This window comes from Argonema antarcticum A004/B2, assembly GCF_023333585.1.
GTDB lineage: Bacteria > Cyanobacteriota > Cyanobacteriia > Cyanobacteriales > Aerosakkonemataceae > Argonema > Argonema antarcticum.
In genome coordinates this window covers 64,625-122,295 of record NZ_JAIQZN010000003.1, presented here as the reverse complement: position 1 = coordinate 122,295, position 57,671 = coordinate 64,625, and the positions used below count along the sequence as shown (strand labels likewise).

Genomic DNA, 57,671 nt, shown 5'->3' with positions numbered 1-57,671 from the left:
CAAAATTGCGAATTCGATGACGAGCTAAACTCCTAGTTGGAGTTTTGTGGAAATTCAAACCAGAGGACATTTTATTGCTCGTTGCTCCCACAGCCTGGTCAATTTGCGCCCAAGTCATGCCACTAGCTTTTTTAGCATTTGCAATTATCTTGATGACTTCTGGAGGGATTGAATGCTTAGACTGATTTGGCAGCTTATCTTTTATAGCTACATAACAAAGTTGTGCTTGCTGCGACTTAGAGCTACTCAGGTAGGGTTGAATCAGCTCGCAGAACTTAAGCATATCTTCCCGTCCTGTGATTTGCGCTCGATAAGAGACGTGAGGATTACCTTGATATTTGATTCTCTTCACATTGAACAGAGCAACAATTCCCAGCCGCAATAGTAGGTGTTGAATTTGGATGATTAAAAGTTCAGAAGTTGAAGTGTAGTCTGTATGTCCGATCGCAGTATCAAAGCTGCCATCTGTTGACCATAAAGTTCCCAAGAAAAGTTGTAATTGGCTCTTGGATAACGAGAAAACCCAACTGGGAATTTCTTTATCCCTGGAATGGGCGCGTTTTATGTGGCTATCTACCCAGCCATTGAAAGCTGAAATAAAACCAATCCGGGCGTAGGTAACAGACTTACGACCGAAATGCAACTGATGATCCACCGGCGCAGGCGAACCAAATAGTTCTTCAGCACAATGATTGAAATCAGCAATCAGTTCGCGATCGCTGTTGCAGAAATAGCTACAAGCCGGACTTTTAGTAGACAGATGTCCATCGCCAATCAGATACGCAGTCAGCTTAATTTGAGCGTCTGAGATTTCACTGGTGTGAGCGATCGGGAGTGTCTTGGCCAAACCGATGCGATCGCTTACTTTGAAATCTTTCAGAGGTTTCCATCCCAAAAGTGTATAAAAAAGATGATCGTCTGTCGCTCTAATTTTACGGTTAGTTTTGGTTATAATCTCCCAGACAGCTTTTACCCCATTATGATGAATTTCAGTAATTGGTTTTTGAGTAATTTTCTGCCTATCCAAATCTAGAGAAAATACTTTTCGTCCTAACCAATACTCAGGTTTTGCAGCAATCTCACTTAAACTAACTAAACGACCTGTAGTCGCATCAACTATCTTTGTCGATCCACTCAAACAACGCCTTAATAGGTCAGCTTGACCCAAAGAATACCCAGCTAAATCTTGAGCAATTTTCATAATTTGCTCTTGATAAACAATGATTCCATAAGTTTCATTGAGAATCGGCTCTAAAGCTTTATCTTCGTATTCGATCGCCTCTCGACCGTGCTTCCGGTCAATAAACTTAGGAATCAGACCCGCATCCAATGGCCCTGGTCGATAGAGCGCTAAAATCGAGGAAATATCTTCTATGCTTGACGGCTTCAGTTTTGCCACCACATCAAGCATTCCAGAAGACTCCAATTGAAAAATACCTTCTAAATCTCCCGATTCTAACTTTTTATATGTATTCTCAACATCTCTTGGTCTTTTGTTTTGTTCGCCTTTCGATAAGATTTTATAACTCTTTCTTTCGTCAGCAGTTACATCGTCTGGATTTATTCTATGACCATGAGTTTGCTTAATCAGATCGATCGTATTTTGGATAATCGTCAAGTTTCTTAACCCCAGAAAATCCATCTTCAACAAACCCAGCGATTCCAAATCTTCCATGAAATACTGAGTAATTACAGAACCGTCGTTATTCTTTTGTAGCGGCACAACTTCATCCAGAGGTTGTGCGGAAATCACTACACCAGCAGCGTGTACGCCAAAAGTTTTGTTAGTTCCTTCAATCCGCATCGCCATATCAACCCAGCGTCGTACTTTATCGTCGTTGTCGTATTTATCTTTAAATTCTGGCGCAGGCGTATCATTAGAAATCATCACCTTTAGTTTAGTCGGCTTCCCTCGCACTACCGGGATTAACTTTGCCATTTCATCGGATTCTTTGTAGGGAATATCCAAGACTCTGGCGACATCTTTCAAAACAGCTTTGGAAGTTAGGCGGTTAAATGTAATAATCTGCGCTACCCTATCTGCGCCGTATTTCTTGGTGACGTATTTAATCACATCATCTCGTCTTTCGATACAGAAATCTGTATCAATATCTGGCATTGATTTACGTTCTGGATTCAAAAAACGCTCAAATAGAAGTCCGTGGTGAACTGGGTCAATATTAGTAATTTTCAGAACATAAGCGACAAGAGAACCGGCGGCAGAACCGCGACCTGGCCCAACGGGAATTTGGTTATCTCTGGCGTATTTGATGTAATCCCAAACCACTAGAAAGTAAGTGGAAAATCCCATCCGCTCGATCATTGTCAGTTCGTATTCTAGCCGTTCTTTGTAAACGGGATTGATGTCGCTGCGGGATTTAGTATTTAATCTTTCTAGGAGTCCTTCCCAGGCTTTTTCCTGGACGTAAGTATCTGGTGTGTGACCAGATGGAACGTCGGGATAGTCTGGAAGTCGAGCTTCACCTAAGATGTTGTATGGTTCTACTTTGTTAGCTACTTCCTGGGTATTGGCGATCGCATTTTGAATTACATCATCTGACAAATGATCCCGGAACAAATGCGCCATTTCTTCAGCGGATTTAAGATACTCAGTCCCGCTATAGCGCATTCGTTTTTCATCACTAATTAACTGTTTAGTGTTAATGCAAAGCAGCGCATCGTGAGCTTCTACATCCGAGCATTCTGTAAAATGAGAATCGTTTGTCGCTACGACTTTTATCTCTAGTTCCTTGCCTATTTTAACTATTTCGACATTAACAATTCTGTCTTCCAGATAACCGTGATCTTGGATTTCTAAATAATAATCTTTGCCAAACAATTCTTTGTACCATTTGGCGCAATCCCGTGCTTCTTTCAGTTTACTTTGGAGAATCAACTGCGGTACTTCCCCGGCTCGACAACCGCTGGTCACAATTAGTCCTTCGCGGTATTGTTCCAGCAATTCCTTGTTAATGCAAGGACGAGAAAATATCCCTTTTCCTTGTACACCTTTGAGATGAGAAATAGTAGTAAGTTTGACTAAATTTTTATATCCTTGTTGATTTTTCGCTAATACGATTTGGTGATATTTTTTTCGACCTCGTTCTTGTTTTTCGATGTCGCCATTTACTACATACATTTCGTTACCAATAATCGGTTTGATGTTTTTGGTGCGACAAACTTTGATCAGTTCGATCGCACCGTACATGACGCCGTGATCTGTGAGTGCGATCGCAGGCATACCTAACTCGACGGCTCGTTCTACCAGATCGGGTAACTGACTGGCTCCATCAAGTAAACTATAATCGCTGTGAGTGTGTAAACCAATAAAAGACATCTGATTTTTAGTTGTTATTTGTTAGTTTTAGGATCTGCCAATTCAACGAAGTTTTGAACAGTTTGGAGATATTTGACCCCGGCGACATCAGCTACATTATTATGGTCTGCCTTGGGAACGAGGAACAATTGTTTGGGTTCGGGAGCCGCAGCAAACAGGATTTGACTCATCCTATATGGTATCACACTGTCGTCCATACCGTGAATGAAAAGGACGGGCGTTTTTAGCGAGCCGACTTTACTAATGGAATCAAACCGCTGGCGAAGAATTAGATTTGTCGGAAATATCCTAAAAGTGGGTCTTTCATTCACCATTTGACTCATTGAGGTAAACGAGCTTTGTACGATTAACGCCGCTGCATCTGGATGTTGGACTGCTAGATCGATCGCGATCGCACCTCCCAGAGAATGACCGTAAATTAAAATATCTTTTGGCGAAATATGCCGTTTTTCTATCAAATAATTCCAAGCAGTTTCCGCATCATGATAAACGCTTTTTTCTGTAGGAAACTTGCCTTCACTACGTCCGTAACCGCGATAATCAATTAACAGTACAGAAACCCCCAGCTTATGCAAACGAATCGCATGAGCGACATTGGCTCCTACATTAATTCCATTACCATGCAGATATAATACTGTCTGTTGTCCTTTTCCTGGAATCCACCAGCCATGAATGAGTTCGACTTTACCCGATCTGTTCGATACTGGCAACCAGACATCCTCAAAACGAGCGAAAGCAGCAGGTGTTATTTCAATTACAGAAGATGGGAAAAAAATGAAGTGATTCTGCCAGAAAAAAAGAAATAGACAGGCGGATGAGTAGGCTAGCGCGATCGGCCCAACCACAACTTTTAGCAACTTTATTAAAAATGCCACTAAAATTTTAGTCATATAGCAACCGATGAAAGTCGGTTAGGAAATTCTCAATTCCACCAAACCCTTAATTCTAAACACTTCTTCCCCTAGTCCCTAGCTATACAACTGACAACTGACAACTGACAACTGACAACTGACCACTGACCACTGACCACTGACCACTGACAACTGACAACTGACCACTGACAACTGACAACTGACAACTGACAACTGACAACTGACAACTGACCACTGACCACTGACCACTGACCACTGACCACTTGCACTAGCTATAAAATCCAGGCATCAGAACGGATTATATTGTAAGAAAAAATACAACCCTTTTTCCTGCAAAGTCCGATCGGTGTCATCAATATGAATCAGCGGGATGCCATAATCTATGCGAGCCCGCAGCTTGTCACCCATTTGCCACTGTAAGCCAAGTCCGACCGCCGCCAGGGTATTGGGGTCTGGATTTAATCTTCCCGAACTGTTCCACCCTTTGCCCACATCAACAAATGGGATGATTTGCAAGACACCTTGCCGATCGCGGAGACGGTAAACTGGAAATCGGACTTCGGCAGAAGCAAAAACGCCGTTATCGGTTAGCAAAGTGTCTTGGCGGTATCCCCGCACGCTTTCATTGCCGCCCACACCAAACTGCTCCAATGGTAACAGGGCGCGATCGCCTAACTGCATATCGGCCCGGAGCAACAGTACAGGAGAACTGGAGGCTTCGCTTCCTGGGGAACCTAGAAGGCGCAACCACTGCGCCTGTCCCCGCCAACCGACAAATCGGCTATCGGGAAAGCGTTCGTTAATCGAGGCATCAAAGGCACCTATTCCGAAATTGAACTGCGACCTAGCAGCAAAGACAGAACGACTGCCTCGCTGCGTCCATTCCTGGAAAAACCTGATCGCTGAGATGCTGGTGCGTCCTTCGTCGTCAGCGCCTGGGGAAAGCTGGAAAGGCTCATTTAAAAGGAAAGTCTTACTTTCGCGCCTAGAAGCGGTCAAACCAAGGGCGAATTCTTGGGTAGGAGTTTGAATAATTGGCTGGCGGTACGTCAGCTCGTAATCGCGGGAAACCGCCTCAATGTCCACTTGGTCGAAGGGTTCCTCGATGATGCTGCTTTTGGTGAAGCCGACGCTGAAACGGACGGTGCCGTTGCGGGCATTTACGGGATAGATGTAGCTGGCGTCTACCTCGTGGCTGCCCAGGGTGTTGGCGTAGGACACGGTTAGGGTATCTCCCTGTCCCAGCAAATTGGCTTCGGTAAAGGCTATGCCCCGGCGGAAAGTGCCCACGCTGGGGGCACGACCGTTATCGAGGGTGATTTGAACATCTTCGGTTCTGGCCGGTCGTACTGTTACCTCCAGCACACTTAATCCAGGACGCGATCCCGCTGATAGTTCTGCGGAGATATTTCTGATTAAGGGGTTGAGTTGCAGCAGTTGCAAGGATTCCAGCAGGCGGCTGACCTTCAGGGGTTTGTCGGTGCCCAAGGCTACGCGCGATCGCACATAGTTGGGATTCAAACGCCCACTACCGTTGACTCTGATTTCTTCTACAGCACCTTCCACCACTTGAATTTTGACTGTGCCACCTGTAAGCGCTTGGGGCGGGATAAAAGCACCAGAAGTGATGTATCCATTGTCAATGTATAGCTTAGTCACCGCCGAACGAGCTTCAAGTAACTGGGCAAAGGAAACTGACCCCACGAAGGGCTTCAGTACTTTGTCAAACTCTTCGCGGCTGAAGACAGTACTACCGACAATCTCGTACCGTTCAACTTTGATGACGTTAGTAAGGTCACTTGGAGCTTGTTCTGGGACTGTGGGAGTCTCTCTGGTAGGCGGTTGCAGAAGTTCTTCTGGCGGCGGCAGTGGGGCAAGATCGGGCAGAGGCTGGGGTGTCGGCAGAATCGGGTTGGGTACTTGGCTTGGAGTCGGGGTAATCGTCTGGGCTTTCAGCGCTTCAGCATAGAAGTTCCCAGTCAGCACTATTAGACTTAGCGCCAGATAGGTCAATCGATTTTGGATTTTGGATTTTGGATTTTGGATTGACCCTCTGACGATCGTTCGATTTGGGATTTTGGATTTTGGATTTTCGATTGACCCTCTGACGAAAAAGAGGGGGCGTGCAATACTGAACAGGTTTTTTTCTTCTTTACAACTTTCAGTCGGGGGCTTGAGACCTTTTAGGTTTTCGGTCAAAAGGGAAAGGGCAAAAGACAAAACTGACATATATTTTTTCCCTCTTTCTTTTACCTTTTTACTTTTCACTTTTGATTTTGTATTAGCGTGTTTAGGGTGCATTGCAATAAGCCGATATTATTCCTGGACTATAGGGTATGACCGTAGGCACCAGAGCCGCCTGGGTAGGGGCGAAGAAAAGAGCGCTGAGATTTTTGGTGATTACCAATAAAATAACTGCGAAAGTGCTTAGTGGGTAGAGGCGTGCTATTTGGGCCCCAGGGGCAAAGGAGAAAAGAAATAAAAATGTTCTTTTATGAACAAAAGCATAACAACTCCGAAAAAGCCGCTCCTACTCAAAATTCAGTAAGGGCTTTCGCATTTGCCCACGAAAGATTTTGGATCTGACCTAGAAATTATCATTCTTTATTTGCGAAAGCCCTGAAAGCCAAGATTCTTTAGAAACCACGCGGCTCGATCGGCACCACTGGCAATCTCGTTGGCCCAAACGGCGGTGCATTCGGGGGCACCAGTATTGGCCTTGAGGGTGATGAAGTCTGCCTTGGTACTACACCAGGGGGATAGAAATCCTGGGGCCGATCGCTCGCATCAATGCAGGTTCCCATCATTTGACCCACAGAAAAATCAACTTCGCGATTCAATCCCACCACGCACTCAGCAAAGCGTACCGGCAAAAGACTGCTGCGGCAGTTATCCAACACATCTGGAGCCAGTGAGTTTTGGGTGCCGTTACTGATGTTCACCACGCAAGTTGCCAAATCGCGGGGACGGCGCACCTTTGTACAAGTGGAAAGGGCATCCCTAGCGGCGATGTTCGTCTGCTGGTAAATCTGAGTAACGCAGATGGTTAAGTCTTTAGGATAGAGCGATGCCGCACAGGCCTCTGCTGCTACCGCAGCAGATATCCCACCACGCAACAACTCCGAGGCGCACAGTTGGAAATTATTGCGTTGAACTGCAAAAGCAGGTTGGCTGGGTATCGCAACCGTCAGCGACAACAGCGTCCACAGCGGCGTGGCCCAAAAGCCAATTAAACGAAACGATTTATTGCTCAAACGCATTCCCATAATGGTTTTACTCTGACAAATTTTTGCCAGTCTAAATTCTATTGACTTTCCCAACTTTAAGATGTTGGGGATTCTTGCTCGATCGAGTAACCTTGCTTAAGTGCTGTTTCCAGATTTAAGTAGCGGGTCATGCGATCGCAGAAATTTTACCGCCTTATTGATATTTTTGGTAAAACTTTGCGATACTAGAAAGTCTGGCTATTATTTGATAAAGATCTAGAGAGGAAGCGAAATGTCGCGATATAGAGGCCCACGCCTCAGAATAGTTCGTCGCCTGGGTGACTTACCCGGCTTAACCCGTAAGTCCGCAAGACGAGCCTACCCCCCAGGTCAGCACGGTCAGAACCGCAAGAAGCGCTCTGAGTATGCCATCCGTTTAGAAGAAAAGCAAAAGCTTCGCTTTAACTATGGTTTAACAGAAAGACAGCTTCTGCGCTACGTGCGTAGAGCCCGTCGCGTTACCGGCTCAACCGGACAAGTGCTGCTGCAATTGCTGGAAATGCGCCTGGATAACACGATCTTCCGTATGGGTATGGCTCCTACTATACCAGCAGCCCGTCAGCTGGTAAATCACGGTCACATCACCATTAACGGTCGTGTGGTGGACATTCCCAGCTACAGTTGCAGACCCGGAGAAGTTATTGCCGTTAGAGACAAGGAACACTCCCGCAAGCTGGTAGAAGCTAACCTGCAATACCCCGGTTTGGCAAATCTACCCAGTCATCTTGAGTTTGATAAGAACAAGCTCGTTGGCAAGGTGAATGGTGTGATTGAGCGCGAATGGGTGGCGCTACAAGTTAACGAATTGCTGATTGTTGAGTACTACTCACGGCAAGCCTAACGATTTTAGATTTTGGATTTTAGATTTTGGATTGAATCTAAAATCTAAAATCTGAAATTGTCTCAGCCACCGATTTGCGACATGGTGCGGGTGTAAGTACCGGCGCTGCCTGAATAGCGTTGCTTAAAGTTAATCTCTGGTTTAATTGCCAGTAAGTCACGCACGCTAGAGCATAACTCGGTTGTGCTAATTCCGGCTCTAAGTGAGCTTTTTAGGTCAATTTGTCCGGTTTCGTTCAAAAGACAGGGACGCAACCAGCCATCCGCCGAAAGGCGCATCCGATTACAGCGATCGCAAAAACACTCCGACATCTGACTGATAAATCCCAGCGTTCCCTTGGCTCCCGGTATCTTAAATACATCTGCGGGGCCATTACCACGAACTTGCGCTTCTGTCAAGCCCCAACGTTCGCGAATTTGTTGCCTCAACTCTTCGGAAGGCACCCAACCGCTAGAACCAAACATCTCAGCATTGCCGATCGGCATAAATTCAATAAACCGGACGTGCCATTCTCTGTCCAGGGTAAGAGCGGCTAAATCGAGAATTTCGCGATCGTTCACTCCTGGAATTAGCACTACATTGAGCTTGAGGGGGTCAAATCCGACCCGATGAGCAGCTTGTATGCCATTCCAAACCTGCTGCCAGCGCGATCGACTGCGATTGCCAATAATTTTATCAAAAGTTTCGGGATCGAGGGAATCGAGACTGATATTAATTCGCCGCAAACCAGCATCGTACAAATCTTGCGCCATCCCAGCGAGTAAAAACCCGTTTGTAGTCATCGAGAGGTCTTGGGTTTGGGGAAGAGATGCGATCGCCCTTACCAACTCTACAACACGCGGACGCAGCAACGGCTCACCCCCAGTCAGGCGAAATCGGGTAAACCCCACAGGGATAAAAACTTCCTTCAGCAGTGTCAGCAGTTCCCCATCGGTCAACAGCTGTTGCTGCAAGATATAATCTAGCTCCGCTCCTTCCGGCATACAGTACTGACACCGGAAATTGCAGCGATCGATTAAGCTGATACGGAGGTAATCTACTTGGTTCATCTGTTGATTCTGCTCAGTTTGCTGTAGGGTAAACCGATCCGGTTTTATATGTGTAGCTGCAAAAGGTTTGGCCGGGGTACACTGACTATGGTAGAACTGTTCTTTGAAAATAGGGGCGTTGATTGCGATTACGTTTTCTTTTCCCGATCGAAATTATGCAAAACTCGATCTAAGTAGGTGGGCATAATTAAACGTAAAACTTCAAGCCCAAAGAAACCCGGTTTCTCCAAGAAACCGGGTTTCTGGGAGTTGAGTTTATTTACGCCCACCTACTTAGTTTCTATTGTCACTTGCCAAGTTTCTAGCGTAGTCCCCACCGTTCGATCGAGGCGAGTTAAGGCATTGAGATAATCTATTATAGCATTCAATTCTGTATTTCTTGCCGCTACTAAATCATCCTGAAAACTCAAAATTTGGAAAATTGCCGACCTACCTAACCTCAGCTTTTCTTTTTCTATATTTAGTTTTTTTTCTGCTAACTCTCTAGCTTGTTGAGCAAGCTTAACCTGCTCAAAACTTAAATTCACATTTTTAACTTCATCTATTAATTCTAAGTTTAAAGTTTCGCGCAACTCCCGCAAATTATTTTCGGCTTGTTGGAGGTTTACTCGGCTTCGCACCACAGCTTGTTCCAAACTGCGATCGCCAAAAGTACGAGTGAAAGCTAGTCCCGCACTAACTTGGTTTGTACTGTCTATTTCATTACCGTAACTTGCCACAAAATCTAAGTTCCAGCGTTTATTATTTTCTGCTATCAACTGATCAAATTTAGTTCGGTCTAGCGTCAATTGTGCTTGTAAATAATCTGCCCTATTTTGTAAAGCTATTTTCCTGAGCTTATCTAAATCTAAATTTAGAGGTTTTGCAGCTAAATTTTCTACAGCCACAATATCCATCTTCGGGTCTATATCTAAGATTTTCAGCAAATTAAGCTTGAAAGTTTCCAGATTATTTCTAGCAGATAATAAATTTACTTGCTGATTCGCAATCGAAGTTTGATTTTGCACGATATCCACTGGTGCTAGCCTACCAGCCTCAATCAAAACTTGGTTAATTTCCAAGAATTCTTTAGCACTTTGAAGAGATAGCTCCTCAATTTTTAGTTTTTCTTGAGCCTGAAGTAACTGCCGATAAACCAAAATAGAAGAAGTAACTGTATCGATTAAAGTTGTTCTCAAAGCTAAGATATTTCCTTTCTCAGCCAATCGAGCAATTTCAACCGAAGCTCGATTAAAATTTAGTCCCGCACCTCTCAATAAAGGTTGATTAAACCTTAGCTGTAAATTTTGGCCAACCGAATTTACCCCACTAACATTTAAAAGATTGCTGCTAGAGTTTGGCGCGGAAGCTTGCCATCCAAAACTGATATCTCCGCCAGAAGGAAGCCTTAATCCAACGCTTGCCGAAACACGGACATTACCAGTGCTTCTAACGATTCCACCTGACTCTGCGCGATCGACTGACACCACCACACCAGGTATAAAAGTTGGTTTAAATTTACTTTCAGCTACTTCTAGGTCTTGCCGTTGTGCTATTCTTTCTAAATAGGCATTCTTGATCTCTCTGTTATTTTGCAAAGCCAAAACAACAACATCGGCAAGCCTCAATTCTAGCCTTCGTTTAGATGCAGGCGATTCTTGTCGATTCTGCTTTGTATTTGTGGGAAGTAACTGAGCCGCTTGTTTACTTACTTCAGATTCAGTTTGAGGATTTGAGCCAACTGGTAAGTGATGATAAAGTTTCTGTTCTGGAATTAGATTTGTTTGGATATTTGACGATGGCAACTTACCCTGAAGATTGATTTGCGCTGGTTCTTTTTCCTGTTCGGAAACTTCTTTTGATATAGTAATATTTGGTTCTTGTTGTGAAGCAGTAGCAACAGGTGTCTGTAAAGTAGTTTTAGGTGTAGGAATGGGAGACTCTGATGAAAGATTTTGAGATTGAATAACTGTTTGAGGGGATTGCTTATTTATCGTACTTTGGACAATATTTTCCCTATTGATAACCGCTTGATTTTCCTGTAATTGGATGGGTAAGATAGTAGACTGAATCTTTGGCTGTACGATCGCACTTTGCACCTTAGCGGTGGCTTTAGCTTTCGGCTGTGGTTTAGAAGCAGAACTGAAAGCAACAGCCGTAAAAGTGGCAGTCAAAACGAGTGCAATACCACTCCAAACTGGGACGGGAGAAACAACTTGGTGGCGTTGGATTGAATTTTGAGAATCTGGTTCTGGTAGATTGTTCATGAAACCCGATCGCTAATTTCAAAAACTATAGTTTTTTCGGTTCAAATATGCTGTAGGGTCACGGCATAATTAAAATTTTATTATGACCGAAATATTTACAGCGCCTTTCAGATGAGTGAGGTACATAGAAACCCGGTTTCGCAGAAGTTACCGGGTTTCTGGCTTGTACTTCATCTGACTGCAAGCCGCTGTAATTCCACAATACCCAAAATTATTTAGTGCCTCTAGCAAAAAATAATCCATCAGTTTTCTTTTCTCTTGTTTCTTTTGACTTTTGAATGAGTGACTTTTGACTTTTCTACCCTCCTCGCAATGCTTTGACAGGATCGAGATTACTAGCTTGCAAAGCTGGAATAAAACTAGCTCCCACCCCCACCAGCAGCGCCGATCCTAACGACAAAACTGCTGTTTCCCGGTCAAATTTATAGGGTAACTTAAAAGTATCGCTAACCGCCAGTGTCAATCCATGTACCGTAACAATAGCGACAATTCCTCCGAACAAGCTCAAAAAGGCTGCTTCCAGGATAAACTGCAATAAAATATCCCACTTTGTGGCTCCAATTGCCAGCCTCAGTCCTATTTCTGGCGTGCGTTCCATTACAGCAGCAATGGAAATATTAGCAATACCGACACCGCCAATCAACAGCGAAATTGCTCCCACTGCTGTCAGTCCCCGCGAAGCCATTTCCAAAGTTTGCTTTTGCTCCAGAATCTGCTTTACATTGTTGTAAGAATAGAAATCTTTGTCTGGGTAGCGCTGCTTCAACAATTTCACGGCTTTATCTTCTAGATTGTTGATATCTTCGAGATTGCGAGGACGTATTTGGAAGGAGCCAAGATCGCGACTGCCCGTTATAGCATTATAAATCGACATTGGCACTGTCATCTCACCTTTTGGTTCCTTAGCACCTGCTTCGATCGGCACTACTCCCACAACGATGTAGGGTCTGCCTTCTGCATAAATGCGCTGACCGATCGCATCTTCGCCTTGGAAAAGTTTTTCGGCCAGAAATAGATCGATTACTACTACAGGTCGATAGTTATCAAAATCGGCTGGAGTAAAAAAACGCCCTGCGATCTTTTGCTTACCAGATGTGAGAAAATGGTCTAACGTAACAGCATATATAAAAGGCTCAGCCTGCCGATCGCGAAACACTGTTTGAGAAGGGCCTAGCCACTGAGTCGCACTAATTGCTTTTAAACCCGTCAGCCGCTGCCGCAAGAATTCTAGGTCGTCTAACTTCAGTTCGTCCGCATATATGTTAACTTGAGGAGCTTCCCGTTCTGCTAGTTGCTTTTCTATCACGGCGCGACTGATGTTGCCAACTTGAAGCGTTGCACTCACCGCTGCTACACCCATAAACACTCCCAAGGTGGTTAAACCAGAACGTAAAGGGTTGCCAAGCAGAGATTTGCAGGTTAGCAGGATCAGGTCGAAAGCGGAAAGGCTCATGGGATTGAGGATTGGGGAATTTTAGATTTTAGATTTTAGATCATGTCCTTAGACAGATATGGATCTGGATTTATTGTGAGGTATGCGCGTAGAATCGGATTTGGCGAATGGCTTCTCAATATCATTTTTTAAGTTCATCGGAGTTGGTTTGGGGGATCGTTGGCGTTCCTTCTTCTAAAGACTCCTCAGCAGAAGGCAATAAAATCTGTTCCCCAGCTTGCAAGCCAGAGGATACCTCGACAGTTGTTAACCCCTCTAAACCCAAATTAACGCTGCGTTTGTGAGCCTTACCTTGTGAGTCTCGCACCCATACAAACGGCTTAGCGCGATCGCGTTGAATTGCTTCTGTATTCAAAACAACTACATTCTGTCGCTGCTGCAAAATAATCTCTACATTGACTTTGCTGCCAGGAATGAGCGTGCTTGTAGGCTGATCTAATTTTACCGTTGCAGGCACCGTCGCTTGATTCGATCGGCCCGATGAACTGTTTTCTCCCTCCTTTTCCCCCGTCGTTGCTTGGGGATACAAACTTTGTACCCTGCCGGTGTAAATCTGCGGAGTCGGGCCAATTACGCTGATGCGAGTCAATTGACCCAACTTTATTTGAGCGGCATTGAGAGTAGACAACTGGAGTTTTACCAGTTCTTGTGCGGGATCGCCTAAAGTAAGCAGGTTATTCTTGCGATCGACTCCATCACCATCTTTGACCATAATATTGAGAACTTTACCGCTAATTGGCGCAATCACGCTCGATTCCTGGAGTTGCTGCTGACTTTTTTGCAAGTCCAGTTGCAGGCGCTGGAGTTCCCGAATGTCAGTGCTGACAGCTAACTGAGCCTCCCGCAAGTCGTTTTGAGCTGCGATCGCTTTTTCTGGCAGTTGCGGTGCAATAAGTTCGGTTTTAATCTCAAGGCGTTGAAGTTTGAGAGTATCGGTGCTGACGGCTAACTGAGCGTCCCGCCGCCCAGATTCAGCGCCGCGAACCGCTTCTTGCTGAGTTTGTAGTTCATTTCTGGGAATAAAACCTCTGCGGTCTAAATCTTCCAGATCCTTAAGTTTTCGTTGTTCAGATGTCACCTTTTCTTCAGCTTCTTTAAGTTTTTGGCGGCTGCGTGCTAGGGTGAATTCCTGTTCGCGAATCTCTAATTGTTTGGTGGCAATGTCATTTTTTTGTTTAATATCTCGCTGTTTAATAATTTCTTGAAATTCTTCTCGATAAGCTTTTAGTTTAGCGGCAGCTTCAGCAACTTTTTGGCGATTGCTTGCGAGAGTAAGTTCTTGTTTTTGAATTGCTAATTGTTGGGTACTGAGGATAGTTTGTCTATCGGGGTTGCGTAGGACGATTAGCTGTTGACCGGAGCGAACGCGATCGCCCAATGTCACCAACACCCGCTCCACTGCTCCTTCTGTTGGGGATGTGAGGGTTTGTTGACCGCCCAGTTCAACCGTACCGCTTTCATTAATTGTAGTTTCAATAGTGCCAAGTTCTACGGTTACTGAACGTACTGCCACAGGTTCGGGCGGTCGATTCAGTCTTTGGACGTAAACTAGCCAACCTCCGGCGCTAACAACAGCTAATATTCCCGACCAAACTAACAGTCTAACTCCGTTTTTGAATCTTTTTTTACCTACTTCACCTAATATCATTTTAGATTTTAGATTTTGGATAGCGACAGCAGCAGCGATGGGCCAAAGACCGACAGGTCGTACTTGAAGCGGCTGGTGGTTTTGCCTGCCAGATAAGCTCCCACAGGCTGGAGCAAATTCACCAACATGGGAACCGAGGACAGGACGCCAATTTCCACAGGGTGGCACCCAGTTGCAGTAAAAAATTACTCAGCAAGACGCCGCCGGTAATATTGCCAAAGATGGCAGCAAAGACGCCATCCCAAGTAGACGCCCTCAAACTCGATCGAATGGCTCCTTTGGAAAATTTGAGAGGATAGTTGGGAGGCTGTACGGCCTCTGCTACCTTAACGATCTCTATAATTTCATTAGTCGGAGGAGATATTTCAGAACCAGATTCGACTACGTAACTCGATTGGTTGGAATAGGCAACCACTTAATTCCTCACTAAATAAAGATAACCTACGAAGTTTTGCCTAGAAGGTGGGGGATGAGACAACAATAGATTGGGAGTTCTATGGCGGGCAGCTTGCTGGGGAAAGATATACTTCTCCATCTACCGATCCAAAAATCAAACTTTGATGTCTGCCGCTAGATGAATGACATCATCGCGCGATCGACAGGGGTGCATCCCAAGACGGCCACAGACGAGAGTGCGTAGCACTATAACTCTTTGGCTCCAAACACCGATACGACATGGACAAGCACTGGTTGGATACCTGGGGTGTTGCCCTTTTTATAGGTTTCCCAATAAAGCTCGTTTAATCTCTAGAGCAGCAGAAGGGAAGCGTAACTTACAGATACGAACCGCAAATACGCAAACAAAAACAGGGGTTGAGTGGCATGGCAAACGAGCAACAGTTGGCTTTGCTCAAGAAAGGGGTAAATGTCTGGAATGAATGGAGGGAAAAGAATCCTGAAACGCGACCAGACCTGCGTGAGGCAGAACTCCAAAAGGAAGATCTCGGTGGAGTTAACTTAATGGAGGCCGATTTGCGCTCTTGCGACCTCAGCGGAGCTAATTTGATGGGGGCAACTCTGCGCTTTTGCGACCTTCGTGGAGCTAATCTAAGTCAGGCATACCTAAGCAATGCAGATTTCTCTGAGGCTAATCTTTGCGAAGCAAACCTGAGCGAAGCTTACCTATTTGAGGCGAATTTGAGCCGGGTGAACCTGAATGGGGCGGATCTGCAATGGGCATATCTGGGTCAGGCAGACTTATCTGGAACATACGCAATTGAGGCAAACCTGAGCGAGGCAGATTTGCGGGGGGCGTACTTGCTGGGGACAAACCTCAGCGATGCGAATCTGCGGGGCGCAAATTTGAGCGGAGCCGATCTACAAGCGGCGGATCTGCGGCGAGCAAATCTGGATAAGGTAAACTTGATGGGGGCAAGGTTGCTGAAGACGAATTTTGAGGATGCTAACCTGACTGGTTGTTCAATTTACGGGATTTCCTGCTGGGAGTTAAATCTGCAAGGTGCCAAGCAGTCCAATTTGGAAATCGCGCCTCCTGGCGAACCTGGGATCGCAGTAGATAATCTGGAGGTAGCCCAGTTTATTTATCTGCTACTCAACCACAAAAAAATCCGCCAGATCCTCAATACCGTTCCCTCGGAAATAGTACTGGTATTGGGTAATTTCACATCGGCGGAACGCAAAGATATTCTGAATGTCATTCGGGATCGACTTCGCCTTCGCTCTTATTTGCCAGTGGTATTCGATCTGGACAAACCTGCCGATCGCGATTTTACCGAGACTATTTCCTGTTTGGCTAATATGGCTCGCTTCATCATTGTTGACCTTACCGATGCCAGCGGCATTTCGCAGCAATTGCAGCACCTTGCTTTCCAACAGAAGCGTGTACCCGTGCAGCCATTAGTGCAAGCAACATCTGGTGAATGTGACTTATTTGAGGATGGACAGCCATACCCTTGGTTACTCCAGACCTATCGGTATCGGGACTTGGAGGAACTCACGGTTTCCCTTGAAGAGAAGGCTCTAGCGATCGTTGAGGCTAAGGCAAGGGAATTGATGAAACGGTAATAGAACTAAAGCCAACTGGCACAATTTGTAGGGTGCGTCAGAAGCACAAACCCTTATTCTATTCATGTATAACTTCGTCTGACGCACCCTACAAGTTGATTTATAGCAACCGATGAGTCGGTTACTCCCTTCCCGCCAAAAGATTATGTAGGGGCGAACGCGCAAAGCGTGCCGTAGGCATTAGCATTGCGGAATTAACGTTTCGGCTCTTACGTATTTACTATGCTATTTGAGTAGAGGAGCAGAGAAGCAGAGGGGCAGAGGCATAAAAATGTGATTTTTTGAACAAAAGCATCACAACTCCCAAAGAGCCAACTTCCCCATCTCTAAAGCCAGGGTATGAGATCTCGTTTTTCAGTAAGTAGCAAAGCAGTAGTAGCTCGCCTTAGCAGCAGTGTATCGCTAGGCATACTGGTGAGTACGCGCTGCTTCAACTGCGGCTTGAGTTCCGACATCCATAAATCGCAACGAAAGCGTTTTGCCCAGGGCTGCGGCTCGTTTGAGTCCAGTAATCAGACTCTTGACTCCCTCCGCTTCCACGTTGTCTACCCATAAGAGATCGACAACTACGGTATCGGTTGTTATTTCCAGAGCTTGTTCTAGGGCTTTCGTGAAGGCTGGGCAGCTCATACCATCCAGACAGCCATTGGGTCTGAGGACAACGGTGCGGGGTCGTCCACTTTCTACTGGGTTAAGTAAATGAGGGAAATTAGACATTAAGTCCATGAGGGGTTCCATGGGAAGCTCCAGGACGCGGTGGTCAATAATGCAGGGCTTGTAGCCCAACGATACTCTTATAGAGTGAAACAAATTGGCGCTCGTTGGTTTGCGATCAGTCACTATAAACCTATGATTTAAATCACACAAGTCAAAACTTAAAAGTCAAAAGTCAAAAGTCAAAAGTCAAAAGTCAAAAGCTAAAAGGGACAAGGCGGACTCTTCCTCCCAACCGACTACTTATGCCACACTTGTCCCCAAAATCTAAAATCTAAAATCTAAAATCCAAAATCCAAAATTGCCATGAGACCCCGTTCTGGATATACCTTGCCGGTGTTTGCTTGTGCTGGCGCGATCGCAGCTTTACTATGGCTGAAGCACCGTAAGCCTACCTTATCAGTGTCGGTGGATTTAATTGAACCTGCCCAAACTGTGGATATCCCGATTGAGCAAGTGAGCGGAATCAGAGAGGGCGAGGCTTTGGCAATTACGCGCAGCGATCCCGGCGATAACCTCGATCTCACCCGCAACACGCCAATCTGGTCGCTGGTGGAATTAAGCGAGGGAGCAGGCGAACAGATTATCATTAAAGGCGGTGAAGGGATTGGGCAAATAGTTGACGCTTCAGGAGAAGCGGCTATCTATGCTTATGCCCGACGGCTGTTGCGAGAAAACCTTGAGCGTCTTTTAGAACCAGGTCAGAAAATTGAAGTGACGATCGCTTTACCAGAAGGGCGAACGCTTGGCTTACGCACTTCTAACGCAGCCTTTGGCGTTGTGGATGGACTTTCTCTGCTAGGTACCACAGGCATTTCTCAGCCTTTGAGTGCGGCTGGTCACTTGGACGCTTCCCTTGAGGAATTACGAGCGAAAGTTAGAGAGTTTTCCCAATTTCCAATGCCTAATGCTCAATACCCAACTTTAGTATTCTGTGTGGGAGAAAATGGTTTAGACTTGGCACGACAATTGACGATCGCACCAGAGAGGTTGCTGAAAACTGCCAACTGGCTGGGGCCAATGCTAGTAGAGGCTGGACTACAGGGCGTTAAGGCAATTTTGTTGTTTGGCTATCACGGTAAGCTGATCAAATTGGCTGGCGGCATTTTTCACACTCACCATCACCTTGCTGATGGACGCCTGGAAATTCTTACAGCTCACTGCGCTGGGGTGGGTTTACCGACACCAGTATTGCAGAGGGTTTTGAAGAGCGCAACTGCTGAGGATGCCTTGAAATACTTGCGGGAGTTGGACGCCAAAAGCGGTAGTAATTGGGTGAATTTGGTTTATGGTGCGATCGCTCAAGCTATTGATAAGCGTTCTCAAGGTTATATCCGCACTCACAGCGAACGGGAGGTTTGCGTCGGGTCAGTTTTGTTCGATCGCGATCGTCATATCTTTATCACTAGCCAAATTGGTTCGGCGTTGCTTTCCCAATTGTGTTAATTTTCTAAGTGCTTTCGACCAACTCGTTTCTTGGCTTTGGCTCTATTTTTAGAACCTTTGATAGCATAAGAGCGATTTCGTCAAATTGTCTGTTGTCATCGTTGGTTAAATTTTTACCACAGATGAAGACTGATGAACACAGATGAACACAGATAAGAATAAGAACAGGAATTTTTTAGGTAACCGATGCGTAAGGACATGATGTAAATCACGGAGGGCAAAAAAAACCCTACCTTTGGAGAGTATTCCCCAGAGTCGGCTTGTCCAGATGCTGAGATCTAAAGCGCTATTGGTAGACATCAAGATATAAATAAATATATAATGCGACATTTTTACGCTCTGTTTTTTGGAATTATCAGTGTCACTCCAAACCTCTCAACCGCTCCCTATCGAATCGTTGGCTCAGTTAAATCGCCAGATAATTGTGATTCTGGACTTCGGCTCTCAGTACTCTGAGTTGATTGCTCGCCGGATTCGCGAAACTCAAGTATATTCGGAAGTTCTGTCTTATCGGACTACCGCCGAACAGCTGCTAAAGCTCAATCCCAAGGGAATAATTCTTTCTGGTGGCCCAAGCTCGGTGTACGATCCGGTCGCGCCTCATTGCGATCGCCAAATTTGGGAACTAGGCATTCCTATACTGGGCGTTTGCTATGGGATGCAACTGATGGTACAACAGCAGGGTGGCGAAGTAACGCGGTCTCAGCGGGCTGAGTATGGCAAAGCGTCTCTGTTTATTGACGACCCCACAGATTTGCTGACCAATGTGGAAGATGGTACAACAATGTGGATGAGCCACGGAGATTCTTGTAACGTTCTGCCCACTGGGTTTGAAATCTTAGCTCACACAGATAATACTCCTTCTGCTGCGATCGCTCATCACGAGAAAAAGCTGTACGGCGTCCAGTTTCATCCAGAAGTCGTACATTCGGTTGGCGGACAAGCTTTAATCCGCAACTTTGTTTACCATATCTGCGACTGCGAACCCACTTGGACTACCGCCGCCTTCGTTGAGCAATCAATTCGAGAAATCCAGGCGAAAGTGGGCGATAAGCGGGTATTGCTGGCTCTTTCTGGCGGGGTTGATTCTTCGACTCTGGCATTCTTGCTGCACAAGGCGATCGGCGACCAACTGACTTGTATGTTCATCGACCAAGGCTTCATGCGTAAACATGAGCCAGAGCGGTTGGTGAAGCTGTTTGACGAGCAATTCCATATTGGGGTGGAGTATGTGAATGCTCGCGATCGCTTCTTAAGTTCGATCGCCAATATCACCGATCCTGAAGAAAAACGTCGCCGCATCGGTCACGAATTTATCAGTGTATTTGAAGAGGAATCCAGACGTCTAGGCCCTTTTGATTACCTCGCCCAAGGCACTCTCTACCCGGATGTGATTGAATCAGCTGATACCAACGTTGACCCCAAAACGGGGGAAAGGGTAGCTGTGAAGATTAAAAGCCATCATAACGTTGGCGGTTTGCCCAAAGACCTGCGCTTTAAGCTGGTAGAACCTCTGCGGAAACTCTTCAAGGATGAAGTGCGAAAAGTCGGTCGTTCGATCGGCTTACCAGAGGAAATTGTCAACCGCCATCCTTTCCCAGGTCCTGGACTGGCAATTCGCATCCTGGGCGAAGTGACGGCAGAACGGCTGGAGATTCTCCGAGATGCAGATTTAATTGTCCGCCAGGAAATTAACCGTCAGGGGATGTACAGCCTCTTGTGGCAGGCTTTTGCAGTCTTGCTGCCCATCCGCAGTGTAGGCGTTATGGGCGACCAACGCACTTACGCTTACCCGATCGTTTTGCGTTTTGTTTCCAGCGAAGATGGGATGACGGCTGACTGGGCGCGAGTTCCTTATGAGCTTTTGGAAACTATCTCGACTCGGATCGTTAACGAAGTGTCTGGGGTAAATCGCGTGGTATACGATATCACCTCTAAACCGCCTGGAACTATTGAATGGGAGTAATAAGCTGCTACGCATTTAATTTGTATGTTTAGCGGGAGTGGGAGAGTGGGGGAGTGGGGGAGTGGGAGAGGAATTGAAGGTTTGATTGCCGGATTAGAAATATCCGAATTAGATGCGTGTTAGCTTACCAAAGGCTGTAACTCTGTAGAGACGTTTCATAAAACGTCTCTACAACAAGGTAGGAAAAGGAGGTGAGCAATGCCAACTTTACCAATGGGTTTAATTAATTTGAGATTGCAGATGGGGTTTAACTCTTTCGGCGTAAGTCTCCCGCCATAATCGCTTCGATTCGGCGGCGGGATATAAGCCGGATGGCGACGAATACACCTACTGACCTATATCAGCCGCAGGCTGATGAGGGAGGTGGGTGGATAAGGAGTCATCAATTTCTGGACAAGGCAACCTATCAACCCAATCTTCTATTAGTTGCGTGACTGATTTCTCCTTAGAGGTGGCATATAGTCGAAGCTTATTGTATCTACGTTCAGTCATCCGGATATGCAAATCTTTTGTTTTCATGACATGAACACAATGCGAACATATTCATCCTAGTATATAAGTGGTCGTTGACCCACCCGAATGTGTCGTATACAGACAGGCTAATTCCGAAGTAGCAGTAATATGCTTGCCGCAGATAGATCAGAGATCGGGGAAAGAACACTGCTAGCTGGTCTGCTATTGCAATAAATCCATGCGGTGTTGTCCGAACAAAATTTATAACTGCCCTCTGAAATTGAAAATTTCGATCGCGTTCTTAACTTTTTGTGGAAAAACTGCACAATATCTGTGGAAAAATGGGTTTTGCTGTGGAAAACTACCTCTATTTTGATTAAGACTGATAGGTAATCTGGTCAGATTTGTAGGCAGGCGGTTCAACGTGAATTAAGACCCTTACCGGGCTGAACCGTTCTGCTAGAAGGGCTTCTACTTCCTCGGTAATTCGGTGAGATCCTTCGACATCTTTGGCATCCACAATCAAGTGCATTTCAATAAACACCTGGCGTCCTACGACACCCCTGGAAGCAATGTCGTGGCAATTGATGACGCCAGGAACTTGCATGGCTAAAGTATGAATAGCCTCCGGTGCGATCGCCATTTCATCCACCAACCAGGGCAAATTATCTTTCAAAACTGACCAACCGCTGCGAAACACCAACAAAGCGACTGGGAAAGACAAAACCACATCCAACCACTGTAATATTGGCAGGTTTAAAACTCGCCCTTGCCAAACGCCAATCAACCCCAAAATAACCGTTATCGTCACCCAGACATCGCTCATGGTATGTTGAGCGTCAGCGATCAGAATTGGACTGCCCACCCGCACACCGACACCGCGCTCGTAAAATGTGACGAAAATATTGATTCCCAGAACAATCAGCAGTATCCACAATTCTGATGGTGATATTTTTACTGCTTGCAAACCGTGTTGAAAACCGTCTAAAGCCCTTTCTATTCCACCTTTGAGAATTTCAAAGCAGGCGATTCCCAAAAAGGCTGCTATTCCCAAAGCCCCCAAGGCATCAAATTTCTGGTGTCCGTAAGGGTGGTCGCGGTCTGGTTCGGGAGAAGCCAAGCGCGTCGCAATCAGTCCCAAAATATTGTTGGCACTATCGGTGACACTGTGCAAGGCATCGGCTAGCAAACTTAGGGAACCAGTTGACCATCCTACACCGGCTTTAATCGCCATCACCAGTACATTAAGTACCAAGGTGATGAGCAACACTTTTTTTACTTCAGAGCGGTTATCTAAAACCATGATACGGATTATTAGTTATAAATTTCTTTCGCCTCCAGTGTAGACCGCAAAGCAGGCAGAGGATACCTACAAACCTTACCGAATCTAGATTAGAGTTATCTTTAATATCTATAAATTTTCTGGGTTTGTTGACACAATTTTTAATTAATAACAGCTATCTTGCCTGATTCTCTTGAGAAGGTATTCCATAAAGCGACCAGATCTTTTAGCATTAATACATAAGATGTAAAGATTAATTGCCAATGTCCTCTTCTCAACTCAGATTCAACCTGGGAGAGGGTTCTGTCTCCTTTAGCTTCACGCCGGGTGCGGCACGGGAGTTGCAAGCTGCGATCGCTCAATTGATGGATCGCTTGAAAGCAACCAGCGCTCAAGCCTCTGGCGGTGGTGGCAAAGCCAGTCCCCAGAAACCGATGGAATATCAGTACACAGGTGATGTATTTCTGGAAATGTTCTGCAATCCTAATATCTGGCCCACTCCCTTTGCCGCCAAAGTGTTAATCACACTTCGGGATGACCGGATTCGCGTGACGACTGAAGCAGAACTAACTCGCATTATTGACGACATTAACCTATATCTAGAGCAGGTTGGTTAAGTCTTGGCGGTCAATACTGTACACTTGGTACAACTGCGGCATAAGGCAAAGCAACTTCTCTCGGCTTCGATATCCTTGTGCTGCTGTCTGCGACTGTGTGTTCCTAGCTCAAATTGCCGATGAACGCCGATAACCCGATTCAGTTACTGCAAACAGGTTTTCGCATCTCTCTGGGGGCAACCGCTTCCCTGATTGAAAGCCTGCAAGATTCTCAAAAGCGAGAGGAAATTCTTTCCAAGCTGACAAACTCAGAATTTGCTCAGCTGACTCAGGAGTGGGCTGAAAAAGGTGAAGTAACTGAGCAGGAAGCTCGCAATTTCGTTGATTCCCTCTTGAGTCAACAAAGCAATCAAACGCCTGGAGAGACACCAGGGACGTCAGGTACTACCACCGAAACATCTACCCCGGCTGCTTCTCCAGATGTGCAGCTAGAACTACAGGAACTGACAGCACAAATCGCTGCTATGCGTGCTGAGCTAGAAAGTCTGCGGAATCAAGATTCTCAGTCATCAGGTAGCTAGCTACAGCTAGGGCCAGTTGTGAATAACCCGCCAAGTGCGATCGCACTTGGCGGGTGTGGATGTTTATCTACCCCGCCTTTCATCCCCCGCTATATCTTATTAGCGGGGGATGAAAGGCGGGTCAAAAATGGGGATTCGATCTCCCCATTTTTGACAAATCATGTTATTCTAATTGTAGACTTAACTTTCCCTAAAATGCTAATTTACGAAGCAAAGTTAAAAGGAACAGAAGACCAGTACCGCCTTATTGATGAGATGTTGCGGACGGGGCTTTTTGTTCGTAATAAAGCTTTGCGCTACTGGATAGATAATCCAGGCGTGAATGGCATGGACTTAAATAAGTATTGCAAAGTATTAGCTGATAATCCTGAATTCCCTTGGGTTAAAAAGTTGAACTCAATGGCACGTCAAGCAATGGCGGAACGTGCTTGGTTAGCCATATCCAGATTTTTCAGTAATTGCCAATCTAAGACTTGTATTAAGCGTAGTCGAAATCCATCAGAAAAAAAAGGCTATCCCAGATTTAGAAAGCTACAAAATAGAGCATCTATCGAGTACAAAACTTGTGGTTGGAAACTGTCATCAGATAGAAGATATATTACTTTTACCGATGGATTTAAAGCAGGAACATTCAAACTTTGGGGGACTAGAGACTTACATTTCTATCAAAGTAAGCAAATCAAACGGGTACGGATAGTTAGAAAATCTGATGGCTATTATGCTCAGTTTTGCCTTGATTATGAACGAAAAGAAAAACATAATCCAACCGGCAAAAATCTGGGTATTGATGTTGGGTTAAATCATTTATATACTGATTCTGAAGGCAAGCAAATAGAAAATCCGCGCTTTTTACGAAAAGCTGAGAAATCCCTGAAAAAGGCACAGCGTAAGTTATCGAGAACTAAAAAGTGGTCTAAAAATCGCTCTAAAGCCCGAAATAGATTAGGAAGAAAACACCTAAAAGTAGAAAGGCAACGTAAAGATTTCGTCGTTAAGTTGGCGAGAGCGTTAGTCCAGTCGTCAGACTTGGTAGCCTTTGAGGATTTACAGGTGAGAAACATGGTAAAAAACCATCATCTTGCTAAGTCTATTAATGATGCTTCGTGGTCAATGTTCCGCAGTTGGTTAGAACATTTTGGGAAAGTATTTGATGTGACAGTGATTGCTGTTCCACCTCATTACACATCTCAAAATTGTTCTCAATGCCACCAAATTGTTAAAAAATCATTGAGCGTTAGAACGCATCAATGTCCTCATTGTGGACATATTCAGGATAGAGATTGGAATGCCGCAATTAATATTCTCAACAAGGCGTTGTCAATCTTAAGCAAAATTTCTGAAAATACCGTCGGGCAGACGGGAATTAACGCCTCTGGAGAGATTGGTCAATACTTGGAGAAAGAAATTCCTCCCGGCAAATCAACTCGTAGAAAGAGGAAATCCAAAGAGCAATCTTTGGAATCCCCCGCTATATTCGGTACTCCGAATTAGCGGTGGGAGGATGTCAAGATTTCGATCTTAAGGCTTGGCACTATTTATCAATCTCAGTCATAGTAGGCTTCTAGTCATTCTCCCATTCTTCGCGACCCATTAAATCTGCGATCCGATCTCTGAGTAAATAGTTGCATTTTTCCAACTCGCACTCAACCCAAGCCCATTCACGCGCCGGAATATACTGGCAGAGAGTGTAGATGGGTTGCTGACGGCTGACAACTCCTTTATGTACAAGCCGAGTCGCTTCTTCTTTGATTACATCTAGAGAGTATTGAACGGATTTAGTGGAAACTGTGTTTACGGTCATTTTATTCACTCTTAAACTAATGGGCCAGAATTCGCTGGTTGAAAGGAGATAGTTTGTAGCTCTATATACTAAACTGCTTTCATTTTTACGCTATCTGCTCTGCTGTTATATTAACAAATATTTCAAAAGTCATCAAACCTTGACATTTTTGCCGCATGGATTTACAGTTTTAGGCCACTATTCTTTGTACTAGCAATCTTATGGCAGTTGGTTTAGGAGCCGGTAAGCATTCCGTAATCCCCACGTTAAGCCAGATTAAGGGAGCAATAAGGGGAAAAAAGAGTTTCTTGGCATTACTAAAACAGACTGAGGGATGACAAAACTAAAGATTAAAACTTGTGGAAGAAAATAGCATTATTTACCGAATAATGCTTCTAAGGCGATCGCCTGCGCTGCATAAATCTGTCCGTAGGAATATAGACAAGGTATATCGGAAGGGAGATGATCTAAAAATTGTTTTTTGATATAAGGGCTACCGTAAAGTATTAGGGCTTGAAGTTGACCTGCTCTTAATAGTTTCTTAAACCAATCTTCGGCAACAGATGATATTCCAGCACTGCCTCGGAAAGGATTGCCTCGGATAAAGACTTGCATGAGCGTGGGTTGTAGGTCATCGGAGTTGGAAGCGCTGGGTGTGTGGATATCGCATAACTGAGTAGTGTAGCCTAATTGCGCTGGGATAGCGATCGCAGGTGCTTGGCGATCGATAAACTTACAGTCTAGTAGATTATCTACCACTATTAAGTTACGTAAATTTACCAAATTGGCTACCTGTAAAGGCACAGACCCGAAAACTTCTGTAGTTTCTCGCAGAATGTTGACAGGTGCGGCAAGAGATGCTGGTTGTGCAATTTCCTCCAAAGATTGAAGCATAAAATTACTCCCCCACTCCCCCACTCCCCCACTCCCCGCCTCAAACACCTTGAGTTTAGCTTGCCAAATGCGTTCTACAGAGGCGCGAATTCTAGCGGGTGAGATACGTCCAGATGTTACGGCGTCGCATATCGCTGCGATCGCACCTTCTGGATCTACCGGCATGAGTAAAATATCAGCACCAGCTTCGACTGCCAAAACGGGTGCTTCATTAGCACCATATTGATTTGCGATCGCACCCATCACCAAAGCATCTGTGACAATCAAACCTTCAAAACCCAGGTTTTCGCGTAACTGACCTGTCAAAATGGGATGAGATAGAGTCGCGGGTCGTTCCCGATCCCAATTCGGGATCAGCAGATGAGCCGTCATTACCGTATCTACACCAGCATTTATAGCGGCGGTGAAGGGTGGCAACTCAATTTCTGCCAATCTGGCTGGGGAATGAGGAATTACGGGTAATTCTAAGTGAGAATCTACCGCAGTGTCGCCGTGTCCGGGAAAATGTTTCGCGGTGGTTAAAACGGGATAAGGTTTCGCACCTTCGATAAAAGCAGCAGCGAGTTGACTGACGACGGCGGGAGTTTCGCCAAAGGCGCGGACATTGATAACTGGATTATCGGGATTATTATTAACATCGACGACTGGTGCCAGTACCCAGTTTATGCCTAGAGCAATTGCTTCTTGAGCAATTATCGCTCCCATCTGCTGAGCATATTGTTCGGCGAGGTTAAGATCTCTTTGAGCGATCGCACCAATTGCCATCGGTGGAGGAAACCAGGTAGCACCCGAAAAACGCTGACCGACGCCTTCTTCAATATCGGCGGCGATCAGGAGGGGAATTTTGGCCCAGTTTTGGAGTTGTTGCGATCGCAGCGCCAATTCAGCCGCACTACCCCCAAGTAGAATAACCCCACCCACGCCAAGATTGGCGATTAAATGCTGTAACTTAGCTGCGGGTGGTTCCCATTGGGGATACTTGATTTGGTGATCGAACAAGTAGCCAGAGGCTCGCACTACAACCATCTGGGCTACTTGTTCTGCTAGGGTAAGTTTATCTAAATCTGGCAATTTAGAAGATTTCAATCTTTAGTCCTCTTCTTCCGCCGAGACTGCGTAGTCCTTCTCATTATCCTCCTCGATCGCATTGTCATCACGACGGTCTTGGTTAATTTGGTTCAGGAGGGTGATAATGCGATCGCCTCGTTCCAGGGATTTATCTTCCATAAACACCACCTCTGGCGTCCGGCGCAGACGTACCCGTTGACCGATTTCCCGACGCACATAACCAGTCGCCGCTTTTAACCCCGCCATCGTTTCCGCCTTTGCTTCAGGCGTGCCGTAGATACTGACGAATATCTTGGCGTGCTGAAGGTCGCCAGAAACATTCACATCGGTGACGCTGACCATACCTGAGCCTACCCGGTCATCTTTGATGCCGTTTTGGAGCAATTGGCTGACTTCGCGTTGAATTAGTGCCGCAACGCGAGAGACGCGACGATCTGTAGCCATAATAAACAGCTGCCTTTTGAGGCAGTATGAGCAATGCCTCTAACCATCGTACCTAAACGGGACTCAAGCCCAGCATCGCCTTTAGGGTGAGGGCAACAAAAATTAAGCTGGCGACGAAAAAACCCACCAGTGCGATCGCGGTTACCGGACGCTTGAAAAGCGGTACTAACCACCCAAAAGCAAAGAATAATACCCCCAGCGTGATCGTAATAAAGTAGCTGAAGTAACGCGAAATATTAAGCCAAAATCCTTCAAACATCTGTCTTTAGAGGAGTTAAGAGCGACTGCATCTTAACTCGTAGCATTTGTGGAGTAGTTCGGCAAGTCGATCGACCTTGCCTTTAGGTACGTTGTTGGGCTTTAGCCCCCATAGCGCCCAAGCCTTTAGGTACGTTGTTGGGCTTTAGCCCCAATAGCGCCCAAGCCCAACAACGTACCTCTCTCATCCAGGTACTTAGGCCCAACAACGTACCTTCACCCAAACCAACTGTAGGGGCGTTAGGATTATTAATATGACTTTTAAACAGAGCATAACTGCGATGAAAGGCATCCAATTCGTAGTAGACGATACGGGAGAAAAAACAGCAGTCATCATTGACTTAGCAGAGTGGGGAGAAGTCTGGGAAAGCTTACCGAAGGTACGTTGTTGGGCTTCAGCCCTCTTAAAAGCCCTGAAGTGTCACAACATATACTCTTAAAAGCGCAACATACCTAAATTAAGAGGGCTAAAGCCCAACAACGTACCTAAATAAGAGCGCTAAAGCCCAACAACATACCTCTCCCACCCAACGCCAACCATGAACGAAGAACGCCAAAACGCCTATCATCAGCTAATTGAAGCACTGCTAAATTGTCCTAGCGGCGAAGAAGCAGAAATTTTGCTGGCACACCCAGATTTGCAGGATGCCGGTTTGGTGCAGACAATGTTAGAAGTGGCTGATAATTTGAGAAGGGAAGGGAGTTTAAATAATGTTTAATTGGTTGAGGAATATGGCAGAAAAGCTGCTTGGAGTGTATAGAAAATACTTAGCAGGGATTACCTTAAAAGCAAAAGCAGATAGATTGTTGAATCTTGGAATTGAGCAGTGTAATAAAAGTCTATTTAACGACGCTTTGGAGTCTTTACAACAGGCATTAACTATTTATCGAAAAATTGGAAATCGTCAAGGCGAAGCCTTTTCTCTAGGCGATTTGGGAAATGCCTACTATTCCTTGGGAGAATTCCAAATAGCGATTGATTACCATCAGCAGTGTTTGACAATTGCACGGGAAATTAGAAATCGTCAAGGCGAAGCCTTTTCTCTGGGAAATTTAGGTTCTGCTTACTGTTCCTTGGGGCAATACCAACTAGCAATCAATTACCATCAACAGTTACTCGCAATCGCACGAAAAATCGGAAATCGCCCTGGGGAAGCAATTTCTCTGGGAAATTTGGGAATTGCTTACAATTCCTTGGGGGAATATAAACTAGCGATCAATTACCATCAGCAGTGTTTGACAATTGCACGAGAAATCGGAAATCGCCAATGGGAAGCTGCGTCTTTGGGGAATTTGGGCAATAACTATTTTTTTTTGAGGCAATACCAAAAAGCGATCAAATATAATCAGCAACAACTAACAATTGCAAGGGAGATCGGAGATCGTCAATTGGAAACTAATTCTCTGGGGAATTTGGGAAATACTTATTGTGGCTTGGGGGAATACCAAAGAGGGAGCGAATATTATCATCACCAATTGGCAATTGCACGGGAAACAGGATATCGTCAAGGTCAAGCTAATTCTCTTGGGAATTTGGGAAATGCTTATCATTCTTTGGGGGAATACGAAAAAGGGATCAAATATCATCAGCAGTATCAAGATATTGCAAGGGAAATGAGAGATCGCCAAGGTGAATCCTCATCTTTAAACAATCTAGGACTTGCTTTCCTCAGAACTAACCAAATTGCAAAAGCCGAAGAAACACTTTATGCTGCTATGCAGATTCGGGAAACACTGCGATCTGAATTACCCAATTATGATCATAAAGTTTCTATCTTTGAAATTTATATAAATACCTATCAACTATTGCAAGAAGTCTTAGTCGCCCAAAATAAATTTGATACCGCCTTAGAAATATCCGAAAGGGGACGTACCCGCGCCTTCGTGGAATTATTAACAAAAACCTTATTCACAACAAATGTAGGGGCGGGTTTAGCAGAAGATATTAAGCAAGAACAGATAACTTCCCAACAAAACCCGCCCCTACAAGCTAACGTTAATCTATCCTCTGCCCAAATTCAACAAATTGCCCAATCCCAAAAAGCCACCATCATCGAATATTCGATCCTGATTGAAGACATTTACATTTGGGTAATTCTACCCAACGGAGAAATCGCCTTTCGTCGCGCCAACCTCCAACCCCTCCAGCAACTAAACCAAACCCTCGCCAACTTAGAATCAATCATCCTCAAATCTCGCGTTTCCATTGGCATAGAAGAAAAAGATGCAGAGGAACAGAAAATTAAACTCGAAACCGAATTTAAACGCGACAACCAAGGGCGATATCCCTTATTACAACTCCTCTATGAAATCCTCATTTCCCCCATCGCCGACTTACTACCCAAACACCCCAACGCCAAAGTTATCTTTATCCCCCATTACAACTTATTTCTAGTTCCCTTTCCCGCCCTACAAAACCCCGCAGATGGCAGCTACTTAATTGAAAATCATACCATCCTCACCGCCCCTTCCATCCAAATATTAGACCTCACCCATCAGCACCACCAAAATATTCGCGGATTAAACCAAGCAGCGTTAGTAGTAGGCGACCCACTTATTGCTTCAAAATTCAGCCAAGAACCCTATAATCTCAAACCCATTCCCGCAGCAAAAGAAGCAGCACAAACAATTGCTGCCCTTTTGGAAACGGAAGCAATTACCGGGGAAAAAGCAACAAAAGCGGTAATTATGGATCGCATTTTAGGCGTGCGAATCGCCCATATTTCCGCCCACGGACTCTTAGATGATTTCGGAGATTCCGGCATACCCGGGGCGATAATTTTAGCACCCAATTCGGCTACCGATGATGGTGCAATTAGGGCAATTGATATTCTCGCCTTAAAACTCAATTCCGAAATCGTAGTTTTGAGTGCTTGCAGTACCGGAAAAGGTAAAATAACCGGAGATGGGATCATCGGACTTTCCCGTTGCTTCATCCTCGCAGGCGTTCCCAGCGTCATCGTTTCCCTGTGGAATATGGGCGCACTTTCCGCCAAATTACTGATGACTGAATTCTATCAAAATTTGGAACGCGGCATGGATCGAGCCGCCGCTTTGCGATATGCTATGCTAACTACGAAAGCAGAAGAGGGACTGGATAGTCCCGGAGATTGGGCCGCTTTTACCTTAATTGGTGAAACCGAAAGTTTATCTTTAAACACACAAAAGATTGAGCAACAGGAGTTAACTATGCCATTTTCGCCAGAAAGCACACCGCAAGAAATTATCGACGCCTTTTTCAAATTATTGGAAACATCTAATGTATTTTCCAACTATCTAGAATTTATGGAAGAACTTAAAGCAGAACCTGCGGATAGCGCCCAAGAAATCGCAAAAAGAATAGAAGCGTGGTGCAAAGATAAACTCGGAATTGAAAAGGGTATAAATAACAAACTTTGCCAAATGGGTGCAGGAGGAACGGAGAGTAAACCCGATGAGGAAGTGGCGAGGGAATTTAATGATAGATTGTTGGAAAATAGGACGAGATTAGGTTCGCCTCCGCCTTCTTCTTCATCGGGAACGAAGGATAAGAATTAGGTAATATAGCAAAACCTGCCTGGAAATTTGGTAAATAACCAAGCCCGCCTGCGAATCAATTCGCAGGCTAATAGCGAAAGTCCACTGAAGTGGACTGAAGATAAAGAGTGGGATTAGATTTTTGGTAAAAGACCAATTTTAGGTAATTAAACCACAGATGAACACAGATGAACACAGATGGGATAATTGATTTGGGCGATGTGTCTATTATTTGTTATAAAAATAACCTGTATCCGTTGATTATCTTCGTTGGATATTACCTGAAAATGAATATTATACCGCCATCAAAATTTAAATTTCTTTCAGTCCTCTTGAGAGGACTTTCGCTATTAGCCTGCGAATTGATTCGCAGGCGGGCTTGGTTATTTACCAAATTTCCAGGCGGGCTGGTATTAAATTTTCTTTCAGTCCTCTTGAGAGGACTTTCGCTATTAGCCTGCGAATTGATTCGCAGGCGGGCTTTCGCTATTAGCCAGGGATTTCAATCTCCGGCGGCCTTTATTCACAACTAGGAGATAATATGAACGAAGAAAATAAAATCAGAAATCCTAGCGTTACCCTTTATCCTTTTCATCTGCGCGATGATTTCGATTTAGGTTTTCAATCAACCGCTCAAAATGTGTCCCAATTGTGGGATAATCTAGCCGATAATATCGGAAAACAATTAAAAATTACCGAATTAGAATCAATAAGAAATCATCTGATTTGCTACGAAAATGGCATTTACAAACAAGAAACCGGACAAAGTAATTACCAAGTACTAACGCCAGATAGCAATACCTTGCCATTTCAGGCAATCTCTCTACCCCATAACCTAATTCTTAACGGTTCTATCCTTCCTTTACGCATTCACGATACCTATGCTGCTGACTTAACTCTCTCTTATCAAAACCTGACAGTTACATTAGATAAACTGAAACAATTAAATCCCAATGGTTGCTTGTTACCGAATCAAATCCAAGCATCTCTCGGTCAAACTATCTTGCTTTATGCAGAGCCAGTAGTGTATGATGGTTATCGTAATCTTGCCGATGAGTGTCTGAAAGCTTTTTTGCCAGATAAAATGCCATCTGCACCCAAATTGATCGCGGAAGGAACGCTATTTGGTAGCCCGATTTTTGAATATGATAATCGCAATATAAATCCCGCCCAACGCTGTCACGTTTTAGTATGGTTGAAAAGCCATCCCGATACGTTGAAACTGGCAACAACAAATTTTAACTATTATTTACTCAATCTGCTGTGTTCTCGTGCTAAAATAGTATTTGCTTATCAAAAATCGCGGGAATGGTATCGCGAAGGGCAACGCATCGCCAGCGAAATCGAAACTGAGATTCCGGCATTTGCCCAAATAGAAAAAGAACCAGATCCGGAAAATAGATTAAGGCAATTAAAGGAATTACTAGCCCGAATCAGGACAAAAGTTTTTCAATACACGGGATGTCTGCGAAACTTGCGAGAATATCACAATACTATAGTAAATAATGCGGAAAACTATGGAGAAGCTTTAACGGGAATTCAAAGTTTGAGCTTAGAAGGGGATAACTTAGAATTTTGGCAAAAGTTTCTCGATTTAGCTGAAAATAAATATCAGCAGCAAATAAAAGCAGATTTAGGTTATCTGTTTCCCAGTCAAGAACTATTCCGAGAAATGATATCGACAATTCGAGGAATGGTGCAAATCGAACAGGTGGAAAGTGACAGAAAATGGCAGGATGATGAGAATAGGCGCGATCGCAAATTACAAGATATCATCTTCTTCGTTGGTACTGCTATAGCTGCTGGCGGTATATTTTGTACCAGCTACGCACTTACTACAACTGTTCCGATAAAATGGAAAATCGATCCTTCTCTACCAATTCATCCCTTTGTGTGGTCGATTTTCTGGAGTATTATTTTTGGTTTCGCATTGGGTGCGTTAATATGGGGTATCCTCGTGGTGCTGAGAAAATTATTTAAATAGTAGGGTGCGTTTAATTATATAATTAAACGCACTACGCTTTTTACATATTTTAGATAAATGTCCACTGCTGCAAAAGAAAAAGTTTCTCCCCGACCATTTCTAAAATGGGCTGGTGGTAAGAGTAAGCTGATTCCCCAATATGAGAAGTTTTTTCCCCAGGAATTTAACAACTATTATGAACCATTTTTGGGTGGTGGGTCTGTATTTTTTCATCTTTTGCAAACTCGACCGCCTTTCAAGGCAGTTTTGACCGATATTAATGCAGATTTAATTAATACTTATTGCTGTGTTAGAGATGATGTTGAGGAATTGATTAAGCTTTTGGAAGTTCATCAAGAAAAACATAATCAATATTACTATTATGATCTGCGAAATTGCCACAACTTTAATGGCTTAGAAGCAGCGGCGCGGTTTATTTATCTAAATAGAACTTGTTTTAATGGTCTTTATAGAGTAAATCCCAAAGGTGAATTTAACGTTCCCGTAGGTAAATACAAAAATCCTAAAATTTGTAATGCAGATTTACTTTATTCAGTATCGGAAGCACTGCAATCTATTGAGATTGCAGAAAGAGGTTTTGAAGCAGTTTTAGATTATGTTAAGACTAGCGAATATTTTGTCTACTTCGATCCGCCTTACTATCCTCTAAGTGATACCAGCAACTTTACAGGATACAGTCGTTATTCGTTTAGTAAAGATGATCAAATTAGGTTAAGAGATGTATTTGCCGAACTTGCTAGGCGTGGGGTAAAGGTGATGCTGTCTAATTCTGATTGTAATTTTATTCGAGAATTGTATAATGATTTTGATATTCACAATATATCAGCAGCAAGGGCGATTAACTCGAATAGTAAGAAGCGAGGGAAAATTGCTGAAGTACTGATTAAATATATTGCTTAAGCCTATAGATGATCGCAGCACAAAACGGCGAATATTTACCATCCCCATCGGGTTTTTCATAATCCTCTATTAGCTTTTGTATCTCCTCTTTCGTCAATTCATCAATACCTTCCAATATTTCCTCAATTGCCACTTGCCGCAGATCTATTAATTTATTAATATTAAGTCCAAGTTGAGCAATAGTGGTTGCAGCAGCAGCTTGCTTATTTGGATCATCTGTCGCCTGAATTTTTCCAGACTCAGTATAGCTAAAAAAATCAGCACAGTTCGCCTCTAGCGGCGAAACCATAAGTTGTTCATCGTACCAATCATCTTTCTTATAACCACAATGTTCGGGGGAAGTACGTTTTCTTTGACATGAAACTAATAAATTTGTGTATTCCAACTCTAAATGTGGATAAATGCTACGAGGTTTGAAATGTTCAATATGACTATTTTTTTTACTAATTTCCATTCCACAGTAACAACAAATATAACCTTGTTCGCGCAGTAAAGCATCATTCAGAACTGGTTTTTCTGGTGAACGAAGGGCATCCCAATTGGGTGTCCAATCTTCGTTTTGTAACCTTTTCCATACGGCAAACATTTCTGGTTCTTCACCCTTGTGGATATATTTCACTTATTCAAAATCTCCCTGCGTCGGATGGAGACATCTGCTCTCACTAACTCTGGTTCATCATACCCGATTTCTTCTGCAATTTGATAACGCAATTGCTTGGCACTATCAAGGTCTTTATTGTCAATGAGTCGAAACAATTCTAAAAGGCGATTTTTAATTTCTTGGGGACGCTTTGGCACTTCCATCAAGTCTTCCAGAATGCGATTGCTATCTCTACCATAAGAACTTTCTGGATGTGTGGCGATGATACCTTCAGGTGTAGCTTTCAAAATATAGATTCCTTCTGGTTTAACATGACTAACTACTTGTGGAGAATGAGTAGTAACAATAAATTGGCAATTAGGAAATGTTCTAGTCAAAGCTGGAATAATTTCTCTTTGCCATTTGGGATGAAGATGTAATTCAATTTCGTCAATTAATACAACTCCGCTTCCCTCAAGTGGTTTTTCTAAGCCTGGGTTTGCAATAGCAAGACGCCGCGCCAAATCTCCTACCATTGCGAGTAAACATTTTTCGCCATCTGATAGTTGATTGATAATCAGTTCTTGACCTTGTTTTGTGACAGTCATTCTTAGGGGAGAACGACGAACGCGCAAGGTTGAAAACTCTGGCATTAATGAAGATATTGCGTTTCTAACAGCTTCTAGTTGGTTGTCTAAATAATTAGGATTATCTCTTCGTCCTTCATTTTCTAAATCTTCTAATGATCTAAACCATTGAAAAAAGCTATCGAAGCTGATTTGTACTCCTTCTAGTGCTTGTTCATAGGCGTCTATCTGCTTAAACGAATAATTCTCTGGAATTTCTAGGGAAATATCCATTACTGAACGATTGACTGGGTAGTAAACGGCTAAAGGTATGTTAACTTTAGGATTGGTTTGCAACTGAAGACGTATGTTTTTAGTACTTTCATCTAACTCAGTCAAGTCGTTTTTTGGATCTTTATTATCTTCTTGACGAAGCTTGAATAAAGACCAACTTATTTCCTCTTTTTTGTCAAAATAAATTGTAATTTGGGTGCAACTCTCTTGATATCCATTTTTAATGTCCGCTTCGCTGAAGGAACGCCCCGTAAACTCTTGTTCATCGCTAAACAAACCAGAATACCTGATAGCTTTATAATAAATTGAGTTATCTGATGGAGGCGCAAATTTAATCCTAAATCTAAACCACGACAGCAAAATCGCCGAACAATCAAGAATACTCGATTTTCCAACACCATTATCCCCAATAAATACAATTGGCTGATCTTCTGGAAAGTCCAGCGTCAAATCCCCAATTCCTCGAAACGAGGTCATTTTCAATTGCTTAACTTTCATAATTTCTCCTAAACCGATCGCAAACCAATCACACCCCGATCGAACACCCGACCATCCGTACCAATCCCACTCACCACCATCCTATCCGCATACACATCAAACGCCGCAAAACTCAGCACGCTAGCAGAATGTTCTGTCCATTCCGAACGCCCAACCTGACGAACTCCCGCACCTCCTCCACAAATTAGATAAGTTGTGCCATTAATAGAACGAGTCCGCTCATAATTGTGTTCGTGTCCATTAATATAAAGCTGAACTTTGTACTTTTGAAATAGAGGTGTAAAAATTTTGATAAAATTTTGATTTGTTCCATACAAACCAGAAGAATAAATGGGATAATGACTAAAGACTACTTTCCAAGGAGCATCGCTATCACTTAATTCTTTTTCCAACCAAACAAGTTCCTCTTTCCAATCAGCATTAGGATTAGTATCTAAAGCAAAAAATTGCACAAGGTCGCGGCGAAATGTGTAGTAGCGCCCTTGCATATTAAAATCAGAATAGCGAACTTGTGGATCGCCGTTGTCGGTACGAATGTCGTGGTTTCCCAAACAAGCATGAAATTTAACTCCCCGTTTCAGCAAAGACTGATAAGGTTGCTCAAAAACAGCGCCAATTTTCTCAATTTCACCATTGTTGTAAATGTTGTCCCCTGCTAAAATTACCAAGTCATAGGGGTTTTGGCGGTGATAGCGAGTCATCGCCTCAGCTACGGCATACTGTCCTTGTGCGCCCGTGCCAGTGTCTGCGATCGAAACAAAGCGCAGTAGGGGCTTTTCTGCGGCTACTGTTGGGGTGAGGACTGGGTTGATTTGAGCGCTATAAGCTTCTTGACGCTGAAGAATTTTCCATAAAAAACTTAACCCGAAGGCGCTAAGACTACCGAAAAGGAGAAACTGACGACGTTTGAGGGGCATAAGTAACCTGAAGGAAAATTGAGCGATCGCTTAAAAACAAGATAGCAAAATGGTAGATTAAGGCTTTGGGGTGAGTATCCCGTTAAAATCTATTGCGTTTGAGCCTATATACGCTGCACTTAAGGGGAATTTCGATGTCACAGGAACAGCCAAAGCAGCCAGAACCGCAGAAACAGACACCGATCGCACCAAAACCAACGACACCAAAGTCCGAGTCAGGGTTTCAGAAAGTCGTACAAACCCTTGTGCAAACTTGGAAGCAGCTGGAACCCAATACGAAAATACAGAATATCTGGACGCGCTTGCGTCCGGTTTTGATGAATATTCCCGTTTGGTGGAAAGCTGCCTTAACAAAAATTCGCACCCTATTGCCCCAGTCTCTCAACCAAAAGCTGTCCAACGATACATTGTTAACAGGTGCTCTAGCAGCCCTCTTTATCTTCCTCTTCTGGGTAAGTTCCATCCTTTCACCCGGAAAACCGCCTCAAATCGCCGAAGTTCCGCCCCCAAATGCGATCGTCTCACCGGAATTGACAGCACCACCCGAATTGACAGCCCCTTCATCCCCGGAATCCGTGGCGACTATTGTACCACCCCCTCCAGTTTTAACACCAGAACAGAACCTGATCGCGGCTATTCAAAATCAAGTAGCCCAAATCACCAGCCAATATGCTGATGGGTTTATTCAAGCAATTCAAGCGAACTTTCCGAGCAGTGTTTTAACTGTTAAAGTCAGCGAGGATTGGTACACTTTCGATTCATTGAAACAAGATAACTTAGCTACTGATATGTGGCGTCGGGCTCAAGAACTCGACTTTAGCAAGCTAGAAATTAACGACTCTCAAGGTAGCTTAGTAGCCCGCAGCCCGGTTGTCGGATCGAATATCGTGATCCTCAAAAGAAAGTAAGTAGGGTGTAAATAAAAGGAACAATCAGAAACCCGGTTTCTTGGAGAAACCGGGTTTCCTCAGCACTCAGTACTCAGTACTAAGCACCCAGGTAGGCTGCTAGCGCTTCTGAACCACCAATTAATTTGCCATCAATAAATACTTGGGGAACTGTGATTGCACCTGTGACGGCGCGTAAAGACCGCGTGGTGACATCCTTACCCAAGACAATTTCTTCGTAATCTAAGCCATGATCCTTCAGCATAGCTTTGGCACGGGCGCAGAAGGGACAACCGACTTTGGCAAACAAAGAAACTAATTTTGGCTTAACTGCTTCCGGGTTAATATAGCTAAGCATTGTCTGGGCATCAGACACTTTGAAGGGATCGCCAGGTTCTTCTGGCTCAATAAACATTTTCTCAACCGTGCCGTCTTTGACCAGCATAGAATAGCGCCACGACCGCTTACCAAAGCCCAGGTCTGACTTATCAACTAGCAATCCCATTCCTTCCGTGAATTGACCGTTACCATCGGGAATGAATGTGATATTATCTGCCTTTTGATCTTTTGCCCATTCCTCCATGACAAAGGCATCATTGACGGAAATACAAACAATATCGTCTACGCCATTTTCTTTGAAGACCTTCGCCAATTCGTTGTAGCCGGGGACGTGGGTCGATGAACAGGTTGGCGTAAAAGCACCCGGTAAGGAGAAGACAGCTACTGTCTTACCTGCAAATAGCTCATCTGTAGTCACATCTACCCACTGGCCTTTCTGACGAGTACGGAAGGTGACGTTGGGAACTTTTTGTCCTTCTTTATTGGGCAACATTAATTTGGCTCCTAGAATGAATCTGTTATTAAGCGTACTCATTATGAGTATGCTTTGTCAAGTTATTTTGGATTGGCCCATCTCGAAGTTCAATCGGACAACAATGATAATGATTGGGTGTAACGATCGCAAAATCATCAGTTAAAACCAATTAAAATTTCAGAGGGCATGATGGGAATTACCGAACCTGCGATGTTTAGGAGGGCATAATGCCACATAAGTTTGGAGAAATTGCCTTCACACCTGAAGTGCAAGCGGCGCAGGAAAAACGAGGCTCTCGGCAGACCTACGCGAAATATATCGCTAATGGGCCTGCCAATGATGCTATTACCCCGAAAATTGCACAATTTATTGCAGAAATTGATGGATTTTACCTGGGAACAGTCAGTTCCAATGGCTATCCTTATATTCAGTTTCGGGGCGGACTACCAGGTTTCCTGAAGGTGTTGGATGAAAAGACTTTGGGCTTTAATGACTTTTCCGGGAATTTGCAATACATTACGGTGGGCAACTTGTCCGGGAATGATAAAGCGTTCTTGTTTCTGATGGATTATCGTCACCGCAAACGCATCAAAATTTGGGGACGCGCTGAATATGTTGAAGGCGATACAGCATTGCTTGAAAGGCTACGAGTACCTGACTACCCAGCATCCGTGGAACGGGCAATTCTCTTCCACGTGGAAGCAATCAGCGAGAACTGTCCCCAACATATTCCCATTCGCTACTCTGTTGCCGAAGTTGAAGCAATGATGGCTCCTTTGCAAGCTAGGATTGCAGAGTTGGAACAGCAATTGGGCGAACGTCATAGCCGATCGCAATAATGCCAATAACCCTTTCTAACAGGATAGACTTTACAACACTAATAAAGAAAAACCCAAAATGGAAACTAGACCGCCCCTACCTCCCTTTACCTTGGAAACTGCCAAAGTCAAAGTGCAAGCGGCTGAGGATGCCTGGAATACCCGCGACTCCGAACGAGTGACGTTAGCCTATACAAAAGATTCTGTTTGGCGAAATCGAGCGGAATTTTTCACCGGACGCGAAAAGATTCGAGAATTTCTTACCCGCAAGTGGAATACGGAACTAGATTATCGGTTGAGAAAAGAACTTTGGAGTTTCACCGATAATCGGATCTCCGTCAAATTTGAGTATGAATATCACACCGATTCCGGTCAGTGGTATCGCGCTTATGGTAATGAACAGTGGGAATTTGCATCGAATGGACTGATGCAGAGACGGGAAGCCAGTATCAACGATGTACCGATTCAAGAATCAGAACGCAAGTTTTGCTGGGAACGATAGCCATCAACTACCGATAAATTAGAGGCGCTCGCCCATATTCTGCCCTTTCAACTGTCACATAGAAGCATCTATTATTTTGTGTAATTCCTGTTCATCCTTCAGCCTTTAGTATTGCTTGATAAGCTTGAACTTTGAGATCGATGCCTGTGATATCAGTACCGACGACAACAGCGAATGCGCCCAATTGCAAGGCTTTTTTGGCCATTTGGGGGGAGGCGATTCCGCCTTCGCAAATTATTGGCACGGTCAATTTTTCTACCATTTGGCTCAATAGGTCAAAGCCGGGGGGAGACAGATGTTTGGTTGCATCAGTATAGCCGTATAAAGTAGTACCTACAATATCAGCACCAGCTTTGGTGGCTGCGATCGCAGATTCGATCGTATCCACATCTGCCATTACCAGTTTGCCCAGTTCCTTGTGAATACGATCAATTAATATATCAATTGTTTCATCTCCTGGTCTTGGTCTGAGGGTGGCGTCAATAGCGATGATATCTGCACCGGCAGATGCGATCGCATCTGCGTGTTCAAACTGGGGAGTAATGTATACTTCGTATCCAGGTATTTGCTGTTTCCAAAGCCCAATTATAGGTGCTTTGACTCTCTGCCGCACGGCACTTACATGACTTGGAGTATCAATTCGCACCGCAGATGCCCCGTTCAGTACAGCTGCTTGCGCCATTGCGGCGATCGCTTGCGGGTCGTGCAACGGTGAGTCAGCTGGAGCCTGACAAGAAACAATTAGGCTCTTACGGATCTGTGTTATTTGTTCTTTATTAAAAGTCATTGGTTATTGGTTATATAGCGGTTTTCAGTTGCATGAAGTACAGCCTGGGATAGCGAGATCCCCGACTTCTTCAAGAAGTCGGGGATCTCTGTACCTCACTCACCTGGGTTGCATCGTTAGGATCAGAGTGAAATCGTTAAATTGTCTGTTTTCATCGGTGGTTAAATTTTTACCACAGATGAAGACAGATGAACACAGATGAACACAGATATGAGAACGCGAATTTCCTACTGAGCGATGACGAAGTTAGCAATTTTATGCAATAATTGCTCTGGGCGAAAGGGTTTTGGCAGATAATCATCTGGTTCTGCTGCCAAACCGTACAAATTATTTTCAGGCGTTTCCGTAGCTGCTATAGCGATAATTTTGAGGTTTGGCACTGCTGGGGAATTACGCAGTTCGCGAATGACTTCATAACCATTCATTCCTGATAAATTAATCTCCACGATCGCAACTAAGGGTTGCAAGATCTCAATTTGCATAAGAGCCGTACTGCCTTCAACAATCCACACCATCTGATAACCTGCGGCTGTAAGTATATCGCAGATCAGGGTAGCTGTTTCTTCATCGTTTTCAATCAAAACAATGCGCCCTTCAGGAATATCGCTACTTCCCGGTATTTGCGCGTCGCTGACCACAGGTGCTGACGGCGGTAGAGGCAACCACACGGTAAAAATCGACCCCACATCGACTGTAGATTCGACTTCGATCCTGCCTTGATGCAATTCTACCAGTTGTTTTGTTAAAGCTAAACCCAGCCCAGTTCCTTCATATTGGCGGTGGTAAGAAGTATCCAACTGTTGAAATTTCTGAAAAAGTAGAGGCATCTGAGCTTCGGAAATGCCGATACCAGTGTCTTCTACCTGAAACACAGCCGTGTTGTTTTCTAACCAAACTCGCAGAATAACTCGTCCGCCAGAAGGGGTAAATTTGATGCCATTGCTCAAGAGATTAAAAAGAATCTGCCTAACTCGTTTATCATCAGCCAAAAAGCGATCGCGAACGGGGTTAATTCGTAAATTTATTGCTAGTTCAACCCCGCGTTGTTGGGCTTTTTCTTTCACAATTTGTAAGCTTTGTTGAGCAAGTTGAGACAAGGAAAAGTCACTGAAATTTAAAAGGGTTTTACCCGCTTCCAGCTGAGACAGATCTAGAATATCGTTGATTAACTCTAATAGGTGTTCTCCATTGTCGTGGATGGTTTGCAGGTAATCGCGCTGCTTCTGACTCAGCTGGCCAAATGACCAACGCAACAGAGTAGCAGACAACCCGATGACGCAGGTGAGGGGAGTCCGCAATTCGTGGCTCATGGTGGAGAGAAATTCACCCTTGGCTCGGTTCGCTGATTGTGCTGCTAGCATGGCATCGTGGAGTTCTTGCGTGCGATCGATCACCCGTTGTTCTAGCGTTTGTTTTTGCTGTTGCACTTCGGCGTAAAGTTCGGCTTGGTAAATTGCTAAAGCTAAGTGTTCTGCAATATCCCGCAGAAAGTTTTTTTCATTATCCTGCCATTGGCGCGGCTCGAAGCATTGATGGGCAATCACCAGTCCCCACAACCGATCTTGGATCGCAATTGGCACAACCAACTTCGCTCGAACCTGAGTGCGTCGCATTAAATTCAACAAGCAGGGAGAAAAGACGTAGGCAGTTTCCACATCTTCCACCGCTATGGCTAAGCCTTTGCGATATTTCTCCCGACAGTCGGGTACATACGTGAAGCAGTGCGCCTCCTCAGCCAAATTCAGTACTGAGGGTATGGTATCGTCAGATCTAGCTTCGTAAGTAATACGACCGGAGCATGAGGAGGGATATAGAAAGGCAGAGGGTACAGGAGCGGGAGAGTGGGGGAGTGGGAGAGCCGGGGGTAAAAGGGGGAGAGGAAAATTTGAATCTGCGTTTCCGTTTACTTCATAAGCGTCGAGTTCTTGGACAAAAGGAGGTATTACACAGGCGTTTTGCTCCTTATCTGTCGAATTAAAGTTAAATTGATATATTACTAAGCGATCGGCTTGCAAGAAAGATCTAACCTGCTCAACCGCAGTTTTCAGAATGACGGGTAACTCTAGACTCTGGCGGATTTGGGTTGTCACCCGATTCAGGAGTTGCTCTTGTTCGATTTGTTGGCCTAGTGCCTCATGCACGGGTTGACAGACAGAAACATAAGGGTAGCACGTTTCTGGTGTCTCTTCGGGCGAAAGCATTTCCAGCAAAGAGAGGGTGAATTCACTTTGAAGGGTCGGGTCGTTGGGTTGGAGGATTTCGCTGGCTGTTTGCAGAGTTTTGCAAGCAAAAGGATTGTTTTTGAGTAAATTGCTAAGTTGGGCCAAAAAGGCGGCGATCGCTCCAGGCTCGAAGGTCAACTCCACCTTTAGAGAGTTTTGTGTGAGAAGATCTGACTGCAAGGCTGTCCCCAACAGCAGGGCACTAAACCGCCTCGAAACTAACACCGCGAACCTTTCTGACTGTGTTTTCTGCACAATTTCCACAGAAGACACTACCTCTTCGGTCAAAAATAGGGTAATATCATTTACTTCTCTTCCGACAGTTTGGTCAGAATTGAGGGAGGTATCTTCCCCAACCCTCTCAGCCATCTGTTGCAACAGCTTTCGCAGCCGCTCAAAAGTTGCAAGGGGCAAAGACCGGCCTAAAATTGATTTTTGGTAACTCACCATTTTAGCGGTTTATCTAAAGAAGCTAACTAAAATTTTTGGCAGAGGATCGATTATTTCTGTTGTCTTCTTAATTATCAAACCTAAAGCAAGATCTCAGGCAAGACTTAAATCTTCACTTTTGCTAAAGCTGCGGAAGCTCTGGAAAAGACTTCAACTTATTTTGAGGATAATATCGTGCATCGCTTAGCTGCTACCCCCGGAGGATGGAATTTTCAGGAAGAAGGTGTAATTTTTGTGGAGCAGACACCCGCTCCGATCGTTTTTCTGACTGCTGCCGATACAGACATCCAAACGCTAGGGGCGGCAGTTGGTAAACTACCAGACGGATTCCCGAACATTAGGGTTGTCAATCTCTTGCAATTACAACAACAGCTAAGTATTGATACTTACGCAGAACAGGTGCTGTCTCAGGCGCAGGTAATCATTATACGGTTGCTGGGAGGGCGTTCCTACTGGTCTTATGGGTTGGAAGTGGCGCGGGAGACTGTGCAAAAATCCCAGGGAGCTATGATTGTCATACCAGGAGACTCTAGCCCAGATCCAGATTTAATCAGTCACTCAAATGTTTCGCTGACAGTCGTTAATCAGCTGTGGCGCTACTTCACCGAAGGCGGCGTAGAAAATTTTCTTAACGCCCTCAAATTTGTGGCCGATGTGTGTTTGGGGCAAATTTATAATCCAGCACCGCCACAAGAAGTTCCCCGTGTGGGATTTTATCCCTGGCAAGGCGAGACTAGAAAAGTCAAAAGTCAAAAGAAAATAGGGACTGTGGAAGATTTTTGCCAATTAGATATCCCTAAAGTTGGAATTTTATTTTATCGCGCTCATTACTTGGCTGGAAATACAACTGTAATTGATGCGATTTGTCAAGCTTTAGCCGATCGCAAATTACACCCAGTGCCGATATTTGTCTCTTCTTTGCGAGATCCTGATGTACAAGCAGATCTATTAGAATATTTCCAACCCAAAGATGCAGAACCTGTACAAGTTTTACTCAACACTACCAGCTTTTCAATCGCCAAAACTACTTTTTCCAATGAAACTGACTCCTTACTCAGCACTCAGCACTCAGTACTCAGCACTTTAGATGTGCCTGTATTGCAGGTAATTCTCAGCGGCGGTACTGTCGAAGATTGGGAATCTGGCTTCAAAGGACTTTCGCCGCGAGATATGGCGATGAATGTGGCATTACCGGAGGTTGATGGGCGAATTATTAGTAGGGCAGTTTCTTTTAAAGCGGTGCAATCTCGACATTCTGAACTACAAACAGATGTGGTGGGATACGAACCTAAATTAGACCGGATTGCTTTTGTTGCCGATTTAGCTTTAAGCTGGGTGCATCTGCGTCAAACGCCTGTTGCCGATCGTCGAATTGCTCTAATTTTAGCTAATTATCCTAACCGCGATGGGCGTCTTGCTAATGGCGTTGGTTTGGATACTCCAGCTAGTTGTGTGGAAATTCTTAAGGCTTTGCAACAAGCGGGTTATCAGGTTGAAAATATACCTGAAACTGGTGATGAATTGATTGATATTTTAACTGCTGGGGTGACGAACGATCCAGAAGGGCGCGAATTGCGATCGCGCAGGCAGCATCTATCTTTAGAGCAATATAAAGAGTATTTTGCCACTTTGCCATCAGAGGTTCAAAAAGGGATATGCGATCGGTGGGGAACTCTTGTGCAATGGAGAAATGAAGAATCCTTCTCCTCTGACCCTCTGCCCATTTCAGGTATTCAATTGGGTAATATTTTTGTGGGTATTCAGCCGAGTCGTGGTTACGATCTTGACCCGTCTTTAAATTATCATGCTCCTGATTTAGAACCTACTCATGCTTATTTGGCTTTTTATTATTGGGTGCGGCAACATTTTAATACTGATGCGATCGTTCACGTGGGTAAGCACGGTAATTTGGAATGGTTACCTGGTAAAAGTGTGGCGTTATCCAGCAATTGTTATCCAGAAGTTGCATTAGGCGCAATGCCACATTTTTATCCTTTTATTGTTAACGATCCTGGTGAAGGTTCTCAAGCTAAACGTCGCGCTCAAGCAGTTATTATCGATCACCTGACTCCACCGATGACAAGGGCTGAACTTTATGGCCCTTTGCAACAATTGGAGGGTTTAATTGATGAATATTATGATGCTCAAAGTTTAGATCCGTCGCGATTGTCGATGATCGGCGATCGCATCGCTAAATTGATATTGCAAGAAAATCTAAATCAAGATTTAGAAGTAAGTCAAAAATCAAAAATCAAAAGTCAAAATAGAGAATCTTATGTTGGCAATTTGGATTTGTCTGTTTTGAATTCAATTGATGGTTATTTGTGCGAATTGAAAGAAGCTCAAATTCGCGATGGATTGCATATTTTTGGGCAGTGTCCGCAGGGGCGACAATTAAGGGATTTGATTGTCGCTATAGCCCGTCATCCGGGTACGAATCGTCTTGGTTTAACTCGTGCTATTGCTAAAGATTGGGGTTTGGATTTCGATCCTTTAACGGCAGATTTGTCATTAGTTAGTAGGGGCGAAGCATTTGTGTCGAAAAATTTAGATGATCGCTCAAAGATGATCTACACAAATGCTTCACCCGTACATTCTTCGTTTGTCAATGGTAAAGATTGTCGCACGGTTGGTGATGCAGTTGAAGTATTGGAAGAATACGCAGCTGAATTAGTAGAGCAACTGATCGCAAATGTTAACACACAACTGACAACTGACAACGGACAAATGACAAAACTGGAGTTAGATTGGATACGCATTCATTTGTTGCCTGCACTCCAACAAACTCAACAAGAAATTACCCAACTGTTGCGAGGTTTGGATGGTCGCTTTGTACCCAGTGGCCCATCTGGGGCTCCGACGCGGGGACGCCCGGAGGTATTGCCTACAGGCCGCAATTTTTACTCAGTAGATATACGCAATATCCCTACTGAGACTGCCTGGGATGTCGGTCGTAAAGCGGCTGAAACATTGATAGAGCTATATACCCAAGAGAATGGCGAGTATCCAAAAACACTCGGCTTATCGGTATGGGGAACTTCCACAATGCGAACTGGCGGGGATGATTTGGCGCAGGCGTTGGCGTTGCTGGGCGTGCGACCCGTGTGGGATGGCCCTTCGCGACGGGTGGTGGATTTTGAGATTTTACCAGTTTCGGTTTTGGGACGCCCGCGTGTGGATGTGACGCTGCGAATTTCGGGTTTTTTCCGCGATGCTTTTCCTAATTTGATCGATTTATTCGATCGGGCCTCTTCAGCTGTGGCGGCATTAAATGAACCGCCAGAACAAAACCCTTTGGCGGCGCAAGTAAAGCAAGAAACGCAATTTTGGCTTTCAGCCGGGTTGAGTAAGGAACAGGCAGAAGTGCGATCGAGCTACCGCATTTTTGGCTCTAAACCCGGTGCCTACGGTGCTGGTATTCAAGGTGTAATTGAAGCCCAAAACTGGAAGGATGAGCGAGATTTAGCGCGTGCTTATATCAATTGGAGCAGTTACGCTTATAGTGCGAAAAAGGAAGGACAAGCAGCACCCGAAGCATTTGAGCAGCGCTTACAACAGATGCAAATTGTCTTGCACAATCAAGACAACCGCGAACACGATTTGCTGGATTCTGATGATTATTATCAATTTCAAGGGGGTTTGACAGCAGCAGTTCGTGCCTTAACTGGAAAAAATCCCCAAACTTATTTTGGCGATAATTCTATGCCAGAAAATCCGAAAGTGAGACAACTGCGATCGGAAATTGCACGGGTATACCGTTCTCGTGTAGTGAATCCCAAATGGATCGCTGGAGTGATGCGTCACGGTTACAAAGGTGCGTTTGAAATGGCGGCGACGGTGGATTATTTATTTGCTTACGATGCCACGGCTAACTGTGTGGAAGATTTTATGTATCGGGGAGTGGCAGAGGCGTATCTGTTTGAGCCATCCGTGCAGGCATTTATCCAAGAAAAAAATCCTTGGGCCATGCGAGATATGGCGGAAAGGTTGTTAGAAGCGCATCAGCGCGGTTTGTGGCAAGGAGTTGAGCATCCTATGGTGGAGAAATTGCGATCGCTGGTTCACCAAGCCGAAGCTGCGATCGAAACTAAGCCGTTTCTAGAAAGTTGAAGCCAGAATCGCAGGTGCAAATAATTACACCTGTATATGAGTTAAACATTCTGAGACAACCACATTTGCACATCAGTCTAGTGGCATCCTCAGCTGCTAAGGGACGGCTGAACAAATAACCCTGCATTTCTTGACATTGGAGACTTTGGAGGCATTTTTTTTGTGCTTCTGTTTCCACCCCTTCGGCAATCACTTTAATGTTGAGTCCCTTTGCTAAAATCATAATGGCATTTACGATCCCTGCATCCTTAGAGTTAGTATTCAGATCGTTAATGAAAGATTTGTCAATTTTCAGCGTATCTATTGGGAATTTTTTCAGATAACCTAATGAAGAATATCCTGTGCCAAAATCATCTATGGACAGGCGCACTCCCATTTGATGCAATTGGTTCATAATTGAACGAGTATTTTCCGCATTCTGCATGGCAATGCTTTCCGTAATTTCCAATTCCAAACATTGGGGATCTAGCCCTGTCTCTTGCAAAGTATGCGCCACTATTTCCAACAAATTCCGTTGCTGAAACTGTCTCGCCGAAAGGTTAACCGCGACGATTAGTCCTGCTAATCCTGTATTCTGCCAAGCTTTACATTGGGCACAAGCAGTTTTTAGCACCCATTCACCGATAGGTACAATCAGTCCGGTTTCCTCAGCTAACGAAATAAATTTTGCGGGAGAAACTAACCCGAACTGAGGATGCTGCCAACGCACTAAAGCTTCCATCCCAATGATTTCGCCAGTGGTTGTATTCACCTGCGGTTGGTAGTGGACGACAAATTCACCCCGCTTTACGGCATAGTACAGATCGTTTTCCAGTCCCAATAATTCAGAAGCTTGAGAATTGAGAGTAGAATTATAAAACTGATAGTTATTTCGGCCTTGTTCTTTAGCAAGATATAAGGCTCCATCTGCGTTTCTTAAAAGTGTTTCTGCCTGTTTGCCGTCACAGGGAGAGAAGGCAATCCCAATGCTGATGGTGATATGAAGGCGGTGCCCCTCTAGATTAAAAGGCCGCTGAAAGGCATCTAGAATCCTTTGTGCCAGATGAGCGGCATCCTCTGTACAGGAGATGTTGGGCAGTAGTAGGATGAATTCATCGCCTCCCCAACGGGCAACTGTGTCTCCTTCGCGCAAACATCCTGTCAGTCTTTGTCCAACGCTTTGTAATAAGCGATCGCCCATAGCGTGGCCTAATGTATCGTTGATTGTCTTGAAGCGGTCTAAATCCAGAAACATCACAGCCACCATATCCATATCAAGGTTTCGATGTGTCTGATGTAATGAGATAGATAGCCGTTCTTCAAATAATATTCGATTAGGCAAACCGCTCAGTTGGTCATAAAAAGCTTGATAGCGGATGATTTCTTCATTTTGTTTGCGATCGCTAATATCCCTGACTATGACTAACACTTCATCTTCTCCACTGACTACGATGCGAGCTTCTTGATAAGAGATAGTGCTGTTGTCAGAAGGCATCTGATATTCATAAATTTGTGTCTCGCCAGTAGAGAGTGCTTGGTCTACGTAATACATTCTTTGCTCAGCTATGTTTGCTGGCAGAATATCGAATAAATTTTTGCCGATTATATCCCAGCTAGGCATCACAACTTTGAAATTTTTTGCTGGTCTAAAATCAAGGTAAGTTCCATTCTTGGTCATTCTTATCATCAAATCTGGTATCGCATTAAGGAGAGCGGAATTCATCGCTTCGCTTTGCCGTAATGCCTCTTCCGATCTCTTGCGATCGCTGATGTCAGTGGATATCCCGCAAATAGCGTAGGGGTTTCCAGCCGAGTTATAAATCAGAAATTTATTGGCAATCACGGTGTGCAAACCGTCATCTTGTGGAATAAATTCCTCGAATTCTTTGGAAATACCAGTTGACAATACTTGTCGATCGTTTGCGTAAAATTGCTCTGCTATCTCCTGTGGAAAGAGGTCGTAGACTGTCTTGCCAATTATCTTTTCTTTACTTCGCTTAATTGTCTTTTCGCTGCTGTGATTGATCGTAATGAGTCGTCCTTCCAAGTCCTTAAGATAAATGGCAGACGGACAGCCATCTAGGATTGCTTGCAGTCGCGCTTCGCTCTCCCGGAGAGCATCTTGTGCCCGCTTCCGCTCAGTAATGTCGCGAATAACAGCACATACAGCTTCTTTTCTTCCGTAGGAAATCAGGTTAAGGCTAACTTCTACATCGATCGAGGAACCATCCTTACGACGGTGATGCGATTCACCAATTAACAAGTGTTTTTCTACCAACAGCCGCTGGATATTGCGCTCGATATTTTCCCTATTGGTGGCGACTAGATCGTAAAGTGTCAGTTCCATAATTTCTGCTTCTGTGTAATCAAGCAATTGACAAAGTGCGGGATTAACTTCAAGAATACGTTTGGTATTAATATCACACAAATAAATACCGTCGTAAGTTTGCGTAAATACAGCGCGATAGCGTTCTTCACTTTCTCTTAATGCTAATTCCATTCGTTTGGATTCGGTGATGTCCCGCCCTACAGATTGGAACTCGATTAAGCAAGCTCGATCGTCAAATATGGCCCGATCGAGCCACTGTTGCCAGCGAATCTCTCCACTGGATACGATCGCACGGTGTTCGATCGTGCCGACAGGATTTTCCAGGCTAAGCGAAGCAATGTGCTTTTCCATTTTTTCTCGATCGTCATCTGGAATCAACTGTATAAAAGTATGCCCAATTAACTCGTCCCGCTTTTTGTTAAAATAGCGACAGTAGGCATCATTAACGAAGGTAAGCGTTCCGTCAGCTAAAAACCGACATATTAATTCTGTCTGATCTTGAACTATCGCGCGATAGCGTGCTTCCGATTCCCTCAATGCTGGTTCCATATCTTTGCGCTCACTGACATCTGACTTATACAAGCTGACTATATCTGCTGACATAAAGCCCCTTTTCATTGCTAATTTTTTTCTTTTTTAATCTAAAACTACTGATTTTGCTAAATATGATTATTTTTTTGTAAATTAAATTATCATAAAATTCCTTTATATCATAGTAAGGAGTTAAAAGTTACCCACTCTATCCATCGATAGATATTGCCAGCTTTTAATATTTAAATAAGAATTTAAGTATGAAGTAATTTTTGTAATTTTTGGACTAATTTTGGATGCGATCGCGCTTAAGCTATTCCAGCTTTACGGCTCTTCCGTATTTACTATGCTATTTGAGCAGAGTCATAAAAATGTGATTTTTTGAACAAAAGCACCACAACTCCGAAAGAGCCGGTTTATTGCGGAATTAACGTTTCGGTTTTGAGTTAAGATTAATTCTCCAATGCAAGAGCCCTCCCACTATACATAATCTTCCATCGAGAAGGGAGTAGTAAGTTTAAATTTGCGATCGGGCCTCACATATAGTAGCTTTTACAACATTATTAGTTCTCAATAGTCGCATCTATACCCACAACTTGCACCCATCCTCTACGCACGGCGTGAAGCAGTCTTTTGATAGAGCGATTGTCATCTTCGTTGAGCGAATTCGTTGCCAGTGTAGCCAACAGCTTGTAATACTCGATCGCACTCATCTTTCCAGACTTACTGACTTTAACGAAAAGTTCCGAAATGGTGTGAGGAACCAGATAAAGCTGGATTTCCATGACAATCTATTCCCTGAATATTTATGACTTTTTTCAGTCTAGGAAATAAATGTGAAAAACTGGTGAAAAAAAATCTAAAATCTAAAATCTAAAATCTAAAATCTAAAATTCCCCTAGCCCCTCTGCCTTAGATCTGTGAGAGCTTAGCTCCCTTGTTGGGACAAAGATAACAATAGCTGGCAAAAGGTTTGACTGTAATCGGCCAAGACTTTTGGAGAATTTGGGTTGCATCCTGAGCCGATAAGGGCCGACTGAACAAATAACCCTGCATATATTCGCATTGCAGACTTTGTAAAAAATCTCTTTGATCTTCTGTTTCCACCCCTTCTGCCACCATCTTGAGATTCAATACTTTTGCCAAAGCTGCGATCGCATTAATAATCGCACCATCATTCGGGTCAGTTGTCAATTCCCGCACAAAAGATTGGTCAATTTTTAGCTTATCAAGCGGGAACTTTTTGAGATAGCTCAACGAAGAATATCCAGTGCCAAAATCATCCATAGAAATAGAGACACCCATACTATGCAAGTCTTTCAAGATTGCCCTAGTAAAATCCAAATTTTGCATAGCAATGCTTTCAGTGATTTCTAACTCCAAAAAGCAGGGCGAGAGCCCTGTTTCTGACAAAACTCGCGCCACCATTTCCACAAGATTTGGTTGTTGAAACTGGCGGGCAGAAAGGTTAACCGCTACGCATAACGATGGGAAACCCGCGTCATGCCAAACTTTATTTTGGGCGCAGGCAGTTCGCAGCACCCATTCGCCGATGGGTAAAATCAGTCCGTTTTCCTCAGCTAACGGGATAAATTTGGCTGGAGAAATCAGCCCCAACTCAGGATGTTGCCAACGTACTAAAGCCTCCATTTCGGTAATTTTGCCAGTGGTAGTATGAACTTGAGGTTGGTAGTAGACGACAAATTCTCCCTTTTCTAAAGCTTGGTGCAGCTTGTTTTCTAGGATCAACAACTCGGAAGCTTGAGAGTTCATCGCCGCTTTGTAAAACTGGTAATTATTGCGACCCTGTTCTTTAGCACGGTATAGGGCAACGTCTGCGTTTCTTATAAGTGTTTCGGCATCTTCGCCATCATAAGGATAGAAAGCAATGCCAATACTGCTGCTGATATAAAGTTGGTGCCCTTCTATATTAAAAGGCTGCTTAAGAGCATCTAGAATTATTTTGGCGATCCTACCAGCATCTTCTGCACAAGTGATTTGGGGTAGCAGCAGGGTGAATTCATCCCCTCCCCAACGAGCAACTGTATCGTGCTGCCACAGACAATTGGTGAGTCGTTCAGCAACTATTTGCAACAACTGATCCCCAAAAACGTGACCTAGTGTATCGTTGATTGTCTTAAAACGATCTAAATCTAAAAACATCACAGCGAGCATTCCTTGCCTTTCACGTGCATTTGACAATGCCGCTGATAGCCGCTCGTTGAACAGTATCCGGTTGGGCAAATCTGTTAAAAGGTCGTGTAAAGCTTGATAGCGAATTGTTTGTTCTGCCATCCGACGCTCGGTGATATCCCGAAAGCTCCAAACTCGGCCAACGATTTCTTTTCCAAGGCGCTGAGGCTGAGAATAGCGCTCAAAAATTCTCCCATCTTTAAATTCCAAAATGTCCCAAAATTCTGTTTCTGGAGTGGCGTACAGTTCATTTACTTTTGTGATAAAATTTTCCGAAGTTTTTAGCTGATGCAAGACAAACGACACTACTTCTTCATCATTCTCATCGGCTAGGATAGATTGAGGAATCCGCCACATTTGGACAAATTTTTGATTAAACCCGACAATCTTTCTGTTTTTGTTCACCACAAGAATTCCATCAGCAGTGGATTCCAGTGCTGCTTGCTGGAGAGAAAGCGATTTTTCTAATTCTTTTTCTGCTTTGTTACGATCGGCAATCTCGCTCTGCAATTGGTCTAGGGCTTTCCTTAATTCCGCTGTCCGCTCTAGAACTTTTATTTCTAATTTTGCGTTAAGCTGTGTGAGGATATCTTCGACTTGTTTGCGATCGCTTAAATCGCGACCAATGGTGGAAAGATATTCAACGCTTCCATCGGACTGTTTGTGCGCGATAATTAGCTGACTGAGCGGAATTTGTCGGCCATCACGGCTCAAAAGCGCTGTTTCGCCACTCCAAACCCCATGTTGGATAGCGTGTGGAATACCCTCCTCTAAAACCACTTTAGCCGCCCATTCAGGGTGAAAGCTGGCGATGTTTATGGTTGAAATATCTTCTTCTGCACCAATTCCCAGCAAGCGACGCCCTGGGGAATTGATGTAAAAAGTCCGTCCTTCTTTGTCGGCTGTACCAACGATGTCAGCGGTCGCTTCTACGAGCGCGGTAAGGCGCGTCAGAGCTTCTACTGCCAGTTTGCTAGAGGTGATATCGTTCAGAGAGCCGGATATGCCTATAATAGCACCGTTGCGATCGACTGTTAATCGCGCATAAACTTCAATCCAACGAAAACCGCCATTTTTAGTTATGTATCGAATCTTATGTCGGCTGTCTTCTTTTTGGCGTTCAATTAGGCTCTTAAATATTTCTATATTCCGTTCTTTGTCATCATAATAAATGTAATCTATAATACTTTTGCCGAGTGTTTCTGCAACTGTGAATCCGGTAATTTCTGCCCAGGCAGGATTGAGAAATGTCCAGAATCCATTGGCGTCTGTCTGGAATATCGCTTCTTTGATGTGGTTCATTAGAAAGCGATAGGTTTCATCGCTTTGTCGCTGTTCTTCTGGTGAGCGATCGCTGTGGGTCATTTTTTCCGGCAGCCTAAGTATGGCAGATTTTATTTTTACTCTGCTTTTTTATAGTTTAATTTCATCACTAACGTAGGTATCTCTACCTGTGTCTGATAAACTAGGGCTTCTTAAAAGCCCCCGCTATATGGGTACTCCGATTATCGGTGGGTTGTTTACGCTGTGCTACAGATTGCTTGTTTGTTAAACGCTAACCTCAAATGTGTAACGACTCGACAAAGAAGCAATATGAACAAGTATATTTTACGATCGGGGATAAAGATCTGTTAAGCTAACATCCTTTGATGGTGATTATAGTCACCAAAAATTTGTGTTTCAAAACACAACAAAATGCGCCTCAATATATTATGAGACTTTGCACTAGCAGGCTCCGGGGCGAAGCATTCCCAGGATAATTTGTTGGTAAGCTATTACGCATCTAAATCCAATACAAAGACGGGCAGGATGCCCATCCCACAAGAAGATCGGAAAAACTGACGGTCATTTTAGATGCGTAGCAGCTTAGAACCCAAAGATCTCTTAAGGAATAGTAAAGGCATCCGCACCGGAAAGCTTGCCGCTCCTACTGGAGTAAAAAAGCTCAGTTTGAGATCGTGAACAGTATAACATTAAGTCGATTTTTTGGGCGCGATCGACATCCAACATCCATCCTACGGGGGATGCGCTCGAAGCTCATAGCGATCCAAATTAGGGCCGATCGTATGGGCGCACCGGAATCTCAAGAAAGAACTCAGCTCCTTTTCCCGGTTCTGACTCGCACCAGAACGCCCCTTTGTGTTTTTCCACGACAATCTGATAGCTAATCGACAAACCCAGTCCTGTACCCCGTCCTACCGGCTTGGTGGTGAAGAAAGCGTCAAAAAGTCGCATCCTCACTGAATTTGTCATTCCAGGCCCGTTATCGGCAATCCGCACCGTGATCAAGTCGGGTTGCAACATTTCGGTGCGAATCCGAATCTGAGGAGTCTCAGTTGCGTTTCCATTGACTGCAAACTCTTCGACTGCATCGATCGCATTGCTCAAAAGGTTCATAAAAACTTGATTGAGCTGTCCCGCGTAGCACTCCACCAAAGGCAGGTCACCATACTCTTTAATAATTTCAACCTGGGTACGCCCTCCGTTGGTTTTGAGGCGGTTTTGCAAGATTAACAGCGTGTTGTCAATGCCTTCGTGAATATCGACTGGCTTCATTTCTGCTTGATCGAGTCGCGAGAAATTCCGCAAAGAGAGGACAATTTGACGGATGCGATCGGCCCCTACTTCCATCGAGGACAAAATTTTGGGAAAATCTTCGATCAGAAATTCCAAGTCAATATCGTCAGCACACTCCAAGATTTCGGGGCTAGGTTCGGGATATAACTCTTGATACAAACTCACTAGCTTTAGCAAGTCTTGAGTATATCTGTTTGCGTAGGTCAAGTTGCCGTAGATAAAATTGACCGGATTGTTGATTTCATGGGCCACACCTGCCACCAGCTGACCGAGGCTAGACATTTTTTCGGTCTGAATTAATTGTGCTTGAGTCTGCTGGAGGTCGTATATAGCTTTTTCTAGGGCTTCAGCTTTGGTTTGGGCAGCTGTGGCGCTGGTGCGGGCTTGTTCGTACAGTTCGGCTTGCTGAATTGCGATCGCCACCTGAATTGCCAGCTGTTGCAGTAACTCAACCTCTGACTCCTGCCAAACTCTGGGCCTTTCGCATTCGTGGACAATCAGCAATCCCCAAACAGAACGAGAAGGAGAATTTGGATGTAGATTTTCTCCTTCTTTCTCACTTAATAACTCTCCTAATTCTTCAGTTTTAGGTATAGGCACAACCAGCGTAGCTCGCACTTGCAACTCCTGCAATAAAGCAATATTGCCATCATCTAAGTCCGCATTAAATACATCGTTGATAGCCTGTACCCGTTCTCCCAGGTATTGATAGGCAGACTTGGTGACAAAGCAACTTCTTTGACTCATTTCCCCCATAATCGAAACGCACTTGCCCGTTGTCTGTTCTACCACCACCTCACCTTGGGAATCTTCCGTAAATTGATAAATCGCTGCCCGGTCTGTTTTTAGTAAGCTTTGCACCTCGCGCACAGCTGTCTGTAAGATTGTTTTTAAATCTAGAGTGCCGCGAATTTGATCGCTGATTAACCGCAGGAGCGATTCTCGTTCCATTGAGGCGCGAGTTTGGGCATACAGACAAGCTTGTTGGATCGAAATAGCTAGCTGGTTGCCAACTGCTTCGGCTAATTCTCGATCGTTTTTAGACCAATATCGATTGTAGGCACATTGATTTAGATAAAGAATGGCGTGCAGTACGTTATTAGCCTGCACTGGTACAACTAAAGAAGAGTTGATCTGAGCTTTTTTGTATTCTTCGTTTTGGGCTCCAATGCGGGGATCTTGAGTAATATCGGGAATGATAACTGTTTGACGATATTTAATTACCCACTGGGTAATCGGCCCGTGGGTATCGAAATCATCTATAGTCCGAGGAAATGGTTCTCGACAAACTTCATACAAATGTTGGCGTCGATATGCGGTTCGATGGGCTGTCTCCCAGAAAATTTGAGATTTGGAGGAAATAGAGCATTCTCCTTTACTTCCCAGATCTTGTTCGCGACAGTCTTCTACCAAATGAACCAGACAGCGGTCTACTTCTAAGGCATCCAACAGTTGCGCGATCGCAGAAGTTAAAATTGTTTCTAGATCTAAGCTTTGGCGCGTTTGGCTAGTAATTTGGTTAATCAGTTTCTCTCGCTGTGCCTGTTTCTGGCTTTGCTCGTAAAGTTTTGTCTGGCGGATGCCGATATCGAGCTGTTGGGCGACTAACTGCGCTATTTCTATTTCATCTGGCGACCAATTGCGGGGCCTTGACCGCAAACAGGCCATCAGTCCTATCCTACTTTCCTGTAGGGATGTTTCTTCGGCGCTACTTCGACAGACTGGAACTAATAGCTTGGCGATATCTGGCTGCACCCCTGGGCCAGAAATAACCTCTGTTCTACTGTGCTGAAGCTTGTTTTTCTGATGTTGGAAAATCGGCAATTGGGTGAGCGATCGCGAAATAGCACCAAAGGCTCCTGTTCTTGGTTCGGTGCCGCTGCTGACTACCAATTGCCCTTGGGCTAGGACACTTGCTGCCGATCGAAACATTTCTAACCCATCATACGCCCATTGCATAGGTTCTTGATTGCCGCGAACCTGCTCGTAAACCAATTGAACCCTTTGTGTGTGAGGGTAATACCACAAAAAACTACA

At 44.4% G+C, this 57,671-nt stretch carries 43 protein-coding genes (2 of these 43 running past the window's edge); 16 read left to right on the top strand and 27 right to left on the bottom strand.

The annotated features are described in order from the left end of the window. From dnaE to LAY57_RS02315, 5 genes are all read right to left on the bottom strand, one after another. Window positions 1-3,337 carry the 5' portion of a DNA polymerase III subunit alpha gene (dnaE, locus tag LAY57_RS02335; RefSeq protein ID WP_249064680.1) on the bottom strand. It extends 1,550 nt beyond the left edge of the window, so the window shows 3,337 of its 4,887 coding nt (coding positions 1-3,337); the start codon lies at window positions 3,335-3,337; the stop codon falls past the left edge of the window. A 14-nt stretch (window positions 3,338-3,351) separates the two neighbouring features. Beyond that, a complete protein-coding gene (locus LAY57_RS02330; RefSeq protein WP_249064679.1) occupies window positions 3,352-4,227 on the bottom strand; it encodes an alpha/beta hydrolase in 876 nt (291 codons plus the stop codon). Between the two features lie 71 nt (window positions 4,228-4,298). Next, window positions 4,299-4,478 (bottom strand): hypothetical protein, encoded by a 180-nt coding sequence (locus LAY57_RS02325; RefSeq protein ID WP_249064678.1) that lies wholly within the window; start codon window positions 4,476-4,478, stop codon window positions 4,299-4,301. Window positions 4,479-4,497: 19 nt separating this feature from the next. Then, window positions 4,498-6,438: a ShlB/FhaC/HecB family hemolysin secretion/activation protein gene (locus LAY57_RS02320; RefSeq protein WP_249064677.1), complete on the bottom strand. Its 1,941-nt coding sequence runs from the start codon at window positions 6,436-6,438 to the stop codon at window positions 4,498-4,500. A gap of 407 nt (window positions 6,439-6,845) precedes the next feature. After that, a complete protein-coding gene (locus LAY57_RS02315; protein ID WP_249064676.1) occupies window positions 6,846-7,463 on the bottom strand; it encodes a hypothetical protein in 618 nt (205 codons plus the stop codon). 244 nt (window positions 7,464-7,707) lie between these two features. Here LAY57_RS02315 and rpsD point away from each other — a divergent pair, with 244 nt between their 5' ends. Further along, window positions 7,708-8,316 carry a 30S ribosomal protein S4 gene (gene rpsD, locus LAY57_RS02310; RefSeq protein ID WP_249064675.1) on the top strand — a complete coding sequence of 203 codons (609 nt, stop codon included), beginning with the start codon at window positions 7,708-7,710 and terminating at the stop codon, window positions 8,314-8,316. 62 nt (window positions 8,317-8,378) lie between these two features. Here rpsD and moaA read toward each other — a convergent pair whose 3' ends face one another. From moaA to LAY57_RS02285, 5 genes are all read right to left on the bottom strand, one after another. Continuing rightward, window positions 8,379-9,365 (bottom strand): GTP 3',8-cyclase MoaA, encoded by a 987-nt coding sequence (gene moaA / locus LAY57_RS02305; protein ID WP_249064674.1) that lies wholly within the window; start codon window positions 9,363-9,365, stop codon window positions 8,379-8,381. Between the two features lie 269 nt (window positions 9,366-9,634). After that, window positions 9,635-11,611 (bottom strand): TolC family protein, encoded by a 1,977-nt coding sequence (locus LAY57_RS02300; protein WP_249064673.1) that lies wholly within the window; start codon window positions 11,609-11,611, stop codon window positions 9,635-9,637. A 298-nt stretch (window positions 11,612-11,909) separates the two neighbouring features. Next, the gene (locus LAY57_RS02295) at window positions 11,910-13,064 is read right to left on the bottom strand and encodes an ABC transporter permease (RefSeq protein WP_249064672.1); all 1,155 of its coding nucleotides are present in this window, start codon (window positions 13,062-13,064) and stop codon (window positions 11,910-11,912) included. 121 nt (window positions 13,065-13,185) lie between these two features. After that, on the bottom strand, window positions 13,186-14,712 hold the full coding sequence (locus LAY57_RS02290) for an efflux RND transporter periplasmic adaptor subunit (protein ID WP_249064671.1): 1,527 nt from the start codon (window positions 14,710-14,712) through the stop codon (window positions 13,186-13,188). Window positions 14,713-14,830: 118 nt separating this feature from the next. Further along, entirely contained in the window at window positions 14,831-15,127 is a 297-nt protein-coding gene (locus LAY57_RS02285; RefSeq protein ID WP_249064670.1) for a hypothetical protein, read from the bottom strand. A gap of 407 nt (window positions 15,128-15,534) precedes the next feature. Here LAY57_RS02285 and LAY57_RS02280 point away from each other — a divergent pair, with 407 nt between their 5' ends. Beyond that, window positions 15,535-16,737 carry a pentapeptide repeat-containing protein gene (locus LAY57_RS02280; RefSeq protein ID WP_249064669.1) on the top strand — a complete coding sequence of 401 codons (1,203 nt, stop codon included), beginning with the start codon at window positions 15,535-15,537 and terminating at the stop codon, window positions 16,735-16,737. A gap of 402 nt (window positions 16,738-17,139) precedes the next feature. Here the strand turns inward: LAY57_RS02280 and LAY57_RS02275 are convergent, their stop codons facing one another. Then, on the bottom strand, window positions 17,140-17,475 hold the full coding sequence (locus LAY57_RS02275; RefSeq protein ID WP_249064668.1) for an STAS domain-containing protein: 336 nt from the start codon (window positions 17,473-17,475) through the stop codon (window positions 17,140-17,142). Between the two features lie 282 nt (window positions 17,476-17,757). Between LAY57_RS02275 and cbiD the strand changes: the two genes are divergently transcribed. Then, the gene (gene cbiD / locus LAY57_RS02270) at window positions 17,758-18,897 is read left to right on the top strand and encodes a cobalt-precorrin-5B (C(1))-methyltransferase CbiD (protein ID WP_249064667.1); all 1,140 of its coding nucleotides are present in this window, start codon (window positions 17,758-17,760) and stop codon (window positions 18,895-18,897) included. 358 nt (window positions 18,898-19,255) lie between these two features. Beyond that, entirely contained in the window at window positions 19,256-20,863 is a 1,608-nt protein-coding gene (gene guaA, locus LAY57_RS02265) for a glutamine-hydrolyzing GMP synthase (RefSeq protein ID WP_338022339.1), read from the top strand. A 327-nt stretch (window positions 20,864-21,190) separates the two neighbouring features. On the opposite strand, the gene LAY57_RS02260 is transcribed toward guaA, so the two are convergent. Together LAY57_RS02260 and cdf31 are read right to left on the bottom strand one after the other, a co-directional pair. Further along, window positions 21,191-21,355 (bottom strand): hypothetical protein, encoded by a 165-nt coding sequence (locus LAY57_RS02260; protein WP_249064666.1) that lies wholly within the window; start codon window positions 21,353-21,355, stop codon window positions 21,191-21,193. Between the two features lie 337 nt (window positions 21,356-21,692). Then, window positions 21,693-22,619, bottom strand: coding sequence for a CDF family zinc efflux transporter Cdf31 (gene cdf31 / locus LAY57_RS02255; RefSeq protein ID WP_249064665.1), 927 nt, complete (start codon window positions 22,617-22,619; stop codon window positions 21,693-21,695). Window positions 22,620-22,861: 242 nt separating this feature from the next. On the opposite strand from cdf31, the gene LAY57_RS02250 reads away from it, so the two are divergent. The 3 genes from LAY57_RS02250 (at window position 22,862) to LAY57_RS02240 (ending at window position 25,227) form a co-directional block, all read left to right on the top strand. Then, window positions 22,862-23,215: a hypothetical protein gene (locus LAY57_RS02250; protein ID WP_249064664.1), complete on the top strand. Its 354-nt coding sequence runs from the start codon at window positions 22,862-22,864 to the stop codon at window positions 23,213-23,215. Window positions 23,216-23,334: 119 nt separating this feature from the next. Further along, window positions 23,335-23,736, top strand: coding sequence for a hypothetical protein (locus LAY57_RS02245; protein WP_249064663.1), 402 nt, complete (start codon window positions 23,335-23,337; stop codon window positions 23,734-23,736). Window positions 23,737-23,931: 195 nt separating this feature from the next. Further along, window positions 23,932-25,227: an RNA-guided endonuclease InsQ/TnpB family protein gene (locus tag LAY57_RS02240; protein WP_249064703.1), complete on the top strand. Its 1,296-nt coding sequence runs from the start codon at window positions 23,932-23,934 to the stop codon at window positions 25,225-25,227. Between the two features lie 70 nt (window positions 25,228-25,297). On the opposite strand, the gene LAY57_RS02235 is transcribed toward LAY57_RS02240, so the two are convergent. The 4 genes from LAY57_RS02235 to LAY57_RS02220 all read right to left on the bottom strand — a co-directional run bounded on the left by LAY57_RS02235 (window position 25,298) and on the right by LAY57_RS02220 (window position 28,181). After that, on the bottom strand, window positions 25,298-25,537 hold the full coding sequence (locus LAY57_RS02235; RefSeq protein ID WP_249064662.1) for a DUF4327 family protein: 240 nt from the start codon (window positions 25,535-25,537) through the stop codon (window positions 25,298-25,300). Window positions 25,538-25,891: 354 nt separating this feature from the next. Then, window positions 25,892-27,496, bottom strand: a complete 1,605-nt coding sequence (locus LAY57_RS02230; RefSeq protein ID WP_275993502.1) for a glycoside hydrolase family 3 protein — start codon at window positions 27,494-27,496, stop codon at window positions 25,892-25,894. Between the two features lie 3 nt (window positions 27,497-27,499). Next, window positions 27,500-27,922 carry a 30S ribosome-binding factor RbfA gene (rbfA, locus tag LAY57_RS02225; RefSeq protein ID WP_249064661.1) on the bottom strand — a complete coding sequence of 141 codons (423 nt, stop codon included), beginning with the start codon at window positions 27,920-27,922 and terminating at the stop codon, window positions 27,500-27,502. 52 nt (window positions 27,923-27,974) lie between these two features. After that, window positions 27,975-28,181: a DUF751 family protein gene (locus LAY57_RS02220; protein ID WP_249064660.1), complete on the bottom strand. Its 207-nt coding sequence runs from the start codon at window positions 28,179-28,181 to the stop codon at window positions 27,975-27,977. A 253-nt stretch (window positions 28,182-28,434) separates the two neighbouring features. Here LAY57_RS02220 and LAY57_RS02215 point away from each other — a divergent pair, with 253 nt between their 5' ends. From LAY57_RS02215 to LAY57_RS02195, 5 genes are all read left to right on the top strand, one after another. Further along, window positions 28,435-28,620 (top strand): hypothetical protein, encoded by a 186-nt coding sequence (locus tag LAY57_RS02215; protein WP_249064659.1) that lies wholly within the window; start codon window positions 28,435-28,437, stop codon window positions 28,618-28,620. A 99-nt stretch (window positions 28,621-28,719) separates the two neighbouring features. Next, window positions 28,720-28,899 carry a hypothetical protein gene (locus tag LAY57_RS02210; protein WP_249064658.1) on the top strand — a complete coding sequence of 60 codons (180 nt, stop codon included), beginning with the start codon at window positions 28,720-28,722 and terminating at the stop codon, window positions 28,897-28,899. Then, the gene (locus LAY57_RS02205; protein ID WP_249064657.1) at window positions 28,892-31,717 is read left to right on the top strand and encodes a CHAT domain-containing protein; all 2,826 of its coding nucleotides are present in this window, start codon (window positions 28,892-28,894) and stop codon (window positions 31,715-31,717) included. The genes LAY57_RS02210 and LAY57_RS02205 overlap by 8 nt, the downstream gene beginning before the upstream one ends. Window positions 31,718-32,237: 520 nt before the next feature. Continuing rightward, window positions 32,238-33,680 carry a DUF3270 domain-containing protein gene (locus LAY57_RS02200; protein WP_249064656.1) on the top strand — a complete coding sequence of 481 codons (1,443 nt, stop codon included), beginning with the start codon at window positions 32,238-32,240 and terminating at the stop codon, window positions 33,678-33,680. A 57-nt stretch (window positions 33,681-33,737) separates the two neighbouring features. Then, entirely contained in the window at window positions 33,738-34,580 is an 843-nt protein-coding gene (locus LAY57_RS02195; RefSeq protein ID WP_249064655.1) for a DNA adenine methylase, read from the top strand. On the opposite strand, the gene LAY57_RS02190 is transcribed toward LAY57_RS02195, so the two are convergent. The 3 genes from LAY57_RS02190 to LAY57_RS02180 are packed head-to-tail and all read right to left on the bottom strand — an operon-like array spanning window position 34,564 to window position 37,435. Continuing rightward, a complete protein-coding gene (locus LAY57_RS02190) occupies window positions 34,564-35,199 on the bottom strand; it encodes a retron system putative HNH endonuclease (RefSeq protein ID WP_249064654.1) in 636 nt (211 codons plus the stop codon). The genes LAY57_RS02195 and LAY57_RS02190 overlap by 17 nt on opposite strands. Further along, on the bottom strand, window positions 35,196-36,518 hold the full coding sequence (locus LAY57_RS02185; protein WP_249064653.1) for an AAA family ATPase: 1,323 nt from the start codon (window positions 36,516-36,518) through the stop codon (window positions 35,196-35,198). The genes LAY57_RS02190 and LAY57_RS02185 overlap by 4 nt, the downstream gene beginning before the upstream one ends. An 8-nt stretch (window positions 36,519-36,526) precedes the next feature. Next, the gene (locus LAY57_RS02180; RefSeq protein WP_249064652.1) at window positions 36,527-37,435 is read right to left on the bottom strand and encodes a metallophosphoesterase family protein; all 909 of its coding nucleotides are present in this window, start codon (window positions 37,433-37,435) and stop codon (window positions 36,527-36,529) included. Between the two features lie 134 nt (window positions 37,436-37,569). Between LAY57_RS02180 and LAY57_RS02175 the strand changes: the two genes are divergently transcribed. Then, window positions 37,570-38,343 (top strand): hypothetical protein, encoded by a 774-nt coding sequence (locus LAY57_RS02175; protein WP_249064651.1) that lies wholly within the window; start codon window positions 37,570-37,572, stop codon window positions 38,341-38,343. A 79-nt stretch (window positions 38,344-38,422) separates the two neighbouring features. Here LAY57_RS02175 and LAY57_RS02170 read toward each other — a convergent pair whose 3' ends face one another. After that, window positions 38,423-39,154 carry a glutathione peroxidase gene (locus tag LAY57_RS02170; protein ID WP_249064701.1) on the bottom strand — a complete coding sequence of 244 codons (732 nt, stop codon included), beginning with the start codon at window positions 39,152-39,154 and terminating at the stop codon, window positions 38,423-38,425. A gap of 209 nt (window positions 39,155-39,363) precedes the next feature. On the opposite strand from LAY57_RS02170, the gene LAY57_RS02165 reads away from it, so the two are divergent. Further along, window positions 39,364-39,975 (top strand): pyridoxamine 5'-phosphate oxidase family protein, encoded by a 612-nt coding sequence (locus LAY57_RS02165; protein WP_249064650.1) that lies wholly within the window; start codon window positions 39,364-39,366, stop codon window positions 39,973-39,975. 58 nt (window positions 39,976-40,033) lie between these two features. Continuing rightward, window positions 40,034-40,456 carry a nuclear transport factor 2 family protein gene (locus tag LAY57_RS02160; protein ID WP_249064649.1) on the top strand — a complete coding sequence of 141 codons (423 nt, stop codon included), beginning with the start codon at window positions 40,034-40,036 and terminating at the stop codon, window positions 40,454-40,456. A 91-nt stretch (window positions 40,457-40,547) separates the two neighbouring features. Here the strand turns inward: LAY57_RS02160 and LAY57_RS02155 are convergent, their stop codons facing one another. After that, complete coding sequence (locus LAY57_RS02155; protein WP_249064648.1) at window positions 40,548-41,243, bottom strand: N-acetylmannosamine-6-phosphate 2-epimerase; 696 nt, start codon at window positions 41,241-41,243, stop codon at window positions 40,548-40,550. 227 nt (window positions 41,244-41,470) lie between these two features. Then, window positions 41,471-43,915 (bottom strand): hybrid sensor histidine kinase/response regulator, encoded by a 2,445-nt coding sequence (locus LAY57_RS02150; protein ID WP_249064647.1) that lies wholly within the window; start codon window positions 43,913-43,915, stop codon window positions 41,471-41,473. A 174-nt stretch (window positions 43,916-44,089) separates the two neighbouring features. On the opposite strand from LAY57_RS02150, the gene cobN reads away from it, so the two are divergent. After that, complete coding sequence (cobN, locus tag LAY57_RS02145) at window positions 44,090-48,025, top strand: cobaltochelatase subunit CobN (RefSeq protein WP_249064646.1); 3,936 nt, start codon at window positions 44,090-44,092, stop codon at window positions 48,023-48,025. Here the strand turns inward: cobN and LAY57_RS02140 are convergent. The 4 genes from LAY57_RS02140 to LAY57_RS02125 all read right to left on the bottom strand — a co-directional run. Next, the gene (locus LAY57_RS02140) at window positions 48,003-50,936 is read right to left on the bottom strand and encodes a sensor domain-containing protein (RefSeq protein WP_249064645.1); all 2,934 of its coding nucleotides are present in this window, start codon (window positions 50,934-50,936) and stop codon (window positions 48,003-48,005) included. The genes cobN and LAY57_RS02140 overlap by 23 nt on opposite strands. 491 nt (window positions 50,937-51,427) lie before the next feature. Continuing rightward, on the bottom strand, window positions 51,428-51,649 hold the full coding sequence (locus LAY57_RS02135; protein ID WP_249064644.1) for a hypothetical protein: 222 nt from the start codon (window positions 51,647-51,649) through the stop codon (window positions 51,428-51,430). A 127-nt stretch (window positions 51,650-51,776) separates the two neighbouring features. Further along, a complete protein-coding gene (locus LAY57_RS02130) occupies window positions 51,777-54,422 on the bottom strand; it encodes a sensor domain-containing protein (protein WP_249064643.1) in 2,646 nt (881 codons plus the stop codon). A gap of 687 nt (window positions 54,423-55,109) precedes the next feature. Continuing rightward, window positions 55,110-57,671: the 3' portion of a GAF domain-containing protein gene (locus LAY57_RS02125; RefSeq protein WP_249064642.1), read on the bottom strand. It continues 225 nt past the right edge of the window; the window shows 2,562 of its 2,787 coding nt (coding positions 226-2,787); the start codon falls outside the window, past its right edge; it ends in the stop codon at window positions 55,110-55,112.

Bases quoted from the DNA above. Each gene is read 5' to 3' on its own strand.
- LAY57_RS02210 (WP_249064658.1), top strand. From the start codon at position 28,720: ATGAACGAAGAACGCCAAAACGCCTATCATCAGCTAATTGAAGCACTG.
- moaA (WP_249064674.1), bottom strand. From the start codon at position 9,365: ATGAACCAAGTAGATTACCTCCGTATCAGCTTAATCGATCGCTGCAAT.
- LAY57_RS02290 (WP_249064671.1), bottom strand. From the start codon at position 14,712: ATGATATTAGGTGAAGTAGGTAAAAAAAGATTCAAAAACGGAGTTAGA.
- LAY57_RS02150 (WP_249064647.1), bottom strand. From the start codon at position 43,915: ATGGTGAGTTACCAAAAATCAATTTTAGGCCGGTCTTTGCCCCTTGCA.
- LAY57_RS02165 (WP_249064650.1), top strand. From the start codon at position 39,364: ATGCCACATAAGTTTGGAGAAATTGCCTTCACACCTGAAGTGCAAGCG.
- LAY57_RS02245 (WP_249064663.1), top strand. From the start codon at position 23,335: ATGAACGCCGATAACCCGATTCAGTTACTGCAAACAGGTTTTCGCATC.
- LAY57_RS02155 (WP_249064648.1), bottom strand. From the start codon at position 41,243: ATGACTTTTAATAAAGAACAAATAACACAGATCCGTAAGAGCCTAATT.
- LAY57_RS02280 (WP_249064669.1), top strand. From the start codon at position 15,535: ATGGCAAACGAGCAACAGTTGGCTTTGCTCAAGAAAGGGGTAAATGTC.
- LAY57_RS02250 (WP_249064664.1), top strand. From the start codon at position 22,862: ATGTCCTCTTCTCAACTCAGATTCAACCTGGGAGAGGGTTCTGTCTCC.
- cdf31 (WP_249064665.1), bottom strand. From the start codon at position 22,619: ATGGTTTTAGATAACCGCTCTGAAGTAAAAAAAGTGTTGCTCATCACC.
- LAY57_RS02260 (WP_249064666.1), bottom strand. From the start codon at position 21,355: ATGACTGAACGTAGATACAATAAGCTTCGACTATATGCCACCTCTAAG.
- LAY57_RS02195 (WP_249064655.1), top strand. From the start codon at position 33,738: ATGTCCACTGCTGCAAAAGAAAAAGTTTCTCCCCGACCATTTCTAAAA.
- LAY57_RS02170 (WP_249064701.1), bottom strand. From the start codon at position 39,154: ATGTTGCCCAATAAAGAAGGACAAAAAGTTCCCAACGTCACCTTCCGT.
- LAY57_RS02330 (WP_249064679.1), bottom strand. From the start codon at position 4,227: ATGACTAAAATTTTAGTGGCATTTTTAATAAAGTTGCTAAAAGTTGTG.
- LAY57_RS02160 (WP_249064649.1), top strand. From the start codon at position 40,034: ATGGAAACTAGACCGCCCCTACCTCCCTTTACCTTGGAAACTGCCAAA.
- LAY57_RS02140 (WP_249064645.1), bottom strand. From the start codon at position 50,936: ATGTCAGCAGATATAGTCAGCTTGTATAAGTCAGATGTCAGTGAGCGC.
- LAY57_RS02185 (WP_249064653.1), bottom strand. From the start codon at position 36,518: ATGAAAGTTAAGCAATTGAAAATGACCTCGTTTCGAGGAATTGGGGAT.
- LAY57_RS02240 (WP_249064703.1), top strand. From the start codon at position 23,932: ATGCTAATTTACGAAGCAAAGTTAAAAGGAACAGAAGACCAGTACCGC.
- LAY57_RS02320 (WP_249064677.1), bottom strand. From the start codon at position 6,438: ATGTCAGTTTTGTCTTTTGCCCTTTCCCTTTTGACCGAAAACCTAAAA.
- LAY57_RS02235 (WP_249064662.1), bottom strand. From the start codon at position 25,537: ATGACCGTAAACACAGTTTCCACTAAATCCGTTCAATACTCTCTAGAT.
- rbfA (WP_249064661.1), bottom strand. From the start codon at position 27,922: ATGGCTACAGATCGTCGCGTCTCTCGCGTTGCGGCACTAATTCAACGC.
- LAY57_RS02180 (WP_249064652.1), bottom strand. From the start codon at position 37,435: ATGCCCCTCAAACGTCGTCAGTTTCTCCTTTTCGGTAGTCTTAGCGCC.
- LAY57_RS02135 (WP_249064644.1), bottom strand. From the start codon at position 51,649: ATGGAAATCCAGCTTTATCTGGTTCCTCACACCATTTCGGAACTTTTC.
- LAY57_RS02295 (WP_249064672.1), bottom strand. From the start codon at position 13,064: ATGAGCCTTTCCGCTTTCGACCTGATCCTGCTAACCTGCAAATCTCTG.
- LAY57_RS02205 (WP_249064657.1), top strand. From the start codon at position 28,892: ATGTTTAATTGGTTGAGGAATATGGCAGAAAAGCTGCTTGGAGTGTAT.
- LAY57_RS02300 (WP_249064673.1), bottom strand. From the start codon at position 11,611: ATGAACAATCTACCAGAACCAGATTCTCAAAATTCAATCCAACGCCAC.
- LAY57_RS02130 (WP_249064643.1), bottom strand. From the start codon at position 54,422: ATGACCCACAGCGATCGCTCACCAGAAGAACAGCGACAAAGCGATGAA.
- LAY57_RS02275 (WP_249064668.1), bottom strand. From the start codon at position 17,475: ATGGAACCCCTCATGGACTTAATGTCTAATTTCCCTCATTTACTTAAC.
- LAY57_RS02200 (WP_249064656.1), top strand. From the start codon at position 32,238: ATGAACGAAGAAAATAAAATCAGAAATCCTAGCGTTACCCTTTATCCT.
- cbiD (WP_249064667.1), top strand. From the start codon at position 17,758: ATGAGACCCCGTTCTGGATATACCTTGCCGGTGTTTGCTTGTGCTGGC.
- LAY57_RS02220 (WP_249064660.1), bottom strand. From the start codon at position 28,181: ATGTTTGAAGGATTTTGGCTTAATATTTCGCGTTACTTCAGCTACTTT.
- rpsD (WP_249064675.1), top strand. From the start codon at position 7,708: ATGTCGCGATATAGAGGCCCACGCCTCAGAATAGTTCGTCGCCTGGGT.
- LAY57_RS02215 (WP_249064659.1), top strand. From the start codon at position 28,435: ATGACTTTTAAACAGAGCATAACTGCGATGAAAGGCATCCAATTCGTA.
- LAY57_RS02175 (WP_249064651.1), top strand. From the start codon at position 37,570: ATGTCACAGGAACAGCCAAAGCAGCCAGAACCGCAGAAACAGACACCG.